General features: G+C 43.1%; 46 protein-coding genes (1 of these 46 running past the window's edge). 18 read left to right on the top strand and 28 right to left on the bottom strand.

The annotated features are described in order from the left end of the window. The first annotated feature begins 329 nt into the window (after positions 1 to 329). On the top strand, positions 330 to 527 hold the full coding sequence (locus A3IE_RS0114840) for a hypothetical protein (protein ID WP_020396412.1): 198 nt from the start codon (positions 330 to 332) through the stop codon (positions 525 to 527). Here the strand turns inward: A3IE_RS0114840 and mutM are convergent. From mutM to A3IE_RS0114865, 5 genes are read right to left on the bottom strand one after another with little or no spacing between them, the layout of a single operon-like run. Next, positions 522 to 1337 carry a bifunctional DNA-formamidopyrimidine glycosylase/DNA-(apurinic or apyrimidinic site) lyase gene (mutM, locus tag A3IE_RS0114845; RefSeq protein WP_020396413.1) on the bottom strand — a complete coding sequence of 272 codons (816 nt, stop codon included), beginning with the start codon at positions 1335 to 1337 and terminating at the stop codon, positions 522 to 524. The two genes, A3IE_RS0114840 and mutM, sit on opposite strands and share 6 nt — an antisense overlap. A 60-nt stretch (positions 1338 to 1397) precedes the next feature. After that, on the bottom strand, positions 1398 to 2222 hold the full coding sequence (locus tag A3IE_RS0114850; RefSeq protein WP_020396414.1) for a DUF4340 domain-containing protein: 825 nt from the start codon (positions 2220 to 2222) through the stop codon (positions 1398 to 1400). A 2-nt stretch (positions 2223 to 2224) separates the two neighbouring features. Next, positions 2225 to 3646 carry a GldG family protein gene (locus A3IE_RS0114855; RefSeq protein WP_020396415.1) on the bottom strand — a complete coding sequence of 474 codons (1422 nt, stop codon included), beginning with the start codon at positions 3644 to 3646 and terminating at the stop codon, positions 2225 to 2227. A 5-nt stretch (positions 3647 to 3651) separates the two neighbouring features. Continuing rightward, a complete protein-coding gene (locus A3IE_RS0114860) occupies positions 3652 to 4413 on the bottom strand; it encodes an ABC transporter permease subunit (protein WP_020396416.1) in 762 nt (253 codons plus the stop codon). Beyond that, positions 4410 to 5237, bottom strand: coding sequence for an ABC transporter ATP-binding protein (locus tag A3IE_RS0114865; RefSeq protein WP_245539202.1), 828 nt, complete (start codon positions 5235 to 5237; stop codon positions 4410 to 4412). The genes A3IE_RS0114860 and A3IE_RS0114865 overlap by 4 nt, the downstream gene beginning before the upstream one ends. Positions 5238 to 5343: 106 nt before the next feature. On the opposite strand from A3IE_RS0114865, the gene rfaH reads away from it, so the two are divergent. From rfaH to A3IE_RS20880, 4 genes are all read left to right on the top strand, one after another. Beyond that, entirely contained in the window at positions 5344 to 5862 is a 519-nt protein-coding gene (gene rfaH / locus A3IE_RS0114870; RefSeq protein ID WP_020396418.1) for a transcription/translation regulatory transformer protein RfaH, read from the top strand. A 90-nt stretch (positions 5863 to 5952) separates the two neighbouring features. Next, complete coding sequence (locus tag A3IE_RS20870) at positions 5953 to 7230, top strand: capsule biosynthesis protein (RefSeq protein WP_083900658.1); 1278 nt, start codon at positions 5953 to 5955, stop codon at positions 7228 to 7230. Beyond that, positions 7231 to 8010 carry an SDR family NAD(P)-dependent oxidoreductase gene (locus A3IE_RS20875; protein ID WP_020396420.1) on the top strand — a complete coding sequence of 260 codons (780 nt, stop codon included), beginning with the start codon at positions 7231 to 7233 and terminating at the stop codon, positions 8008 to 8010. It begins immediately after the preceding gene. Further along, the gene (locus A3IE_RS20880) at positions 8007 to 9590 is read left to right on the top strand and encodes an LTA synthase family protein (RefSeq protein WP_083900659.1); all 1584 of its coding nucleotides are present in this window, start codon (positions 8007 to 8009) and stop codon (positions 9588 to 9590) included. The genes A3IE_RS20875 and A3IE_RS20880 overlap by 4 nt, the downstream gene beginning before the upstream one ends. Here A3IE_RS20880 and A3IE_RS0114890 read toward each other — a convergent pair. From A3IE_RS0114890 to A3IE_RS0114975, 18 genes are all read right to left on the bottom strand, one after another. Next, on the bottom strand, positions 9505 to 10308 hold the full coding sequence (locus tag A3IE_RS0114890; protein WP_020396422.1) for a formyltransferase family protein: 804 nt from the start codon (positions 10306 to 10308) through the stop codon (positions 9505 to 9507). The genes A3IE_RS20880 and A3IE_RS0114890 overlap by 86 nt on opposite strands. Next, on the bottom strand, positions 10308 to 11648 hold the full coding sequence (locus tag A3IE_RS0114895; protein ID WP_020396423.1) for an aminotransferase class I/II-fold pyridoxal phosphate-dependent enzyme: 1341 nt from the start codon (positions 11646 to 11648) through the stop codon (positions 10308 to 10310). The genes A3IE_RS0114890 and A3IE_RS0114895 overlap by 1 nt, the downstream gene beginning before the upstream one ends. Then, entirely contained in the window at positions 11645 to 19258 is a 7614-nt protein-coding gene (locus tag A3IE_RS0114900) for a type I polyketide synthase (protein WP_020396424.1), read from the bottom strand. The genes A3IE_RS0114895 and A3IE_RS0114900 overlap by 4 nt, the downstream gene beginning before the upstream one ends. A 42-nt stretch (positions 19259 to 19300) precedes the next feature. Next, positions 19301 to 21406 carry a capsular polysaccharide biosynthesis protein gene (locus A3IE_RS20885; protein WP_020396425.1) on the bottom strand — a complete coding sequence of 702 codons (2106 nt, stop codon included), beginning with the start codon at positions 21404 to 21406 and terminating at the stop codon, positions 19301 to 19303. Continuing rightward, a complete protein-coding gene (locus tag A3IE_RS0114910) occupies positions 21399 to 22409 on the bottom strand; it encodes a hypothetical protein (RefSeq protein WP_157832885.1) in 1011 nt (336 codons plus the stop codon). The genes A3IE_RS20885 and A3IE_RS0114910 overlap by 8 nt, the downstream gene beginning before the upstream one ends. 41 nt (positions 22410 to 22450) lie before the next feature. Next, positions 22451 to 23491: a glycosyltransferase family protein gene (locus tag A3IE_RS0114915; protein ID WP_020396427.1), complete on the bottom strand. Its 1041-nt coding sequence runs from the start codon at positions 23489 to 23491 to the stop codon at positions 22451 to 22453. Beyond that, positions 23491 to 24456: a hypothetical protein gene (locus A3IE_RS0114920; RefSeq protein WP_020396428.1), complete on the bottom strand. Its 966-nt coding sequence runs from the start codon at positions 24454 to 24456 to the stop codon at positions 23491 to 23493. Before A3IE_RS0114920 ends, A3IE_RS0114915 begins: the two co-directional genes overlap by 1 nt. A gap of 37 nt (positions 24457 to 24493) precedes the next feature. Beyond that, a complete protein-coding gene (locus A3IE_RS0114925; protein ID WP_020396429.1) occupies positions 24494 to 26797 on the bottom strand; it encodes a glycosyltransferase family 2 protein in 2304 nt (767 codons plus the stop codon). Between the two features lie 28 nt (positions 26798 to 26825). Then, the gene (locus A3IE_RS22200) at positions 26826 to 27422 is read right to left on the bottom strand and encodes a PulJ/GspJ family protein (RefSeq protein WP_020396430.1); all 597 of its coding nucleotides are present in this window, start codon (positions 27420 to 27422) and stop codon (positions 26826 to 26828) included. 45 nt (positions 27423 to 27467) lie between these two features. Beyond that, complete coding sequence (locus A3IE_RS0114935) at positions 27468 to 29270, bottom strand: hypothetical protein (RefSeq protein WP_157832886.1); 1803 nt, start codon at positions 29268 to 29270, stop codon at positions 27468 to 27470. A gap of 163 nt (positions 29271 to 29433) precedes the next feature. Then, positions 29434 to 29949 (bottom strand): hypothetical protein, encoded by a 516-nt coding sequence (locus tag A3IE_RS0114940; protein WP_020396432.1) that lies wholly within the window; start codon positions 29947 to 29949, stop codon positions 29434 to 29436. Between the two features lie 103 nt (positions 29950 to 30052). After that, on the bottom strand, positions 30053 to 34825 hold the full coding sequence (locus A3IE_RS0114945; RefSeq protein ID WP_020396433.1) for a glycosyltransferase: 4773 nt from the start codon (positions 34823 to 34825) through the stop codon (positions 30053 to 30055). A 9-nt stretch (positions 34826 to 34834) separates the two neighbouring features. Further along, a complete protein-coding gene (locus A3IE_RS0114950; protein WP_020396434.1) occupies positions 34835 to 36505 on the bottom strand; it encodes a polysaccharide biosynthesis/export family protein in 1671 nt (556 codons plus the stop codon). Further along, positions 36502 to 37629, bottom strand: a complete 1128-nt coding sequence (locus A3IE_RS0114955; RefSeq protein WP_157832887.1) for a KpsE/RkpR family capsule polysaccharide export protein — start codon at positions 37627 to 37629, stop codon at positions 36502 to 36504. The genes A3IE_RS0114950 and A3IE_RS0114955 overlap by 4 nt, the downstream gene beginning before the upstream one ends. Positions 37630 to 37632: 3 nt before the next feature. Next, positions 37633 to 38295: an ABC transporter ATP-binding protein gene (locus A3IE_RS0114960; protein WP_020396436.1), complete on the bottom strand. Its 663-nt coding sequence runs from the start codon at positions 38293 to 38295 to the stop codon at positions 37633 to 37635. Between the two features lie 13 nt (positions 38296 to 38308). Beyond that, the gene (locus tag A3IE_RS0114965; protein ID WP_020396437.1) at positions 38309 to 39088 is read right to left on the bottom strand and encodes an ABC transporter permease; all 780 of its coding nucleotides are present in this window, start codon (positions 39086 to 39088) and stop codon (positions 38309 to 38311) included. Continuing rightward, positions 39088 to 39477 (bottom strand): hypothetical protein, encoded by a 390-nt coding sequence (locus tag A3IE_RS0114970; protein ID WP_020396438.1) that lies wholly within the window; start codon positions 39475 to 39477, stop codon positions 39088 to 39090. The genes A3IE_RS0114965 and A3IE_RS0114970 overlap by 1 nt, the downstream gene beginning before the upstream one ends. A 136-nt stretch (positions 39478 to 39613) precedes the next feature. Beyond that, positions 39614 to 40360, bottom strand: coding sequence for a pteridine reductase (locus tag A3IE_RS0114975; RefSeq protein ID WP_020396439.1), 747 nt, complete (start codon positions 40358 to 40360; stop codon positions 39614 to 39616). Positions 40361 to 40424: 64 nt separating this feature from the next. Here A3IE_RS0114975 and A3IE_RS0114980 point away from each other — a divergent pair, with 64 nt between their 5' ends. Next, positions 40425 to 41543 carry a class I SAM-dependent methyltransferase gene (locus A3IE_RS0114980; RefSeq protein ID WP_020396440.1) on the top strand — a complete coding sequence of 373 codons (1119 nt, stop codon included), beginning with the start codon at positions 40425 to 40427 and terminating at the stop codon, positions 41541 to 41543. Positions 41544 to 41565: 22 nt separating this feature from the next. Further along, the gene (locus A3IE_RS0114985; protein ID WP_020396441.1) at positions 41566 to 42396 is read left to right on the top strand and encodes an undecaprenyl-diphosphate phosphatase; all 831 of its coding nucleotides are present in this window, start codon (positions 41566 to 41568) and stop codon (positions 42394 to 42396) included. Here the strand turns inward: A3IE_RS0114985 and A3IE_RS0114990 are convergent. From A3IE_RS0114990 to A3IE_RS0115000, 3 genes are read right to left on the bottom strand one after another with little or no spacing between them, the layout of a single operon-like run. Beyond that, positions 42393 to 44039 (bottom strand): tRNA(Met) cytidine acetyltransferase TmcA, encoded by a 1647-nt coding sequence (locus tag A3IE_RS0114990; protein ID WP_110721515.1) that lies wholly within the window; start codon positions 44037 to 44039, stop codon positions 42393 to 42395. The two genes, A3IE_RS0114985 and A3IE_RS0114990, sit on opposite strands and share 4 nt — an antisense overlap. Then, complete coding sequence (locus A3IE_RS0114995) at positions 43987 to 44325, bottom strand: P-II family nitrogen regulator (RefSeq protein ID WP_020396443.1); 339 nt, start codon at positions 44323 to 44325, stop codon at positions 43987 to 43989. The genes A3IE_RS0114990 and A3IE_RS0114995 overlap by 53 nt, the downstream gene beginning before the upstream one ends. Before the next feature lie 9 nt (positions 44326 to 44334). Next, positions 44335 to 45990: an NAD+ synthase gene (locus A3IE_RS0115000; protein WP_020396444.1), complete on the bottom strand. Its 1656-nt coding sequence runs from the start codon at positions 45988 to 45990 to the stop codon at positions 44335 to 44337. A gap of 61 nt (positions 45991 to 46051) precedes the next feature. Between A3IE_RS0115000 and A3IE_RS23445 the strand changes: the two genes are divergently transcribed. From A3IE_RS23445 to A3IE_RS0115045, 10 genes are all read left to right on the top strand, one after another. Further along, entirely contained in the window at positions 46052 to 46312 is a 261-nt protein-coding gene (locus A3IE_RS23445) for a PP0621 family protein (RefSeq protein ID WP_425425142.1), read from the top strand. After that, positions 46246 to 47907: a sensor histidine kinase gene (locus tag A3IE_RS0115005; protein WP_020396445.1), complete on the top strand. Its 1662-nt coding sequence runs from the start codon at positions 46246 to 46248 to the stop codon at positions 47905 to 47907. Before A3IE_RS23445 ends, A3IE_RS0115005 begins: the two co-directional genes overlap by 67 nt. 26 nt (positions 47908 to 47933) lie before the next feature. After that, entirely contained in the window at positions 47934 to 49397 is a 1464-nt protein-coding gene (locus tag A3IE_RS0115010; protein ID WP_020396446.1) for a sigma-54-dependent transcriptional regulator, read from the top strand. A gap of 79 nt (positions 49398 to 49476) precedes the next feature. Further along, positions 49477 to 50058, top strand: coding sequence for a Uma2 family endonuclease (locus A3IE_RS0115015; protein WP_020396447.1), 582 nt, complete (start codon positions 49477 to 49479; stop codon positions 50056 to 50058). A gap of 215 nt (positions 50059 to 50273) precedes the next feature. Beyond that, entirely contained in the window at positions 50274 to 50732 is a 459-nt protein-coding gene (locus A3IE_RS0115020) for a pilin (RefSeq protein ID WP_020396448.1), read from the top strand. 74 nt (positions 50733 to 50806) lie between these two features. Further along, positions 50807 to 51262: a pilin gene (locus A3IE_RS0115025; protein WP_020396449.1), complete on the top strand. Its 456-nt coding sequence runs from the start codon at positions 50807 to 50809 to the stop codon at positions 51260 to 51262. Between the two features lie 104 nt (positions 51263 to 51366). Next, positions 51367 to 53082: a type IV-A pilus assembly ATPase PilB gene (gene pilB, locus A3IE_RS0115030; RefSeq protein ID WP_020396450.1), complete on the top strand. Its 1716-nt coding sequence runs from the start codon at positions 51367 to 51369 to the stop codon at positions 53080 to 53082. A gap of 106 nt (positions 53083 to 53188) precedes the next feature. Continuing rightward, positions 53189 to 54415 (top strand): type II secretion system F family protein, encoded by a 1227-nt coding sequence (locus A3IE_RS0115035; RefSeq protein WP_020396451.1) that lies wholly within the window; start codon positions 53189 to 53191, stop codon positions 54413 to 54415. 2 nt (positions 54416 to 54417) lie between these two features. Next, positions 54418 to 55302: a prepilin peptidase gene (locus A3IE_RS0115040; RefSeq protein ID WP_110721523.1), complete on the top strand. Its 885-nt coding sequence runs from the start codon at positions 54418 to 54420 to the stop codon at positions 55300 to 55302. Between the two features lie 2 nt (positions 55303 to 55304). After that, entirely contained in the window at positions 55305 to 55613 is a 309-nt protein-coding gene (locus tag A3IE_RS0115045; RefSeq protein WP_020396453.1) for a YqfO family protein, read from the top strand. A gap of 10 nt (positions 55614 to 55623) precedes the next feature. On the opposite strand, the gene A3IE_RS0115050 is transcribed toward A3IE_RS0115045, so the two are convergent. Beyond that, positions 55624 to 56832, bottom strand: coding sequence for a hypothetical protein (locus A3IE_RS0115050; RefSeq protein ID WP_020396454.1), 1209 nt, complete (start codon positions 56830 to 56832; stop codon positions 55624 to 55626). A gap of 67 nt (positions 56833 to 56899) precedes the next feature. Here A3IE_RS0115050 and ubiE point away from each other — a divergent pair, with 67 nt between their 5' ends. Then, entirely contained in the window at positions 56900 to 57652 is a 753-nt protein-coding gene (gene ubiE, locus A3IE_RS0115055) for a bifunctional demethylmenaquinone methyltransferase/2-methoxy-6-polyprenyl-1,4-benzoquinol methylase UbiE (protein ID WP_342661882.1), read from the top strand. Here the strand turns inward: ubiE and A3IE_RS0115060 are convergent. Next, positions 57642 to 57671 carry the 3' end of a protein-methionine-sulfoxide reductase heme-binding subunit MsrQ gene (locus A3IE_RS0115060; RefSeq protein ID WP_020396456.1) on the bottom strand. 585 nt of this gene lie beyond the right edge of the window, so 30 of the gene's 615 nt are visible here — the last part of the coding sequence; the start codon falls outside the window, past its right edge — the gene reads right to left on this strand; the stop codon is at positions 57642 to 57644. The genes ubiE and A3IE_RS0115060 overlap by 11 nt on opposite strands.

Genomic DNA, 57671 nt, shown 5'->3' on the forward strand with positions numbered 1-57671 from the left:
TTATCACTCAAAGTGGACAGCCCATAAAAAATAAAGCCCCCGAGCGCTGGCATCGAGGGCACGATAGAGTCCTGCTCTACCGGATGAAATCGGCAGTAAGTGAAACCACTTACCTTGCCATTAAATATAGTGGAATAGTCAATTGTTTTCAATAGAACCTAGATAAAATATGATAAAATGGCAACAAAGGCACATGGCTTTCTTCAAGATATTGATTATAAAAGAAATAAAAAATCATACGTCCAATCTAACATGGGGGCTACAGTAAATCGGCGGTTCAGAGTCATTAGGTTAGGATTAGGCAAAGAATAACAAAAAGAGGGCAGATTATGTTAGACATTATACTGAATTTCCTGATTGCGCTGATCATCATTGGAATACCAAGTTACGCATTCTATCGCGTGGGCAAGTATACTGGCATCCAACATGGTATGCGTCGTCAATTGCTGCGTGATTTGACCTTAAGCGGTATTGTGCAGATCATGGAAACTAAACGCAGCAATCCTTTTATGAAAATTATTTCATAATAAAGGCTGACAACTAGGGCAGTACCACGTAGAGCGCTGCCCTTGGCGTATTTGCTCGATGGGCGTATGACACTTAAAACAGGCTTCGCCAGTGCGCCCATAAACCTGTAATACCTGCTGAAAATAGCCTGTTTGCCCGTCTTCACGCACAAAATCACGTAATGTTGTGCCACCCTTCTCAATAGCACGCGCTAGCACTACTTTAATCGTATTCACAAGAGTCTGTGCTTCCAGTTCAGTCAAACTAGCTGCTGCACGCGCCGGATGAATACCCGCCATAAACAAGGCTTCATTCGCATAAATATTCCCCACACCCACCACTTGATGGGCATCCATCACAAACGCTTTGATAGCCAAGTTACGTTTGCGAGAGGCTTTATACAAATAGTCGCCAGTGAACTGATCTGTCAAAGGCTCAGGCCCTAGTTTCGCTAATAAAGGATGCACTTCGCCTTTGTGACAAAATAATACGGCGCCAAATTTGCGTGGATCGCGCAAACGCAACACCACCGCATTATCCAAAACAAAATCAACATGATCATGTTTTTCGGGAGGTGTTTGCGCTGAACTAATGCGCAAACTACCCGACATGCCAAGATGCAATAGCGCACTGCCCTGCTCGGTTTCGACCAACAAATATTTCGCACGGCGCTGCACACTCAAAACTGTCGAGTGTTCGAGTAATGCAATCGAGGCAGGAATCGGCCAACGCAAACGCGCTTGACGCACCAGAATTTTTTCAATACGCCGGCCCAGCAGGTGTGGCGCAATGCCAAGGCGTGTAGTTTCGACTTCGGGTAATTCAGGCATGGCGTGATAAGCTTTAGTCAGGAAGACTGAAGCTAAGCTATTTAAGGGTTTTGCGCAAATTTACTGCGCATCAGGCAGTAATGTTTTGGGTAATAAGCTACGCACCTGATCAAGCGGTAGTCTATAACGCAAACCATTTTCCACCTGATCAAACGCCCAATCGTTATTCGGCAATTTGCCCAAACGCCATTCAATGAGGTTTCCATCCGCTAATTTAGCACTGATCGAGCCTAGTGCCTCGGTGGCTTGAGCGCTTTGCGTTTGCTCTAAACGGGTGGCCTCTGCTTTCTGCCAAGCCAACATTTGGGCATCATTGGCCATACTGCCATCCGGAAACGTAATTTGCTGCAACGTAGACTTACTAGGAATGAGCTGTGGTGCAATGAAATACAACCAATCGCTTTGTAGCTCACTGAACACCGTTTCATTCACTAACTTCACCTTGCCTTGGTGCAAAACATAGCGGCTGCCCGATACGGGATTACTTTTACCCAAATCAATGATTTGGTCATTAATCTTTAAGCTTAGGACGGGTGGTAATAAACCATAAGCACTTAACTGATCGCTGTCAGCGCTATACTCGGCTTGCACCGGCTCATCAATTAGGGTTAAAACCTGACGTAAGCGAATCTTATTAGCAGGAAAGACCTTGGGTTTGGTCATCATCCATTGATCCTCTTGGCGTACAAAGGCCAATTCTGCCTGCTCGTCGTGTTGGTGGCGTTTAATCACCAGCTCTTTCACATCGCCGACGCTAAACGCAACTAGGCTAGTCAGTTGAGCCGCATTTTTATGCCCCTTCCACCACCAAGCACCCACCGCCAACGCAATCACGAGCGCTAATAACAACACATTTACTAAAATACGCTTAGACACAAGCCCCATGACTAACGCCTTTTCCTGCGTAGCCAAATAACAATGCCGCTTAGCAATAAGGCTAAGGGCAGTACAAATAAGAAAAAGACAGCCAATACAATCAAACTGGTATTAGGCATGTTAAATTCCATATCGGGTGGCACAGCAACACGCACTTTGAGCAAATTATCATCCGCACTCAGCCAATTAAATAAATTGGTGGCCAAATCCAGATTAACACCCTGCCCAATAAAACTATTGCTCAGAAAATCACTATCTCCAATTACCACCACACGTTGTTGGTGCTCCTGTGCTGCATCCACCGGCTCACTATTTGCACCGCTTTCTTTAGGCTGATCCAAGGCTCGTGTCAGGGTGAGACCAATCGGGATAGGACCCAGTACGTCGCCCGCAGTACTATCGTAAGCAACCGAACCTTGGATTGTGCTAGTTTCCAGCCAACTATTCGGCAAAGTACTCAAAAATTCTTCCGTTTTCCAAATAGGCGCATTCGCCGCAGGCAAAGGATGCTGCTCTACCATCGTCGCATAAGGGAATAAACTACGCAGTCCAGTCAAATTAGCGCCGATAGCCGATGATCCATAATCCACCACAGGAACGATAGCCGGATTCGGCACACCCAACAGCTTGCGCAATTCCTCATTTGCATCGACAACATTACCGTCAATAAAGCGCACTGCTAGCTGATCCGCCAAAGCTTGCAAACCCTGCATCTCACCCGGGTCCTTTAACCACAGCAGATTACCGCCATGAGCCACGTAACTATTAATTAACTCTACCTCACCTGCTAATAATTCCTTCTTGGGCGCGGCAATCACTAGAAAGCGCGTATTATCGGGAATCACTTGGCTACGGAGTAAATTATGCGGCTGTACGCGAAAACCATTACGTTGCAAAGCATTGACTAAACGACCATAGCCATCCGACTGCTGACTTAGCGCATCACGCTCCTCATGCCCTTCGAGAAATATCACTAAACGTTCAGCCCCACGACTCATTCTTAACAAGGCATTGGCGACTGCTTGCTCACCGGTCGAATCCAATAACTCACTTTTACCATTAAAATGCAGCACCATTTGTCCAGCATGGCGCACACCCTCTTGCTGTGCACGTTGAGGATCAAGATCGGGATTAATCAGCTCTAGCTCGACATCCGGTTTAACCTGCTGGTATTTACTCACCAAACGTCTAATTTGACTGTGTAATTCCTTACTATCGGGCACAAACGCCACAAATTTAATCGGGCCTTGTAAGGTTTTCACTAGCTCTTGCGTCGGTTGCGCCAAGCTATTCCGATTACCCTTGGTCCAATCGGCATGAAATACAAATTGCTGGCTAAAATAGCCTAATAAGCCAACTACCGCGAACAGCAATAAGTAAAAAATAACATTTTGCAACCAAAGATAACGATGCGTTAGGCGTGTCATTTTCATTATTATTAGCCTTGCAAGCGCTTATTATCCAAACTACGAATGGTCATCAAGACAAAGGTTATAATAAATAACAGATAATAAACTAAATCCGTACTATTAAATAAGCCCTCTAAAAAAGCAACGAAGTGTCCAAAATGTGAAAGATAGGCAAATAAGCTACTACTCGAGCCTTTTGCTTGCCCCGAAATATAGAGCACTGCAAGAAAAATCAGAAAACCAAATGTCGCTACCGCTGCAATAATCGGTTGCTTGGTGATAGAGGAAATGAACATGCCAGCGGCAGCAAAAGAAGCTAAAAGTAGATACAAACCCAACATGGCTGCAAAGAGCTTTCCCCAATCCAAGCTAGTACCAAAGGCCAGTGAAAATGGCATCAAGCTAATCATGAACAGCATAATCATAATCAAAAGCAACAAGCCCAAGTATTTGCCTAACACAATTTGTGTGATGGACGCCGGTGAAGTACTCAAAAAAGTTAAGGTTTGATTATTATACTCTTCTGCAAAAACCCGCATCGTTACAATAGGCATAATAGCGAGCATTAATAAACCTGCCCATAAATAAAGTGCCGAAATCACTAGATCAGTTAAGCCGGGGGCATTTTCACGCCCTACCATTAAGGGTTGGATTTGAGTTAAATACTCATTTAAACCTAATAAAAACACCCAAGCCAAAATAAACTGCACTAAGGCTAATAAGCTCCACGCCAAGGGTGAATTAAACCAGCGTTTTAATTCCATACGTGCAATAAATGCAATCGTGCTCATACCGCTACATCCTGATCTGCTAGCTGCGCTTCAGGCCCAACCAAATCAAAAAATTGCTTTTCTAAGGATTGAACGGTCTCGCCAGAAATATCGCCACTAAACACCGTTTCACCACAATCTAATATATGAACTCGATCACAGACCGCCTTGACTTCTGACAAAATATGAGTCGACAAGATCACACTGTGGGACTCCCCCAACTCACGAATCAACTTGCGTAAATCGTTTACTTGTATAGGATCTAGTCCCACAGTCGGCTCATCTAAAATAATCAGTGTAGGACTATGCAGAATAGCTTGTGCAATACCTACTCGCTGACGAAAACCCTTCGATAAATTACCAATCAAACGATCCTGCATCTCATCCAGATGACAGCGTTGACGTGCATAGGCCACCGCCTCATTAGCCTCTTGCTTGGTGAGTTCTTGTAAACGTGCGGCGTATATTAATTGTTCATTGATAGTCAAATCTTTGTATAATGCTGGTTGCTCGGGTAAATAACCCAGCTGGTGCTTGGCTAAACGCGGTTGATCCAGTAGGTCAATGCCGTTAATTTGGATACTGCCTGTAGTAGGCGCCAAATTTCCGGATAGCATTTGCAGGGTAGTCGATTTGCCAGCACCATTAGCACCTAATAAGCCCAGCACCTGTCCACGCTCTAGGCATAAATTTAAATTATTCACGGCACAATATTTATGATAAAACCGAGAGAGCTGAGTTGCGACTAAAGTTACTTGTTGTTGCTGCATCATTAATGAAAACTTCCATGATGTGATGTCTACCCCTACCCAATCATGCCATGCTCGAGCGATTATGACGAACATAACTACTTATCCTAACATTAGACAGCTTAGCCTTAGCTTGATGATCGACGCTCACCAAGCCATTCCTCATCCCCTTTGACCAACCTGATTTGTTATTATTGATATCATGTCAAACAAGCACTTAATTCAGCGCCATTGGTATTTATTAACAAGCAAACCGCATAAAGATGTTCTAGCTGAAGAACAGCTATTACGACAAGGTTATGAGATCTATCGTCCACTGGCACAACGCTTACGCAAACGCGGGGGCAAAATGCAGGCAATTACGGAGTCTCTGTTCCCACGTTATATTTTTATACATCTGGATACTATTAATGATAATTGGCGTCCTATCCGCTCTACTATAGGTGTGCAAGGGTTTGTCCGTTTTGGCTTAGAGCCTGCACGTGTTCCTGAAGAGCTGATTAGCCAAATTCGTGATCAAGAAAGTGACTTAGGCGCAAAAGCTATCGACCTAGATCGTTTTCATCAAGGTGATGTGGTAACGCTGAAAGATGGCCCTTACCAAGGTCTGCGTGGCGTGTTTCTGAGCTATAATGGCGAACAACGTGCCATGATTTTATTAGAAATTCTTAATTGCAAAGCACCGCTAGAGGTTCCTACTGTAAAACTAATGGCCGCCTAGGCAACAATCTTCTGATCTAAGTTGCTTTAGGTTAAAATACTTCTATACTTACGTGTCATAATTAATCACTAAAGTTGGCGACGTATTTTCATGTCAAGCAGAAGATTTCTGTTCTTGCAGGGGCCTGCAACACCTTTTTTCAACAAACTCGCTCAAGCTATTCGTGAGCTTGGGCATGAAACCCTGTCTATCAATTTCTGTGGCGGCGATCAGCTATTCTCCCCACCTAGAGCTAGCATTAACTTCAAACAACCACCTTCCAACTGGCTGAATTGGCTAGAAAAACTACACCAGCAACACCGTTTTACCGATTTAGTTTTATTTGGTGATACACGACCACTCCATCAAGAAGCCATTCAATTCTTCAAACAAAATGCGGTACAGATCCACGTGTATGAAGAAGGTTACTTACGACCGGACTGGATAACCTTGGAGTTAGATGGGGTTAATGGTAACTCTACATTACTAAAAAAACCAATCGATTTTTGGCTAGCTTATAAAGATATTGTTACACCTGAATCTTATTCTATTGGAAAAAGCTTTTTAGTTCGCGCTTGGCATGATATTAAATATCGCTTAGCCAACTTAACAGCCAAACCTGTTTATCCGCATTACAAAACTCATCGCCCTTATAATGCTAGCTTAGAATACTTAGGTTGGCTGCTACGCTTACCTAATAATAAGCTTTGGCGTGAATATAAAGATACTTGGACTATTAAAAATCTCATTAAATCCAAACGACCTTTTTATGTCATTCCTTTACAACTCAATGCTGATAGTCAAATCAAAGTTCATTCACCGTTTGAGAATGTTCAGCAATTTATTGACCAAGTATTAAACTCTTTTTCTAAAAATGCTCCCACAGATAGTAAGATTGTTTTTAAAAATCACCCATTAGATACCGGCTTATCACGCTACAATCGCTATGTTAAACAAGGTGCGAAAAAGCTTGGAATAGAAAACAGAGTTATTTTTCTCGAGACTGGGCATTTACCGACTTTATTAAAGAACACCAAAGGCACAGTCGTCGTAAATAGTACAACCGCAACTTCAGCATTACAGCATGGTTCACCCACGATTGCACTAGGAACCGCTCTTTTTGATTTACCGAGCTTATGTTTTCAAGAAGGTTTAGATCGCTTTTGGCTTGAGGGCCAAGCAGCAAATCAAAAAGCATTTAAGGCTTTTCGTAATGGCTTAATCTTACTCACACAGATTAATGGTGACTTCTATACCAAACGAGGTATTCAATTAGCAGTGTCAGGCAGTTTGAAAAAACTTCATATTTACCCAGTTTCTGCCGCCTTAACAGATGAATTGCAAACCTTGCCCGTGAATACTCCTAGCTATTCTTACAAAAGCCTCTAAATGACTAGAACTATTGTTATTACTGGTGCCAGTAATGGCTTAGGTGCTGCATTAGCTTATTATTTTGCAGCTCCTCATATTCAGCTAGGTCTTATGGCACGGAATAAAACGCGTCTTAGCCAAGTTAGTGAAACGTGTATGAAAAAAGGTGCAATTACTCATCTTGGCATTATTGATGTGACTGATACTGAGGCTATGCAAATCTGGCTAAACACTTTAGATCAGCAGCATCCTATTGATCTTTTGATAGCCAATGCCGGAATTACACATAGTATTGATCATCAGGGCAAGCCTGAATCCTTAGAGGATGTGAAAAAGCTTTTAGATATAAATCTTTTAGGGGTATTAAATACTATCCACCCCGTATTAGAAAAAATGCTTCAAAGACAACATGGCCAAATCGCCCTAATCAGCTCTTTGGCCGCTTATCGCGGTATGCCTGTTACACCAGCCTATAGTGCCAGCAAAGCAGCGCTAAAAAGCTATGGCGAAGCCTTACGTCCTTTATTAGCACAGCATAATATTAAGATTAATATTATCTGCCCTGGGTTTATTAAGTCGGATATGAGTGATAGCTTTCCGGGGAAACGGCCTTTTATAATGAATTCTAATCAAGCTGCTCAATTAATAGCTCAGGGCTTAGACAAAAATAAAGCAACCATCGCTTTCCCTTGGTTACTCCATATAGGCATTTTGATTTTAAGTGTTCTTCCCTTTCCTATCGCCTCTTTCTTTATGGGATTATCCGGCTATAACAAAGCACAATATCCTCGCTCATGACTATCTTTCTCCCATGGCTCCTAACGTTAATACTAGGACATCTTTCTCAATACTTACTACCACGAGACATTCGAACTTTAAAACGCTATTATTTTTTAATATGCATTCAAAGTATTTTATTAAGCAGCATCTTTTTTTTACTTCTCTCACTCACGCTAAGACCTTGGCTAGCTCTACTTTTAAACATTACAATCCTTGCAGTACTACTAATCATTAATCAAGCCAAGTATAAAGCCTTAAGAGAGCCTTTAGCTTTCTCAGACTGGTATTTATATATTCAAGTTATTAGCCATCCTAGACTATTTTTACCCTTCTTAAATCCAATGCTTATTGTTGGTGCTTTAGTACTAGGAATTTTTATCTTAATAACTATTCTTTGGTTCGAATCACGTCTTGCGACTGACCATCTACCTACCTTAATCTTTAGCTTAATTTTACATTTTATTTTACTCAATTTTTTATCTAAAAAAGTCCAACTCAGCTTTAATCTTATCGAAGATGTCAAATCTTTAGGTTTTTTTAATAGCCTTGTTATTTATGCTTTACAGGCTATATTAAAACAAAACACAAATAAACTTCGACTCACTATAAAAAATAACCCTTATTCTACGAAGCCGATTGGACTAGGTAAAATTAACACAGATATCATTATTATACAAAGTGAGTCTTTTTTTGATGCACGTAGATTAAATATTCCTATTAACTCAAATCTTTATTGCAACTTTGATCAAATTAAAGCAGCATCTTTGCTAACAGGAAAACTCCATGTACCCGCTTGGGGAGCTAATACTTTACGCTCGGAATTTGCTTTTCTAAGTGGAATAAGTAATAAGTTGCTTAACCATTATCGCTTTAATCCTTATCAGTATTTACAAAATACCTCCATTAGCTCGCTTGTTAGCTTTCTCAAGCAAAGTGGCTATCGTTGTATAGCACTTCATCCCAATCATGCGAGTTTTTTTAAACGTGATAAAGTCTTTCCCCAGCTAGGCTTTGATGAATTTATTGATATTAGAGATTTTGACTCCAACAAAACGTTGGGACCTTATATAAGTGATCAAGCAATTTATGAAAAAATCACAGAAATATTAGCGCATCGCTTAGATGCAAGGCCGCTTTTTATTTTTGCCATTACCATGGAAAACCATGGCCCTTTGCATTTAGAAAAACTTGCTGAACAAGATATTCAGTCACTTTATGTGGGTAAGCCGCCTAAACAGCATCACGATCTAAGTGTTTATTTAAAGCATATTGCGAATGCAGATAAGATGCTGTTGGATTTAACAAACTACTTAAAACATTCTAAGCAAGAGACGGTTCTTTGTTGGTACGGCGATCATGTGCCTAGTATGCCTGAAGTTTATAAAGAGCTTGATTTTAATGATGGCCGTACCGATTATTTAGTATGGCATAATAAAGCACAGGCCTTACTTTGTAGAGAACAAGACATGTTGATTGAGGATTTAGGTTGTTCTATCTTAGAAATAGCAGGTTTCAAAGATTTCGAATTAGTTTCCAATACTCAGCCCAAGAAAAATAGCGATGCTGGCGTCGAAATAATTTCGTATCATAAGGATTAGGCCAAGAGTCATATTGCCCCTCTCCCGCTTGCTCTTTTCCTTGCTCTCCTTTCTGCAAAAGCTTGATTTGCTTGACAGCATGAATTGCCCCTAATTTGAAGAGTTTGATATTAAGCATTAATAAAGAATCTTGCCGACGCAATTTTAGGAGTATTTGCTCTAGAATATTCCCTTTATCAAATTCATTTGATTGAAAGTGAATCGTTACACCGGTTTCTGGAGCTTTCCTTAATAGTGCATAAAAAGCAGGATCAACGCCTTGTAAGCGTGGTAATAAAGAAGGATGTATATTTATACAAGCCAGTGTTGGTAAGGCTAATACATCTTTTTTTATGAGTTGATTGAAGTGGGCAGAAAGTAAAACATCTGGTGCTAGAGCTTTTATAAACTCAAACGCCTCAGGCTCATTAATATCTTTCGTGGCTACATAAGGGATATGTTGCTGCTTTAACCTACCTTTCAACGTAGGTTTTCTAACCAGTCGACAAGCTATTTGAAAAAGGCTAGTAACACTGAATAAATACCCAGCATAACGTAAACCTGACAATTGAATATGGCGCAAGCTGCCACGTATGATACCGTAGCGCTTACTAATTACTCTTGTTGAGAGGACTACCCCCACCAGCTCTAAATCAGGCGATTTTAATAATTCATCGAGAACTATAATCGAATAAAGACTAGGGTAAGTGCAAAAAATGACGCGGCGTTTATCAGTCATTAATGTGCAATAACTTCAGCCAAGGCTTGTACAGTTTGTTGCAATTGAAGCTCGGTATGCGCGGAGCTCATAAAAAAGCGCAACCGCGCCATCCCTTCCTCTACTGCTGGGTAGAAAATAGGCTGAACATTAATGCCGCGATCAAAGAGGCGATTCGCTGCTAAACCTGCTTTAGCGGAGCTACCTAAGATGGCAGGAATAACAGCTAAACCCGCGCTGTAACCTGTATTAATATTATGCGCCCGGCACAAAGCTAAAAAATGTTGCCCATTCGTTTGTAACTGTTGAACGCGCTCTGGCTCACGCAACATCAAACTTAGCGCGGCATGAGAAGCCGCTGCCAACACAGGCGACATGCCAACACTGTATAAAAATCCAGGGGCAGAAATACGCAAATGGTGCACGAGCGCACGCTCACCGGCAATATAACCACCACAACCTGCTAGCGTTTTACTCAGCGTCCCCATCCAGATATCGACATCCCGACCATCAATCTTGAAATGCTCACGAATGCCACGCCCCGTTTTACCCATAATCCCTAGGGAGTGAGCTTCATCGACCATCAAAAAGGCTTTGTGGCGTTGTTTGATCTCAATAAAACGCGGCAAATCAGGATAATCGCCATCCATGCTATAAATGCCTTCAACCACAATCAATACGCGCTCAAAATCACGCCGATGTTGTTTTAATAAAGCATCCAAAGCTTGCCAGTCATTATGCGCAAACGGCATACGTTGCGCGCCCGACAATTGAATACCTTGCAAGATACTGTTGTGCACTAAGACATCATGCAGAATGAGATCGCGCTTACCGAATAAATAGCCAATCGTGGTGACATTGGTAGCATGTCCACTAACAAAGGCCACGCAGTCATCCACCTCATACAAAGCCGCTAAACTGCTTTCTAAGGCCTGCTGGGGTGCACGCTCACCTGAGACCATACGACTGGCAGAGGCGGATGTGCCATAGCGATGCAGAGCCTGCTCTGCCGCCTGATTTACTTCAGGGTGCCCGCATAAATCCAGGTAATTATAACTGGAAAAATTGATATACTCTTGCCCCCCAATCCATGTCGTTGCACCAGCAACTTGCTCATGTGTTTTGAAGAAAGGGCTTTCAATCCCCAACTGCCGCCCGCCTTCTTCAATCACGCGAATTTCTTGATAACCCGGCATTTTATCAAAACGATAAAACGCCTCTGGAATCACATCCCGTGATTCACGAGGCTTTTCTAATTGCTCGGCATCACGCTGTAACTTTTTACGATGCTTTTCCAACATCTGACTGGCTAATTGCTCTTTCATTTTATCGCTCAAGCCGAACAAATTTCTGCCGGTCATTCCTTATCCTTGCGCGATGCGCTAATTGTATCAGTCTGTGTTAATTGTTGAGCCAATGTTGCCACTTGCACCTCAGCTAAAGAACCATGTTTACGCACGACTTCAGCGACTGCCATCTGTTGCAACTCCTGCTCATTAGGTGCGGCTGCATCGGTTTGGCTAGTCAGTTGCGCGGCAATCTTGCCCGCGATACGCTGAATCGTTGCCCCACCTTCGGTTAAAGCCATCACCGGCAAACGCACCCCAAAGCGCTCATCAATGGCAGACACTAACTCCATCCCCATTAAGGAATCCATGCCCAACTCAAATACCGACTTATCTAACGCCATTTTTTCACGCGGTAAACGCAAAATGTGCCCGACTTCCAGCATGAGTAATTCAGCAATCAAGGCTTGTGCCTCACTAACACTCATACCTGCCATTAAAGCATGAATATCATCCGTTTGCGCGTTCTCATCCTGTTTAGTCTTAGCCTTGACTAAAGAGAACTTTGGCGCACGCGCTGCTGCCATCACACGTTGGATTGCTACCCAATCCAAATCGACAATAGCAGCGCCAGCCTTATCACTCTGAAGTAAGGTTTCTAAACTTGCTAAAGCACATGCTACGGTCAAAGCCTCGCCTCCCAAACGGCTTTGTAACGCCTCTTTAACGTTTTGATTGTCAACTAAGTAACCGGCATCTGCAATTGGCCCCCAAGCCGCATAAACAGCGGGCAAACCTGCGGCACGGCGCGCATGAGTGAGTGACTCTAAGAAGGCATTAGCTGCCACATAATTGGCCTGCCCCGGATTTCCTAGATAAGTGGTCACCGAAGAATAGAAAACAAAAAAGTCCAAAACCTCTTGCTGCGTTAATAGGTGCAAATGCCAAGCACCTAGGACTTTCGGCGTTAATACACGGCGAAAACGCTCAGCGTCCGCATTACGAATCAAACCATCATCCAACACCATCGCCGCATGAATGATGCCGCGCAATGCTGGTAAAGTGTTGCGAATCGTTTCTAACACCTGCGCTAAGGCCGCTTTATCGGCGACATCGACGGCAAATACCGTCACTTTCGTACCCAAAGCTTCCAGCGCTGCCACTGCCGCTGAAGCCTCTGGCGTTTTTAAACCACGGCGGCTTAATAAGGCTAAATGCCCTGCCCCTTTCGTCGCTAACCAACGCGCCGTCGCTAAACCAAAGCCGGTCAAACCACCGGTTATTAGATAAGTCCCATCCTGCTTCAAAGACAAAGGCGCACTCCGTTGTGGCTTAACACTGGGCAATAGCAGCTCGTCGGCGAAAGACACGACCACTTTGCCAATTTGTCGCGATTGCTGCATATAGCGGAATGCGGTCTGGATGGCAGTTGCAGGAAAAACCCGATGCGGCAAGGGACGCAGCACCCCTTTGTCGAAAAGCTGCATCATCTCGCGGAATAAGCGGCGTGCTAACGCAGGGCGCTCCAGTAATAGTTGATCGGCATCGATCCCAAAATAAGAAATATTATTGCGAAAGGGACGCAAACCTATTTTGCTATTTTCATAAAAATCGCGTTTGCCTAATTCTAAGAAGCGTCCGAAGGGACGCAAAATATGCAAATTGCGATTAATGGCCTCGCCTGAAATAGAATTCAAAATCACATCTACGCCTTGTCCATTCGTCAAGGTCAAAATATCCTCGGCAAAACGCAAATTACGTGAATCCAACACATGATCGGCGTCGACACCGGCCAAACGTACAAAATCACGCTTTTCATCGGTACCTGCGCTTGCAAAAATCTCAGCCCCACAATAACGTGCAAACTGAATCGCGGCTAAGCCCACACCACCTGCCGCACCATGAATCAGAATACGCTCACCCGCTTCTAGCTGCGCCAAATGCTTGAGCGCGTAATACACGGTGAAAAAGGTGGTCGGTACGGTTGCCGCCTCTTCATCACTCCAAGCACTCGGCTTATGTGTCATAGCCGTGGTTTTTGTAATCACCCGTGAACTAAAGCAAGCGGGTGCAAACCCCATCACCGCATCACCTACCTTAAACTCACTGACTGAACTGCCAACGCGGGTCACTTGACCGGACAACTCCATGCCCAAAGACGCGCCCGCAAAACCATTTTCCACCGCCTCATCCGACAATAAACCCATGGCATACATCACATCGCGGAAATTGAGCCCAACTGCCCTAGACAAAATCTCTATTTCATCTGGCTGTAAACGATGTTCTGACAAAGCCCGCCAATATAAATGCTTTAAACCCGGCGTGGTAAAATCCAAGGCTACCGGTGGCGTTTCATCCGATATCACATCCGAAAGCGAACTTGGCTTTAGGCGCATCACCTCACGGCCATGAGCTGTTAATAAGACCTCATCTTCCCCGTCGTTGTATAAAAATTCCTGAGCCAAAGCAGCACATACCTGAGCTAGTGTTTGATCACTCTGAATATCCAACAATCGACAGTTCAACTCTGCGTGTTCATTCATTAATACACGCCCCAATCCCCATAAAGGAGCTTGTGCTGCTTGAATTGGGTGAGCCCCATCCGGCATTGCATCCGCCGTCACTAGCCATAACTGTGGTGTTAGCTGATGAGCATCTAATTGCTGAACCAACGTTACTAAAGCGATACAACGCTGCTCTTGTAATGCCATCACATCCAGCACCTGCTCAGACAGCGCCGTGATACCACTCAAATAAATAATATGTTCAACCTGCAATTCGGTCGCACTAGGCGCACGACTCAAGACCTGTACCGCTTGTCCTTGGCTTAGCAAATGATCTTGTAAACTCATTGCTAACTTGGCTGAATAGCCTTGTGCATCACTGAGAATCAACCACGTTTGCGCTTTGAGATCCGCTTGAGGCTTAAATGTATTCGAGGCATTCGCTTGAGCACTCACTAAAAATAGAGCGCTATCCGCATCCAAGTCATTGGGCTCAAAACAGGCCTCAATGGCATCAAAACCATTTTGCGCCAAGGCGTTCTGCCATTCACTCAAGGTATGCAAACGACTTAAAGCCGCTGACTCACTGTTCAGCCACCAATTCGGCAATAGACCACAAGTCAAATCCAGTAAACGACTATCTTGCGCTTGCGCTAATAACAATAAAGCTTGTGGTTTTAATAAAGTACGTAGGCGTGCCAAGCTAGGTGCTAATTCCTGCCATGCAAAAATAGCATTGCCTGAAATCACCAGATCAAAAGCTGCTTGCTGGGCCAAGATATCGAAACCAGCGCCGCTGATATCTTCGGCGAGGATCAGGCTACTAACCCAAGGTAAGGTTTCAATCAGATCGCTGATTTGAGCCAAATGCTCCGCACTGGGGTCAGTCACAACATAGTCACAACGTTCTGGAGGCAAAACGTGTAACAAATACTGGGTCAATGCCCCAAAACCTGCCCCTAACTCCAAAACGCGTAGCGTTTGTTGCGCAGGCACTCTGCTTACATAAGTTTGAATGGTCTCAACCAAGGTTTGGTTTACAGCACGGAAACTCGGCGAACTCTCCAACCAATGTTCAGCAATACTACTCTTAGCTGGTTGCACAATCTGCTCTGGTGCGATATTACCTCGTAGTACCTCTGCTAAATGTAAACCACTTCGCCCCATCATGACTAACTCTGGCAAATAAGCCGGTGCATCACCCAATACCGCTAGCCAAATATCCTGAGCTTTTGGCAAATGCGTTTCTGTTGCAATTGCCCAAGTATGTCCTTCTTGCTGGTGTGCTAAGCCCTCCTCCTCCAGCCAAGTGAGTAAACGCCGCGCCAAAGTACGGTGTGCTTCAGACACTTGTTCTAGTGTGAAGCGACCGTGATCAGCTAAAGCACTCAAAGCCTCCCAACTATAAGCGCTAGCAAGTACATCTAATAAAGGATCAATGTGCGTGGCTTGTCTCTCTCTGCCCAGCAACTCCGCTTGTTTGCGCCACGTAGCGAGGATTTGTTGCTGTAACTTAGCCATTTCTAGTGTTGGAGCAGACAGTTGGCTGGCTACTAAAGGTTTGGGAATACTGGTAAAACTATAATTTGCAGGTTCTTTAATTCGCGCACTAGCAAATTGCACAGCTCGAAAACGACAAGCTTGCAACTCGGCAACCGTTTGATAATCCGTATCTAATAAGACGAAATCTGCTACCACCGAACGAGCGCTGTGTTGGCGTAGTTGCACACGAATATGTGTAGGTGCTTGGCGAGAGCCGTAATAAAATAAGCGCCCTATTTGAATAGGAATTAAGGCTTGGCGCTGCCCCTGCTCAATACGCTCGGCCAAGATATCGACCAATAATTGAAAGCCCGCATCTAATAAAGCTGGGTGCAAGTGATAAGTTTGCAAATCGGCTTGAATCGCCTCAGGCCAGCATAAGGTTGCTAACGCTGCATTCTCTTGTACCGCTACTTGTTCGACCGCTTGAAAAGCCGCTAAATACCGCAAGCCAACTGCTTCGGTCAATTGATAGTGCTTGCTTGCATTTAGGCTGGCACTGGCGTGGTTTTGCTCTTCTTGCCACTGCTGAACAAAAATCACGGGCGCTGATTTAAGTGCAGCACCTGTTAAACGCCCCACCACATTGACCGCCCAAGCCTCATGGCTCAAACGCTCGCGGCTAGTGATCGTAAAACTACCATCCGTGGCTAATAGATGAAAACGTAAGGTCTTGGCCTGTGTTCCATCCAGAATAATGGGCGCTACAATCTCCAGTTGTTCCAGCGTTTGCGTCGCTTGCGCTTGCCATTGTTGGGCGGCTGCCAAAGCCATTTCCACATAAGCCGCTGCTGGAACGACTACTGCCCCGTCTACCACATGATCCGCCAGCCAAGGCAAAATTACTGTATCAAGCTGATTCTCCCACATCCACTCAGCATCTTTCAGGCGATAGCCCAATAACGGATGCACGCGTCGCCGATTGACTAGATCATAGCCTTCTACTGTGAGCGGATACCAATAGCGTTCACGCTGCCATGGATAGTTGGGAAGCTGAATAAAATGCCCAGACTCGGGAAAAATACTCGCTACCTCTAGATCACAACCCGCCAACCACACCCGCTGTGCCGCTTTAGCGAGGCAATCAGCCTGCTCATCTTTGCGCTTGCCGGTTATCAAGGTTTGTCCTTCAACCGCACGATGGCGCAAACACTCATTCATGTAACCACGCAACACTAAATGCGGTCCCACTTCTAAAAATACCCGTGCGCCTTGGCCGATTAAGGTATCCATCGCTGCAGAAAAGGCGACCGGCTCACGAATATTTCGCCACCAATAATCGGCATCTAACGCGGAAGCAGGCGTTGCTTGGCCAGTAACCGCTGAAATAAATTGCAGCTCTGGCGAGTGATCTTCAGGTGCTAAGTGTTGCAGGCTTAGTAGTAATTGCTCACGAATTGGATCCATCCAATGACTATGGAACGCATAATCCAAATCCAATAGTTTGAAGAAAACCTTATCCGCGCTCAGGCTAGCTTGGAGCTGCTCCAAATCCGCCAAGGTACCGGAGATCGTCACCGACATGGGACTATTCACACCGGCTAATTCAATCTTATCTTGTAAACCTACGGCCACCAGACGCTCTTGCAAAGCTGCTTGACCTAAACCGAGTGCGGCCATGCGCCCTTGACCACGGGTCGTACCCTGGGCTTGGCTGCGGTAATAAATCACCTGAACGGCTTGTTCTAAACTCAACTTGCCAGCCGCCCATGCGGCAGCTACTTCGCCCACACTATGACCCAAGGTAGCGTTGAAAAGCACGCCATGGCTTTTTAATACAGTGACCATCGCCACTTGTAAGGCAAATAATAATGGCTGGGCAATTTCAGTTTTAGCTAGCTGCGACTCTGCTTCGCTAGCTAGTAATAAATCCATGAGCGCATAGCCCGCTAGGGGTTTAAACAACGCATCAACGTGCTCAATTGTTTGTTTAAACAAAGGATTTTGCGCTAGCAGCACCTGCCCCATGCCCTGCCACTGCGAACCATTTCCAGAAAATACTAACGTTAAGGGTGTATGATCCGCGACAACGCGTCCTTCGATGAGAGAAGCGGTATTACTAGATTCACCTTTTGCATAAGCCGCTAACGTTGATTTTGCGGCTTCTACATCGTTAGCCTGTACGACTAAACCTTGCGCCAGATGCTGACGATGTTTCAACAAACTCCACGCCACGTCATCCGCATTTTGTTCTGTCAAAAACGCAGCATATTGTGCTGCAAGTCCTTTAAGGGCAGCCCCTGTACGTGCAGACAAATATAGCGGCGGAAAGGTTTTCTTTAATGACTTCTTGGAAGTGATTAATCGAGGCGGTGAATAGTGTTCAATCACTACATGCGCATTCGCCCCACCAAATCCAAAAGAATTAACTCCCACTAATTGGCGCGTTTGTTGGGAGGCAATCGGTGTCGTTTGCGTTACCACTTGCAAATTCAAATCGTTAAAATCAATTTTAGGATTGAGTGTTTCGACATGAAGCGAGGGAGGTATGGTTTGATGTTTTAAAGTCAGCAGCGCTTTTAATAAACCAGCCATCCCTGAAGCCGTTTCTAAATGCCCGACATTACTTTTCGCCGAACCAATCAATAAGGGCTTATTAGCGCGCGCACGCCCGAGCACTTCGCCAATCGCTCGTGTCTCCAACGGATCACCGATCGAGGTACCGGTACCATGGGCTTCTAAATAAACTAAATCATTTGCATCTAATTGTGCTTCAGTATAAATCTTGCGCAGTAAACGCCCTTGCTGCCGATCACTCGGTACGGTCATACCATTGGTTTTGCCATCTGCATTGATACCAGAGGCCACGATCACACCATAGATAGGATCATTATCGGCCTCAGCCTGTGCTAAAGGCTTTAATAATAAAACGGCGGCGCCCTCTGCACGCACATAACCATCCCCATTCGCATCAAAGGTGCGGCAGCGTCCCTTGGCAGACAGCATCGAGGCTTGCGAAAAACCTATAAATGCAAAAGGATGCAAGAGCATATTCACGCCTGCTGCAATCGCCATACTCGCTTCACCATGGCGAAGGGCTTGACAGGCATGATGGACGGCGACTAGCGAAGAGGAACAGGCCGTATCCACAGCAACACTAGGCCCTAATAGATCAAAGAGATAAGAAATGCGATTCGCCGCAATACTCGCGGTATTGCCAGTCATGGTATAAGCATCCATCGAGGCTGGATCTTCTACACGGCGATTCAGATAGTCCGTACTCGCAATGCCTACATAAACCGCACAGTCTGAGCCAGCTAAACGTTCTGGGGCTTGCCCAGCATTCTCTAAAGCCTCCCAAGTCAACTCAAGCAATAAACGTTGTTGCGGATCCATTTGCTCCGCTTCGCGTGGGGATATCCCAAAAAAGCTTGCATCAAATTGATCGACTTGATCTAAAACACCGGCTGAAAAGGTAACACTGCGCCCCGCTGTTTTACGCTGATCATGTTGGTAAAAAGACGTGGCAAAACGTTCTTCACTAATTTCAGTAACGACATCTTTGCCATTAATTAAAACCTGCCAATAATCGGCTAAGGATTGGATATGACCCGGCAGACGACAAGCGACCCCGACAATTGCTATTTTCTGATGGCGTGCCGTAGGGCGTGTTGTTTCGTTATTTATCACAGTCGTCACAGTCTAAAGATTCAATAAGTTACTAAACCCCTAGCAAGTGATTTAGTATCTAAAATTTACAAAGCCTCGATAAAGATTTATAGCTTTCCGCCCCCAACGTTTTAAACTCGGCATTTTATTGTGTTGCCGGCCTCCCTGAGCTTGCAATTCGCGCTGCAAACTATCTAGCACCTGTTCTGGCGTCGTGAAATGCCCTGTGTGCCAATTGATATAACGCGGGTATAAAATAAAGGTGGCAGCCACCAATTCATCGAGCGTGATACGCCGTTGACGCCGAGCTAAGCTATGTCGATCAGTGGTCAAGCCCCAAGCAGCATAAAAAGGCAAACCATAGCATACAACGGGCTTTTCGCGAAGTAGCGCTTCAAAACCGGTTAAGGACGTTAAAGTATGCACCTCATCGGCAACATCAAGACAATCAATAATATTGGCATCTTCCAAAACCAAATCAGCACACTGCATCAAAACGGACTGAGAAACTACACCCTTACGATTACCACTGACTACGTCCGGATGCGGTTTGAATACAATATAAGCATCCGGATATTGCTGTTTCACGGCTACCAATAAAGCGCTATTCGTCGATATATCGATACAAGCTTTATGAATCGAGGCATCATCCTCAACCTGCCCGATTACCAATAATACACACTGTTCAGGATGTGCTGTAAGTTGCTCACGCACTGGCTCTAAGCCCGTATTATATTTACTAAGGCGTTTGGTAATCAGTAATTGGCGCAAAGCTTGCGCCCGCTCAATTAAAACCGGCGAAAACGTTGTATAATTTAATAAATACTCCAGATCACTTTCTTGCTGTGGATCATAATAAATACCACGTTTATCCAAGACCAAAGATAAAGGTGGCGTATAATCTGAGCCTAGACCCACCGAGCGAATAAAGCCATCCTCTACCCGCCAAATGGGCACACTCGTGTTTTCAGATAGCTTTTGAGCTTCTATAAAAGCCCGTTCACCCCAAACCACAATAGGTGATTTCTCATCAAATCCTTTCTTTAAAGCTTCGGCTGCATTCCAAACAAATATTAGTTCATTACTAGGGGCATATAAGAAACGTCGAATATAATTACGCTTCCATGCCGTGAAGCCAAAACAATACAAGCGCCCTTGCGTTTCTTGGTATAGTTTTTTTTGATGTATTAAATACTCAACCACATCTTCTAACTCACAAACTCTTCCTGTATCAGGATGTACATAGCGCGTATAAATTAAATAAGCCGCTGCAAATAGCGAATTAATACTATGCTTTCGAGTGCGCCGTTGAAAAACATTATATTCTTTAGATAAACGATCCTGCGTTAAACCCCAACCTGCATAAAATGGCATCCCAAAACAATGCACAGTCTTTCCTAGCATTAAGGCTTCAAAGCCTAGTTGCGAGGTTAGTACATAAACTTGCTCAACATGGTGCAATAAAACCATGGGGTTAATCGCTTGACTAATGACTTTTACGCGTGATGGCAAAGTAGCTAGGTCAAAACAACCACGCTTTTTACCAGCAATCACATCAGGATGCGTTTTTAGCAAAATACTAGCATCAGGATGTTCGTTTAAAGCAGCCTCTAGCATAAGTTGAGCTGAATTATTATTAGTCAAACCGTATTGTAACGACATATCGCCCGAGGTTTGGTCAACCACCAATACCTTCTTAGCTTTAGGCAAGGCTAAATTATTAATGTTATCCGCTGTATTATTGTATTTAGAAAGGTGATAGTGCGTTATTAAGGTAATAAGCTGCTCAGCTCGCTTCAATAATAAAGTATTTTGTAATAGTTGCTGAGGATCAGACTCTAGTAAATTTTCTAGCTCTGAAGTTTGTGTCGCATCATAGTAAATGCCACTACGATCGACTACCAAAGACCAAGATCTAGTCCCCAAAACACCTTGGCCTAAAGAATGAATAAAGCCATCTTCCAAATACCATACTGGCAAACGTAATTCTTGAGCAATTTTTTCCACTTTTTTCGCACTGGGTTTGCGCCCCCAAGCAATAAAAATAACTTCAGGCTTAGCAGCTATAGCTACTTTGTGATTCCAATATTCAACTTTTCCTCCCAGCAATAGTGATAAATCCACTAATTTATTTAGTTTTTTGGATGTGGTATAAAAAAGTTGTGGCATATTACTCATGAATAGACTTTAAACCTTCGACCTGCCATCGTTTGAGTAAAGCGGCCTCTCCTTCCCAATTATGGCGTCTGGATGGTTGATGCTTGGGATTCGAGACATGATAAGTATCTGTAAGCGTTGATAAAGCGCTGAAACCGGCAACATTTACGCCATGCCATGAACCAAGCAAGTGGTGCACTAACGCAAGAAATGCCACACCTGCACTCGGGGGGGCTTTTAAAATAAGCACTAATTGACGCCAAATAAAAAGTGGCAACGTAATAATAGGCGTTCCTTGCTCTATCATAGGCTTTAATTTATTCCAATTCATTAAGCGATATTGTAAATCTGGACCAATCAAAACTACCCACTCCACAGGCACAGCTTGTTTAATCTGAAAACTAGGTGTTAGTACCCAGATCGTTGGCATAGCGGAAACTACTAAGTCAGGAGTAAATTGATTAAAACGCACAATACAATTATAGTGCGTTAAAGCCGCAATTAAATCGAGTTGACGTATAATCCCCGCATTGCCTATCACGAAAATCCCTTGACTATGCGCTGCCTGCCGTAGCTTCTGAGCAAACTGCTCACGCCATAAAAATTGCAGTCTAGCAATATTCCCCAGATCAAGCTGCTCTTTAGATAAGGCATCAGGCTTGCTTTTAGCTAACAGTGTGGGTAATTTTAAATTCTTTACAGGCACATCAAATTGAGGCAGACGACATTTTAGGAATTTTTCTTGATTTTCTATCGTAGGAATACTCTCAAGTAATAAGGCTTTTGCTAGAATTTTTTGCTTGCCTGACAAATAAACTATCTGATCTTGCAATAAATATAAATAATACTTAGATAAAATTAAACCACGATCGCGCCTAAAAAGTAAAAATGCCAATAAGTCATCCGATTTACCTGATAACCTCCAAACCTTTAGAAAATAAGCCTGTGTTTTTACAGTATAGTCACCTCTAGCCCGAGCTTGTCGAGCTTGATAGCGTAACAGCCAGATTTTGATATGACTCATACCAACCTTATGCATAATATTTCTAATGCTGATATAGAAAACTATGCTGATCCGTCAATTAATTTGACGACAGTAGACGCAATTACTCTTATATCAGCCACCTCTAGAATTTTTTCTCGCAACTGTTGGCAGTAATGATGATAAAAACCCTCATCTAGAAATTTCTTTAAATAAGCATAAACATCCACTGTGTCACTGACTATTATGGCACCACGATCATTCAGTCGTTCCGCATCCGGTAATTTAGAACAAATAGTTGGCTTTCCCCAATAAGCTCCCTCTATTACTTTCAACGCCGATTTACAGCGTGTAAAGGGAGTATCCTCCAAAGGTGCTAAGTTTACCCATGCTTGTTTAACTTCATTATGATAATCAGCGAAATTGACACGATCTTTATGAATTAATTGTGTGGCTGGCATCGTGACTTTGATAGCCAAAGGTCCTGTAATCTGCAATTTCACATACTTAAAATCAGCAAGGAAATCCTGCAAAGGCGCTAAAAAAACCTCAAAGTCTCGATCATGACTTCTAGAGCCCGGTAAATAAGTAATAACAGGATCAGAACTTGCTAAATAGGAAGATGACATATCCTTTGGCTGACTAAGCCAGTTGATGTGCACTGCGTTAGGTAACCAAATACATTCTTTATCTGGGAATATTTTATTGAAATGCTCTACTAAAGCTTGGGTTGAAAAAAAAACCTTATCAACTAGAAACAGTGCTTTCTTATGACTTTTATACAAAGAGTAAATATTATCATAGGGCTTTAGTCGATTTAAAATAGCGGGGCTAAAGGCGGTATAATCTGGGTCAAATATTAAATCATCAAAGTCTGCCCAAATCCTTACACCACGCAACTTAAAAAAATAGATGAGCGAAATCAACCTAAGAGAAAACTTAGGTCGATGGAAAATCATGACTGATACTTTCTTAGTAGAACTGAGATCTTTTAAATGACAGAATTCAATAGTTAATCCTAATTCCAACAATGCTAAACCGACGTTTTCACAGCGATAGATAAAAGAACCATCTTCACGATATAGATTAACGTTACTATTGCAAGCGACATATAGAATATGCATTACTTGACCAATATTAGAATTTCTTGTCCTGTATGAGCCACCCTACAACTTGCCCTATTTCTAGGATTCACTTTATATTTAGTTAAATCAAAGCTAAACCCTATATAACCACCCCTTGGTACATTTTTTTCTTTAAGACTAGGCTTATATAAATTGGCGAGGGTTGAAGCAATAAACTCCCCATCTGAAAACAGCTCTATAGTTACAGCTTCTTCGTGATCGTCACTAAATGCCCATCCCCCCAGTGTTCTAGGGTCATAAGTATCAACATAAGCATTAATATAATTTTGCTGTTTCTCAAAACAACGCATTCTTTGTTCAAATATAAACTTAGCCTGATAATAAACTAAGAAATCATCCAGATTAGAAGTAATAAGCTTGGTCTCAAGCGCTTTATCGATTTCATAGCCAACCTTAGCCTCAGCCTTTTCAGGATTAACATTTTTCAAAGTTGATCTGACTGATATTTCAGTTTTATTACGAAAAAGGCTCAAGGATTCTTCATAAAGTTCAGTAATCCCAATAAAACCCATGGCTGCTACTGGAATAGTACCAAGGCGTTTTTTTTGAATATTAGAATAATTAGGCACACTCAGAAAATCATCTAAGCTACCTTTATAATTATGTAATCTAACAGCATGTTTATAATGAGAAATAACTTGCTGTACTGGATCACGAAAAAATGTTTGAAGATGAGAACTTCTGAAAAGCGGAACATACTTGGCAACATTATGCCCGAACAAATAACGAACTTTTCGGTCTGACTTAAAATACTCAGAAAACCCTATGAAATCGCTTTTTTTATACACTAAATCTTTAATGACTGGACTAGTTAGCTCTTCCTCAGCACCATAATCGAAAAGAATATCTTCCGCAGGAAAGGCTGTACATAATGAGTCCCTAAAACTAGTTCCACCAGTTTTTGGCGTATGTAAAAATAAGTAACCTCGATTATCGAACCACATATAAGCCTTCAAATAGTAACAGAGAAATATTAAACCATTAGTTAGAGAGGTAAAAATTTTTAAAACCAGCTATAAAGTCCGAGTTTTCATTGGTATCTAAAGAAAAATCATTAAGTTTAAGTGAAAAAGCAGCATGATAATAGGGATCAGAAAACAAAATACTACCCCATTTAGTCAGCATATATCGTATTTCTTGTGCGAAACGTTTAGCTTTCTCAGGTGTGTCATCTGAGCCACGACTTAAGGACTCATGATGATACAGCAAAGCATAGGGAGTCCATAAGTTTCTGTAACCCAACTCTCTGATACGAAGACAGAAATCCACATCATTAAAAGCAACAGTCAAGTTTTCTGCATCTAGCCCATTGACCTGATTATATAACTCAGTTCTTACTAATAGGCAGGCCGCAGTCACTGCTGAAAAGTTCTGTACTAGCTTCAAACGACCAAAATAGCCGGGGTTATCTTTATGGAATAGTCTATGTGTATGCCCAGCAATACCGCCTACCCCCAAGGCTATACCGGCATGTTGAATGCGATTATCGGGATAAAGTAGCTTAGCTCCAACACAACCAATTTCAGGTCTAGAGACATGCATGACCATCTCATCAAGCCAATCAGGGCTTATAACCTCTACATCATTATTAAGAAGCCCTAGAATAGAGCCTTTTGCTTGTACTGCCGCAAAATTATTAATAGCCGAGTAGTTAAAAGGATGAGGGTAAGTTAGTACTCTAACTTTTGAATCCTTAGCAATTTCTTCAAAATACCTTTTAGTTATAAGCTCTTGGCTCTGATTATCCACCACGATTATTTCGTAGTTTTTATAGTCTGTTTTTTCTAAGATACTGGTCAAACACGTTTCTAAAACACCCACTTGATCGCGGGTTGGGATAATCAAAGAAACTAAGGGCCGTTTATGCTTATACTTCACTCGATAAGTATTGGGTAATTCAGCCTTTTCAGCCTCAGCATCTAACTGAGCAATGCTCAAGTAATTTGATAAAGCCTTTAAACCCGCATCCCAAGTATAACTTTTAGCCGAGCTTTGTTTCGCTGTGGAGCCTTCCAAAGTACGCCAGTGATATAACACATAAGGCAGATGCACGATAGACTTTTCTAATTCATTTTCTAAAGCAGCCACACAGCGTAAACATAGATCATAATCTTGCGCACCTTCTACACCTACTCTAAATCCACCAACTTTCATAACCAATTGGCGATCATAAACGCCTAAATGAGAAATATAGTTATTAGAATAAAATAAATCTGGACTCCAATCTGGCTTAAAATGAGGCTCAAAGCGATTACCATATTCATCTATTTTATCCTCATCGCTATAAATGATTTTAGCCTGAGGATTTCTTTGTATTGCGTCAGCCACCAGCCAGAATGCATTCTCAGCTAACTCATCGTCTTGATCTAATAAAACGACATAATCACCAGAAGCCATTGCCAAAGCACTATTCGAGGCCGCTGCAATATGTCCATTAGCTTCACGGAATGTAACTTTAATTCTAGCATCAGACTTGCTTTCCTCTTCTAACCATTGTCGCAAGCTCGGATCTTGACTACCATCCTCTGCTATACAAATCTCATAATAAGGATAATTTTGATCTGATACTGACTTTAAAGCTCTTGCTAGCAAGCTTAAATTAGGGCGATATACGGGTATAATGACAGAAAATACAGTGATAGGAATTTTATGAGCAGATACTAGAGCCTTTTCAATTAAGATCGGCTCTACTATTTTTATCCAAGATGAATAATTATTATTTTTTGGCAAGCAAGCCTTTAAATAATTTTGATATAACTGAGACGGCGTTAATAATTTTTCTTCAATGGAGTTTGAGTCATGTAGTTTATTTAAAAACCGCTCCATCCGCGATAAAGCAAAATTTGTTGAAACAGGCTTTAATAGAATTTTTTTAATACGAAATTGACAGGCTTCTTCCAAAGGATCCAATCTGATCTGACAGTGTTTAGGAAGCCAAATAATGCGACGTAAGGTTTTACTAGGGGTATATTGAAAAACAATACTTAAATCTTCGTGATAGCCATTACCATCATCATAATAAAGCTTAAGCAATTGAGGGGAATTAGCAGAGTTCTCTAAAACACTTAGCTCAAGATCTAGCAGATACCAGCCTGCCGCAAACGGCTTATTAAATACAAAAGCAGGATCTTCTGTTAGACTCCGCCAAATGAAATCACTCTCTTGAGGTAGAGCTACTACATTCGCTAAAGGTTTAAGGCTATGTGCTTTGCTGAAAAAAGCTGGTATTAACCGAAAATCGTTTTTAACTTTATCAATCCAGCGCTGCTGGTAGTACTTCATCATTCTTTATAGTCTATCCTAGATGTAACGACTACCACGTTATCTCAGCATTGGGGTCTATGCCTACAGTAGAACCTGCGCCGGCTGATACTCCACTTTTTGGCACTAAGGTATTCAGATTAGCCACCCAAGTTGCTATCTGCTTTGAGCTTTGCCGAAGCCTATACCACTGCTCAAACTGCCCTAATTGTTGATGCTCTATAGCCAACTTTAAAAACTGTCCTTGGTTCATCTGTACAATAGCCCATTCCACATGATTGATTTTGGTTAATACAATCTGTGAGGATGTTGCTCGTTGTTGGCTACTGCCAGATGCTTGCATCTCTCGCCATAGCTGATTTTCCTTAAGTAGGTAAGTAATTTGGCTGGCAGGACTGACTAGCTCCAAACGATCCAATTGAGATGACTCATTATTGAGCACAACATGTTGCTGCACATCACGTTGTAGCCTCGTAAAAGCCGCTTGTAACTGTGTTAAAGACTGATTTTCACGATCAACAACATTCTTGCTAGATGAAAGTGCCTGCAAGCTTGTAAAAGCTATGGCTGATAAGATACTAAAAATAAATAACGCTATTAATAGCTCAACTAAGGCAAACCCTTGTTTCATTGTCATATAGTCTAACATAAAAAAAGCCAACCAAAAGGCTGGCTTTTAATGAAAACACAAATATTAACGAGGCTTAATGTTCTCGATCATTTGAGCGAAGTTCTTACTAGCATCCCCAAAATTACGATTCCATAAAGAGAAACCGATTGTTGGAACAGCATTGCCAAATTGATAATTAATCCAACCAAAGGTTTGATCTACACCTGAAGTGTTAACATTCACCGAGCCTGTTGGGTTGGTAACACCGGAACCGAAAGTGAATACATTCGTTTCAGAGCACATACTAGTTGGCGTTGTAGTGGCACCACCAGAAGGAGTTACATTGTTAACTGTTGCACGGTCTTCTTCACGATCCCAGATAACTGCACTATAAGCTACACAACCGCTCGCATTAAAGACTCCACCTAATAGAGGATTTGGTACTATTGTTCCGAGTAATGCTGGACTTACCGCTGTACGTTCACCACCACTTAAAACCGAATCAACGTTGTCCCAAGTATTAGCATCTAGACCTGATGCAACATAAACTAATTGGCCTACACCATTAGTAGCTGTATAAGGGGCACCAAAGTAAGTGTTAGTATCGGTACCAACCAATACAGGCTCAGCATCCCGGTGAGTATACTTAGTCGGTAAAGTAATGACAATCTCAGAGTTGACCCCATTAGCTGGATTCGTTGACCATTCATTAACAACACGAGCACTAGCAAATGCCTGCTCTAATGCCAAGAAGGCCCTAACACGCTCTCCTGGTAATAATGTTGGTGCTACCGGTGGCACGTCCGCAACTAAATCCGCTCCACCAACCGCAAGCTCTGGGTTAGGATTAGGAAGGAGCGGAATACCACCTACGTTTAATAAGTTAGGATAGAGCCAATGTGCTTGAGTTTGAGAACAAATTAAGTTCCCATTGGTTCCACCACAGGGATTGATAACGGACGCTGGTAACAAGTCATTAGCTGTAAAGTTTTTAACTACCGTTAAGCGACTTGCATCAGCAAAACCACCTGCAGCATTTAACAAACCAAAATGCCCTGCCAAAAAGTTGCCCGTGCCAGTAACGCCAAGAAGACCAGCAGCAGTATTAAGACGTTGAGGAACAGTCAGTGAGGTATCTGGAACAGCATTATTAGCTAAATTCGGGAATGAATAACGTGCTACAGCAGCCGATAAGTTTTGAGTATCAACCAAGCTTTGATCACCAAATGCTCTAACTACATTATCACAATTAGCCGGTTCGTTATTAGCGTGTTTAGCGCCTGTTACAACTTCATAGGCTCTTTGCAAAACGGGATTATTTCTTGCCGCAAGACCAGCACGATTCCAGTCATTGATAACAGTCGGATTATGTAACACACCCATAACGATGGCTTCTATATGACCTGTATGCTTATTAGCATTGAGTGCTGATAGAATCGCATTGTTGCCGTTATTAGGGAAATTAATTACCCCATTGCGACCTGTTTTTGGAGCAGTACAAGTACTATCTGTGCTCACCCAGCGTGGCAAACCATTCGCACCATTACCATCTACATAGCCTGTGAAGATATCACCTGGTGACATGGCAACGGTAAAGTCCAATGCATCACGTGAGTGCATATAGTCACGGAAACGCACGCGGACTAAAACAGTATGATTCTCGCTAATATTCTGCATGTGCAGCAATGTTTGATTGCCGTTTTGAGTCGTATAATAAGGGAACAATAATAGGTCACCAGTACCCGTAGTACTGATAGACGGTGTTTGTGCTTGCACGCTTGCAGCACCTAGGGCAAAAGCAGCAGCAGCAACAGCCTGAGCTACCAGTTTCTTAGACATCATCTTCATTTCTTTTACTCCTAAAAATAAAGTAAGTATTTTACTCATGCGTTGATACTGAAATCATTGCTACAACCTGATCTAGAATCATAGACCTGTCAGCAAATATGCTATTGAATTGTTTAAGATTAAGTTAGCAACATACAAAAACAGTATAAATATTTTCACTTAAGTCTATTAAATTTAGCCAAGAATTGACTTACCATGATAATCAATTTTTGGCTCCAAGAGCAACATTTTTATTATGCCACCACTCACCCTTCTCATAATACCACTCTTCTGAATAAGGGTTGGTACTTTCTATTACCTGCCCACCCCAAGGGGCTTCATAAGAAAAAGCCAACTCGAAATCAATTAGCGCTTTATCCTCACGTATTAGTTTAACTTTTTTTAAAGTAGCGCTTTTCCATATCAATGTAGCAGCAAAACTTTTTATGTAAGTAGGCTCATCTATTTGAGCACGATAAGACGGAGTCTCTAACTGGTAAGCTGCTTTAAAATCATGCTTAATTAAAAAATCCCAGTACTGATTAAACCTCAACTGCAAGTGAGAGGCTAAGTCTTGAGACATAGGAAACACGGCAGCGCTTTCTTTAGTTATTATATCAACTTTATTAGAGCTGTGGCTTGACTCTGCATTAACACTGCCACCTGACATAGTCAGCATAAAAATTAATGTCAAGAAAAGGATGCAATATTTAGTGATTAAATTATCAGTATAAGACATATCAAACTTTCATATTAGCGAAAAACTTATCCGAAATGCTCTAGCGTTATGATGCTAACAGACTACCTATTTACCACTACTGTAGCTAGATTACAACAAAAACCTACCGAGCAGCAATAAGTTCCTCAACTTTTCTTAAAACAGCCCTAGCGCGCGGCAAAAAGGAATGTTGAGACATAACTGACAAAGCGTTTTGCCATTGTTGTTGCCGCTCTAATGGGGTGCAATACATGCCCTTGCCGATAGCTTGCTGAAATGACTCCACATTATCGTAGGACACCAACATCTGCTCTAAATGCGCGGGCCAATGCTTAAGCTTGTCACTAATTAAGTAGCTACACGTTGCTAGCACATCAAATACACGATTAGAAACAAAGCCTTGTGAAGCCATATCTTGCCAGTGATCATTTAGCACAATAAGCGATTGTCTATAACACTCGCCAAGCTCTTGATTCGGCAAGTATTGTTGCTTTATAAGAGCCTTAGGCAAATATTGCTCCCATAAAGTCCCATATACACTTGTTAGGTACCCTAGCTCATAAGCAAGCCTCACGCTTTCACGATAAACGTTCCGCGAGTTCCCAACAAAGGTTATCTCTTGTTTAGGCAGTAAGGTATAGACAGGATAGAAAATATCGGGATCAGTACATTGCAGAAGACAGCTAGCTGACTTCAAGTTGAAAGGCTCTTGCTGTAGACAGTGCGCATAATACTCAGATGCGATAAAAACATGATCATAGGCGCGCATCTCGTCTACCGTCACTAACTCAGGATGACTTATTAACCACATTAAATTCAAGCCAGTAGTGTTAAGCGGCACCGGCTGTAAGCCTCTTAACACCAAATTAACCTGAGAAGTTTTGGAGTTAGGATCAATAACTGACTCCCCAGCGTTTATCCAATCTTGCAAATACTCAATTTTATAGTGATGCCCCAAAACCGTTAGAGCCTGCCCAAACGCCTCCGCATAGTAATAATCACCCCAGGTTTTCCGCTCATGTATTGAGGGGCAGGCAATCTTGATAACAAAGTAATAAGACGGCTTAACTGGCACAGGATCATCATCAAACGATGGCCTTTCCTTCATCACACAAAAAGACTGTTGTAGTAAAGACGGTAAATAGGCTTGGATGTACAGACCTTGCTTACCGAGCCAAGCTCGACTTAGCTCTTCGAGATGGGAAAAGTCATATTGCACAACAAAAGCTTGCTTCTTTTTTTCCCCATAATACAAAGGATGAGACCGCTCATCACTATATAATATAATTTGAGACTCCGGAATACAGTGGCAAGTAACCCCAGTTGCCAAAGACAATCCAAACTCAAAAAACTCTAAGTGCTCTAAATAAACAGGATTGAAGCTTACATCACTTAATAATTCACTATACGCGAAACCAATACACCCATCACCCAAATTCGCTATAGGAAAACTGGATTGTACTATAGGATGATCTCGTGCAAAACCTTGTAAAGCCGGAGCAAGTCTAACAGCATCAGATACTTCATCTATAGCATCGACGATAAGGCCCGCGTGTTCAATTCTGCCATTAGGATTTAAAAATAATGGCTGAACTATAATATTATTCTGCTGCTTTAACGCCCTCATTAAAGGAACAAGCCAATCTTTTGGGACTAAGGTTGTGGGCTTTAGGAAAAAAACATAATTGGACTGAATAGTTTTAAGAGCAAAATTATAAGCCAACGAGAAGTTACTTAGGAAAGCTTCACTAAGTATCGTGACATTTTCCCAAGTTAGTGCCAGTAAGTGGCAAAAGTTAATGATAGCCTGACTGCTATTATCATGTACTAAAATGATCTGATAAGGCCTAGCCTTCTCATGATAGCTTAATAATAAGTGAATACACTCCTGAATTATCTCAAGAGACGTATTTAAAAGTGGAACTATGACTATAGTCTCATAATGATTTTTTTTCTCTCGATCTTTATCAAGATTTACATTGTATTTATTTAAAATAAAATAAAACCATTGAGAACTTTGCGAATAGGTTATACGGCTTACTTGCCTCCTATCATCGTAGATAGCCCCTATAATAGGGATAGCTTTAATATGCTCAGCAAAATTGGCACAGCGAATGATAAAATCCCAATCTACCATTCTAGGCAAAGCCACATCAAAATTACCGCTTTGCTCAAGCAAATTTCGACTATGGATAAAAATATTGAGATCGATATAGTTCCTTATTTTCAACTGTTGAAAATCAAAGGGAGCAAAACGATAAAAAGTACCTTCATCCCGTATCAACTCTATACCTGCATATAAAAAATCCGCTTTTTCTGTAATAGCGTAAGTCAACATGACTTCTAGAAAACTGCTTTTCCAAACATTATCTGTATCTAAATAAGCTAGATAATCGCCTAGAGCTTGGGCTAAACCCGTATTACGTGCAGGACTTACGCCTAGGTGCGCTTGTGTTATATAGCGAATTCGTAAATCATCAAATTGATCTTTTAACCATTCTAGTGTGCCATCTGTACTACCATCGTCAACAATAAGAAGCTCCCAATGAGGCCAAGTTTGCTTAATAATACTCTCTACAGCCTGAGCAATTGTATGTTTACGATTATAGGTTGGCATGATAATCGAGACTAAAGGCAATTTATCTAGGGTACTCCAGGTAAAACGCCTAGCTTGTATCCTTTTTAAGGCCAGCTCTTGTTTTAACCAATCAAAAGAGGTACTTACACTATCCTCTGCCAATAAAGATACTTTTTCTGGCTTAAAACTATCTACATATTGATCAGCTAGTTTTTTAGTTAGCTCTAAAGAGCTATTTGTATTGAAATAACTAGGGTTAATAAAGTAATTAAAAATATATCCCCGATCAACACCTATCTTCAAATAGTGAATAAGAGGATTTTTCTCATTACCCGCTTGCATATAGCGAGCAGTATAAAATTTAGCATTAAAAATATAGTGTGGATTGCGCTGCTCTAAAGCACCACAAGATAAATAATGCTTGAGTAAATCAACAGAACCGCCTTCTAAAAGCTTATCCTGATCTTTGTAAAAATGGGAATCGAATAAAAAATGAGGGTTATTCAACGCTTCCCTATTAAGAGAGAGAAAATGCCTTAGAGGCATTAACTCTGATTTATCAAGCAAATAACGTTTCCTATAATAAACAGGATCAAACAAAGGATGCGGGCTTTTATCAAGATACTGTCCTATCTCAAGATAGTGCTGTAAAGCGCTTTTAGATCCATGCTCCTCCTCCTGATACTGCTGCCAATACCACTCACTATCAAAAAGAACATGAGGTTCCAGATTTGATAGCCAACCTAAATGGGTATAGTGCACCAAGGGGTTAGTGTCTTTTAAAGCACTATGGTATTGATCTAAATACCATTTACCATCAAATAAAAAATTGGGCTGCCTTCCCTCACGCCAACCTATTTCTATATAATGAGACAAAGGCTCTTTTCCTGAAAGTGCCACATCTGCATTTTGACTTAAATACCATTCAGTATTAAATAAAGGATGTGGTTGCCTTCCTTTAACCCACCCACTCGTTACATAATCAAATAATGAGTTAGTTACCTCATCAAAGCTAGCTGCATATTGATTTTTGTACCACGTTGTATCGAATAATGCATTAGGATTGCGCCCTTCTGTATCACCAAACAACAGGTAGTGTACAAGAGGATCTGTATCAGCTGCAGCGACATCAGGATTACTTTCCAAGTAAAATTTTCGATCAAATAACTCTGATGCTTTAATAGCCTCATAATAGGCAACTTTATCACCTAAAACCTCTCTTAATTCATGATATTCGTATAAGCTCTCCCCTTCCAGAAATCTAATTTTTCTACTATATTCAATATTTAAATCAGATAATCTCTTTTCAAGAGTTATTACTTGTTCTTTAAGTGCGGAAATCTCGAAATCACTTTTTTCTAATAGATCTAACTCTCTTTTTAATAATTGCTCTTTAATTTGTTTAATTTCAAGATCACTTCTCTCTATAGACTCAAGAAAAACTTGGTTACTTGCTAAATATTTTGTTTGCCACTTCAGCTCTTGATGCAGTGATCTTGCTAATTTATATTTATTACTAGCACTCGTGTGACTAGAGATTTTCTTATAGAATCCAAGAGCATATCTCAATAAAGTTGATTGCTGTCCACTAAGATCATTAACTTCATGATGATGATGACGCATTGAGCTATCTATATAATCGCTTGAGAAAGCACTGAAATCTTGCTCATCAAAACAAGAAGTCCCAATATACTTATTCATTACATCAAGCGAATTTCTTGGGCTTTGAAGAAACTCATCGTAGTTTATAAAAAGAACATTTTTTTTTCTTACTGCTGATAAAGCACTCAAATTATATAAAAGCCATAAATATAATGCCTTATCTAAAAAAATATCATTTCTTTTTACTAAAGACTCAGCAACACTGAGTGGATGCCTGAATATAAAAATATACTTTACATCCAATCCTAATACTTCAAAAATTGGCTGCCAAAACGGTAAAAGAAGGCATAATCGAGGATCTTTTAAACCAAAATAATTCACATTGGCTATTTTTTTATTAAGCAGGGTTTTAGCTTCTAAACGGTAATTCTGCAACTGTCTAGTGATTAACTGACTATCTAACCAAGTAACGGTATGCCAAGTTCGCCCGAGACTTTCCAACATTTTTTGGTTTAATTCTTTTATATCGATATCTTCCCAAAAGCCCTTCACATTATCGGGATGGCTTCCCAGTAAATGATCTCCTAACTCAACACCAAGTACTTTCAAACTGCGCGTAATAAGACTCGTACCACTACGGTGCATTCCTAGTACTACAATTAATTTTTTATTCAAAACAGGTGCACCACTAAATGGCTTAGAAAAATTCCATCGCATATAGAGTTCCTACAACCCCACCGCCTTCGCTGCCACTGCAATCTGATAAACAATCTGTACAATATCTTTGGTAAATTGCATGTCTTTACTATCCAATTGGGGGGATACCATAATTTGATCGCCGGGTTGTACGCGCAACTGACTGCCCATTTCTACTTTGCCATTAGGGCGTACAATAATAAAGTCTTTACGATTAGCTCGATCACTAAAACCACCGGCTTGCGCAATATAATCCAACACGGTCGCATTGCTAGCGTATACCACAGAATGTGGCATTTGGACTTCGCCACTGATGCTCACAACATCACTTTTATTGGGGATGACAATAATGTCACCATCTTCTAAACGAATATTCGCGACTTTACCACGGTCTGAGACAACGACGCGCCCTTCTGGTTGAACTTTGCTGGCACGCTCGACAAACTTCAAGATCAAATTAGCTTCTTGGGCGCGAATGGAGGCTTCACCATCAGAGCTAGCTGGAGCTGTTAAGACCGAACGCTCTAAACGCTGCAAAGATTCCTCCAAGTTCTTTTTCTGGGCTAATGCGACGCTTTTGCGCTTGATATAAATATTGCCAATATCCGCTTCGTTGGGATCAACCGCCACATAATCTAAAACTTCTTGCAAACGACTACTTTTCTGTACTGTGAAATAGGATGTGCCTAAAAAACTGCCTTCTAAGGCAATGTCCATCACATCACTAGGTGCATCTGTGACAAAACGCACCGAGTCGCCATCATATAGGCGAGAACCTAGAAACTGCGAATAAGTAATATAGGAGGCTGATGGCAAGCCCTCACGCGTACCCGCAACAGCCACATGCGTCACGCTACTATTGGGGCGCGCATAACGAACCAGTTGCTCCCCTGTCAAAGCATTATTCAGAAACTCAAAACGGTAACTATTACGTGTATCGCCTTGAACCGTCACCATATTCCCTTGCGGACGTACGACGATGGTATCGCCATCCTGAAAAAGTAAACGCGGCAAACGACCATTATTTACAAAGTCATATAAATCAATAGACGCGACGCGTTGTCCGCCACGGCGTGTCACTAAAACCTGACGGTAGCTACCACGCTGGGGATCAACACCGCCCGCTTGTTGTAAAAACGCTACCACACTATCATCGGGCAAGCCGGTATATTGGCCCGGTCGATTGACTTGACCGGTGACAAACACTAGGACTTGTTTGGGTGTTGCTGATAATAGATTGGCGTAAACATCCACACCATCTTTATAAACTTTGGAAATAGCTGACTTTACTTTGGCTGATAAATTCGCTGCCGTTGTTCCAACAACATTTAATTCCCCTGCATCGGGGATAAAAATATTGCCATTCGCATCAACCGTTAAGGTTTCATTAGCGGTGACTTCGCCCCACATACGCAAGGCAATTCTATCGCCCGTCACAATTTTATAATCGGGATCAAGCGCATCCGCACGACGACTCACATAATTACCCGCAAATAAATTCGCGGCAAAAGGTGGCACACCAGCACCATTCTGCGACTTCGCTGGCAAGACATCATCAAAAGCCTGCACAACATTGGGGGCTCGCACTGAAATATCATTGGCTGTCTTGTCTGCTAGTTCTCCCTCAGCATAGGAATAAGTACTCAAAACAGAGATTAAAAGCGCTATCGATAAATACTGAAGGACTTTTTTCATTTTCATACCCAACCTGCATGATCTCGTATGGCCGCGATAGACAGTGAGCCAATACCCCAAGCTAAGAAACTCAATAATAACACCGTTAATACACCCGTTAATTTATCTGGACGCAATGCTTCATCGGGTAAATTAGGTTGTACAATCACGGTTAAATAACGTTGCTGGCGATTATGTTCAATTTTAGCCTGCTCTAAACTAGCGGCTTTAGCTTGGTATAATTGCTCAGCAAACGCCTGCTGACTTTGTAACTCCGTAAACTTTGATAAATTGGTTGCAGCCTGAGCACTTTTCCCAGTCGTTTGCTTTTTCGTAATACTTTGCTCTTTGGCAATTTGATTTCTCAGCGCATTCACCTTACTTTGCAAATTCTTTACCTTAAGCGCTTCAGGCTGCATAAAGGTATTTAATTGTGCCAATTCCGCTTCTGCTTGTGCCAATTGTGTTTGCAATTGCGAGACCAAGGCTAAACGCGTGGACTCCTCCTGCCCAATACGTTCACCCTCTTGCTTTACAGGGTCTAATACATCTTGCTTTTGTCTAAACTGTGTTATTTTATTTCTTATATCCGTTAAAGCTGTTTCGGCTGCTTTAGCTTCCTTTTCCGCTTGTGCCAAGGAATCATTTCTTAGCCTATTAGACATATGATTAATGAGATTTTCACTTTGACTTAACGCCAATTTGACCAACTCTTGACTGGTCTCCCGATCAAAAGCAACCATACGAATCAGACTAATACCCGATAACTGATCGTGCTCAATCTCAATCATATTTTTCCAATAATCCAGCACATCTTCTTGGCTAGCATTTGGATCAAGCCGCGCATAAGCATCAATCGATGATTTAGAATAAGCACTCTTTAAATCAATAACTTTGCTAATATCTTTTAAGAAATCTCCCGACTGCAAATAGTTTCTAATTACTAAAGCATCGGAAGCGCCACCGCCCATACTCGGCATACCAGTTAACGCCCCTAGCACATCGAGTTTAGGAACATTATTCCCTTGGATAATAAACTGTGCTTCCGCCACATACTGTGGGCTTGCTTTATAATAATAATAGTAATAAGCCAGTGCAGTCGGCACTAAGACCATTAAGATAAAAAGTATTGGAATCTTTCTAAACACCATTAACTACCTAGTTTCTGCTGATAAGCCTTGATAATTTTTAATACCTTCTTCCACATCATCATAGATTGTCAGCATACTATTATGAAGAATAATAATTTTATTCGAATAATCTCGGATGGTTTTCATATCATGCGAAATTAAAATCAAATTAGAGTTTTTGCGCCGCTCTTCAAAAGCCGCTTTGCTTTTACTCCGAAAAACCGGATCACCCACTGCCATCACTTCGTCAATGAGATAAACATCAAAGTCAATCGCAAGGCTCAAACCAAACGCTAATCTGGCACGCATACCATTAGAGTAATTACGGACTGGCTCGTATAAAGACCGACCCAACTCAGCAAAATCACTAACATAATTGGTTACTTTTCTAATATCAGCGCCATAAATGCGACAAATAAACCTTAAGTTTTCTTCACCAGACAAATTACCATTAAATCCCCCACCAAAACCTAATGGCCAAGAAAATCGCCCTAAGCGACGAATAAAGCCGGAGCTTGGCATCTCTGAGCCTGCAATTAAGCGCATGACAGTCGACTTACCTGCGCCATTCAAACCTAAGATGCCAATATTGCTATCATCTGGAAATTTAAAAGAAACCTCATCCAGAATGATTTTCTTGCCTTTCTTTAGAGGGTAAAACTTACTAACTTTTAAAAACTCTAACATACCGCTAGCTCTCTTACTCTCTAATTTTATGGCGTGTTACTTTTTCAGCAGCAAGCCCTATAAAAATAAGAACCAGAGAGAAGATAATAGGGTAATACGGTGTATAAAAGTCACTTCTAAAATCATAAAAAAAACAATCTCTCACCCACTCTACTAAATGAAGAACCGGATTAAACACTAACCATTCGCCAATACCAGCCGGTAGAGTACTGCCAAAGAAAAAAATACCAGAAGTAAAAAACAATACTCGCATAAAAATAGACTGGATATTATCATAGCCATTAAAATAAAGTTTAATCGCACTCCCTATCAGGCCAAATCCCATACCCAGCAAAGAAGAAACCATCAATCCTATAATAACCAAACCAACCGATGCGATTCGCACAGGGTAAATCAAGTAATGGAAAAGCAATAAATAAATAATAGAGACAATAAAAATTGTTGAAAAATCTAAGATAATCCTTGCAATGACAACATCGATGACTTTAACCTGAGGAAAGTCTAATAAAGGTCTATTAGCGTCAATCGCTCCCGCCGCCATGCTCACCCCACGCGAAAATAAAAGCCATGGGATAATACCGGTGAAAAAGAATAAGCGAATATCGATAGGGCTGGCTATGGTTCGGTTTAATACATAAAAAGTACCTATTAAACTAAGTATATAAGCCATTGGCTCAAAAAAAGCCCAAAAATAGCCTAATTTTGAGCGACCAAAACGTGTGCGTGTTTCACGCAAAATAAAAGCATGAATGACACGGCCTTGGAGTCGTAACGCTTGAATAAAATCAGACATCAACGCTTGAGGGGGGCTGTATTAAGCAGTGGCACAGCGCCTACCCATTTGCCATTCACAAAACACGCTGAGCTGATTTGTGTAGCATTTTGGCCTTTTGGGTAGTAATACTGACAAATATTGCCATTCGCAGAGTAATAGCGTTCACCGTTCAACAGCACTTCTCCAGTTTTTGGCGGAGGTGGCCCTACTTTTTGTTGTTCTTCAGGCGTTAAGGCTTGGCGACGCGGTGGGTCAAATTGAAAGCGCGGTTGAAACCGACTAGAGCGCAGTGCCAGATTCTCAGCAGGCTGTTGTTGTAGCTTTTCAAGATACTGCATCATGCCACTACAGCCCGTTAATAAGCTCAAACTGACAGCACAAAGCATCCATTTAATCCACATGAACATGTTTTATAGAAACCTAAGCCAATAACCCCGAAGTGCTTCGTAGCAGAAGACTCAATTTGTAGCATGTTTGCCACGGCGCACAATACAGCGTCTATTCAGGATGTGCAAACATCTGTGCTGATTACGTATCAATTGCCTATTGATTCAGCGTGCGCCCACCATCTACCGCCAATACTTGACCAGTTATATACGGTGCTTGAATTAAATAGCTAATTGCTTGTGCAATATCACTGGGTAAACCCATGCGGCGTAAGGTTATTTTAGCTAATAACGCTGCCTGTTGTTCTACATTAATACCTTGTTCCGGCCATAAAATCGCCCCAGGCGCTACACCGTTCACCCTAATGGCTGGACCAAGCTCTAGGGCTAAGCTTTTGGTCAACATAGCTAAACCTGCCTTAGCAGCACAGTATATAGCATGTTCATACAGCGGGCGCTCTGCATGAATATCCAATAGGTTAATGATACATCCGTGTCGCTCGCGTAAGTAAGGCAGCGCCGCTTGTGCTAAAAATAAGGGAGCTTTTAGATTTGAGCCGGTCAATTCATCCCAATGCGCTTCCGTCAAGGAGGCTAACGGAGTCGGATAAAAACTGGAAGCGTTATTAATCAATATATCCAAGTGACCTGTGTGCTCAATAACTTGGCTAATGAGGCTGGGTAATTGCGATAGTTGCCGTAGATCTGCAGGCAGCACATAACAGGTATTCGCACGCTGGGCATTAAGCTCTGCTTGCAATTGGAAGGCTTCAGCCGCTGAATGATGGTAATGCACCACAACGGTACAACCCTGTGCATGTAGCTCACGTGCAATCACTGCACCAATACGCCGTGCCGCACCTGTAATCAAGGCAACTTTTCCGCTTAAACTGCCCTGCTCCATATCGTTTGTCTCCTTACAGCGTTATCATAACCAACTTTTCAAACTGAACAGCATCATAGCCTACATGCGATTTTCTGACACTATCCCTATCCCGAGCCGTGAAGCACAAACGCATAGCGCACAACTAGTTGAGCGTATTCGCGAGGCGATTATAGCCAATCATGGCCAGATCTCCTTTCGCCAATTTATGCATATGGCGCTCTATGAGCCACAACTTGGCTATTATGTGGCAGGCTTAAACAAATTCGGTGCAAGCGGTGATTTTGTTACAGCGCCTGAAATCTCCGCACTCTTTTCCCAATGCTTAGCGCAACAATGCGCCCAAATCTTAAGCGATTTAGGCGGGGGCAGTATCCTAGAATTGGGCGCTGGCAGCGGACGAATGGCGACTGATTTATTATTGCATTTGCAAAACCAGCAACAATTGCCCGAGCACTACTACATTCTCGAACTGAGTCCGGATTTACGCGCTCGCCAACAAGCCCTGTTAAAAGCGCAATTACCAAACTTTTTTGAACATATTCATTGGCTCGATCACTTGCCGGAGACTCCCCTACAGGGTGTTATCGTAGCGAATGAAGTACTCGATGCCATGCCGGTGGAATTATTTAGTCTGGTGGATGGTGAGCGCGTCACACGCTATGTGCAATGGCAACATGAACAGTTTTGCTTTGATGCCGCACCTAGTAATTATACTTCTGAGTATAATCCGGCGCTTTCTGCTTGGATGGCAAGCTTAGCCGAGTCTCTTGCTGTTGGCGCAATTCTCTTAATCGATTATGGTTATGAGGCTGCCGATTATTACCATCCAGACCGCAATCAAGGCACCTTGATTTGTCACTACCAACACCGTGTGCACGACAATCCACTGATCTACCCCGGTTTACAAGATATAACGGCGAGTGTGGATTTCAGTGCTGTAGCAAAAGCGGGGCTAGAGGCGGGTTTAACCTTAGCAGGTTATACTAATCAGGCTGCTTTTTTAGCCAGTTGCGGTTTAGAAGCGCTATTTATGCAAGCCCTGAATAATGCTCCAGAACAACAATACGCACTGGCACAACAGGTCCGGACTTTATGCCTGCCCTCTGAAATGGGTGAGCGTTTTAAGGTAATGGGCTTCACAAAAGCATTTACCTCGTCGCTCGACGGCTTTAGACTCAGCGACCGCAGGCACTGCTTATAAATTAGCTAAAATAAGGATAAGTATGGACGTGATTTTGCTGCTTAAAGCAGCCATTATGGGCTTGGTAGAAGGTGCTACCGAATTTCTACCCATTTCCAGTACAGGCCACCTCATTCTCGCAGGCGATTTGCTCAACTTTCTCGATCAAGACAAACGTAATGTCTTCAATATCGCGGTGCAATTGGGCGCCATTCTTGCGGTGGTGTGGGAGTATCGGGTGCGTTTTGTGAATACCTTTAAGGGTTTGGGGCGAGATCCCTTGGCGAATCGTTTATTTATTAATATTGCGATTGCATTCTTGCCACTCGCTATCTTAGGCTTAATTTTCGGTAAGATTATTAAACACCACCTATTTTCGCCGATTCCTGTGGCAATTGCCTTTATTGTCGGTGGCTTCATTATTCTTTGGGTAGAAAAGCGCCAGTTCAAAGTCACTGTTCCCACAGTAGATGATATTACTTGGAAAGATGCGCTCAAATTGGGCTTTGCTCAAACCGTGGCTCTCATTCCCGGAATGTCACGTTCTGGCTCCACGATTATCGGTGGCCTAATTTTTGGCTTATCGCGTAAAGCCGCCGCAGAATTTTCATTCTTTTTAGCCGTCCCTACCTTAGGTTTAGCCTCACTGTACGAAATGTATAAAGCACGCGATTTATTCAGTAGCAGCGACATCAGTAGTCTAGCGGTAGGTTTTGTATTCGCCTTTGTTAGCGCCATGTTGGCGATTCGCGCCTTGATTCGCTATGTCAGCAGCCACGATTTTACCATCTTCGCTTGGTATCGTATCGCCTTTGGTTTAGTGGTTATCCTCACCGCCTATACTGGCTTAGTAAATTGGACTAACCCAAGCTAATGACCTAATTGTGCTTGTAAAGCCCTACCGGCTGCGGATAGTGCCTTGATTTGCACTAAAGAAACCGCGCCGCTGGCTGTATCGCGCCGATAACCTTGACGCGCCGTTATAAAACCTGCACGTTCCCAAAAAGCTTGGATTGGTGGCGTTAGTGCATAACTAACGCCCAAATAATCCGTCTCTCGCTTAAGCGCATAAGCTTCTACTGCAATGAGTAGCTGGGCGCCTAACCCCAAGCGCTGCAAACTGGGATGTACAGCTATACGCATAACACGCTCACAACTTAAACAAGCTGCCCCTGCAAGGCCAGCATGAAAGGTCAAGGTTTGTGGGATTAAATGCCCATGCGGACGACGCTTTCCGAGATAAATTTGTTCAGTTAAGTCCGCCTCCAGACTGCCTTCACGTGATAATAAAGCCACAGCCACGACATCCTGATTCTGCATGAGGGCATGGATCGAAATATTAGGCGCATCCAATAATTGGCGTAAATCTGAAGGGCGTGTTTGATAATGGGCATTAATCAGTAAAGCAAAAATCTGACGTAGTAAAGCTTCTTGCTCCACCAGTTCATCACGATTTACACAAAGATAGCTCGGCTTAGCGAAGCCTTGAGCCGCTTCAGACAAATTAACATTGAGCAGCAACGCCTCATTCAACCAAGCCTCTAAAGGATCATGTTCCGCCCAACGCATCGGCTTAACTAATTGCAAGGGCAATATCAATGGCACTAATTCGGCTAATTGCTTTTGAAAGCGTAATACGAAACCGCGACCACTGCCTTCATAGCCTTGTGTGGTAGTAGAAAAAACGCAACGTGGATAATGCGCTGCCATCTTAAGCAATAAAGGCAAAGGAATCGCCGCTGCTTCATCCACCAGCAATACATCGGCCTGAGGCAAGCGCTCTAACAACGCATCCGGAGCAATGAACACCGGACTAAGCTGGCTATGTTTAAACACACTACTAACTGTGGCGCGCGCTGGCGCTGTCAATAAAACGGATTTTCCCGCCTGCTTTAATTGATCGGCTAACAAACCTAAACTTGCCGATTTGCCGCGCCCACGATCCGCCGTTAATACAATCACGCACTGTGCTCGCGCCAAGGCTTGTACCATCTGTGCAAGCACTTGGACCTGAGTAACTCGCGTCGGATGAAAATCCGAGTTTACAGCCTGTAAACCGCGCTCAAGAAAATTCACCAAGCGCTTCAAAAAGCGGCTATGGACTTGCTCAGCACGAAAAGGATAAGGCAGAAATCGTTTAGAATCGGGATCGGGATAATACGGCCAATCACTTAAGGAAGGCGTTAATAAGATCAATAAGCCACCACCACGCACCGTACCACCAATGGCCGCGAAAGCATTCGGCGCAAAACCACTAAAGGCATCAAATACAATTGCCGCAAATTCTTGACCTAATAAGGTGTGCGCCTTGCTAACGGGAATAGCATTAACTTGCTTAGATTCAGTGATCCACACGGTGGTGCTTGGGGGGAAATCTTGAAGGCTAGTGTAAGCGGCTTGAAAGCACTCAGCTTGCGTACCGCTTAGATGAACCAAGCGGCGCGTCAACTGAGCATAAGGACTATCAGACGGCAGAATCGCCCTCCTCACCGGTACGAATACGAATCGCCTGCTCAACAGGCATCACAAAAATCTTGCCGTCGCCAATTTTACCCGTTTGGGCGGCCTTCATCACGGCTTCAATGACATCATTGACCTTTTCATCGTTAATGACGATTTCTAATTTTATTTTTGGCAAGAAATCAACCACATACTCAGCACCACGATACAGCTCGGTATGGCCTTTTTGACGCCCAAAGCCTTTAACTTCGGTTGCAGTCATGCCAGTCACGCCAATTTCCGTTAACGCTTCGCGCACATCATCCAATTTAAAAGGCTTAATAATCGCCTGTACCATTTTCATAACATTCTCCTAGTGTTTCGCGTTTAACGGTAACTGCTTACGCCAAGCCGACGTCATCGGATAACGCCAATCTTTACCAAAAGCACGGCGCGTAATACGCGTTCCGGGCGGCGCTTGGCGGCGTTTGTATTCACTTAATAGTACCAGATTTACCACGCGGCGCACCGTCGCTTCGTCAAATCCTGCTGCAATAATGTCCTCTAAGGCGGCATCTTGCTCCAGAAATTGCTGCAAGATCGCATCCAACATATCGTATTCGGGTAAAGAATCCTGATCGCGCTGCCCCGGGGCAAGTTCAGCAGACGGTGCTCGCTCAATGACACGTTCGGGAATCACTGCCCCCAAACTATTCCGATACCGCGCCAAACGATAAACCAAGGTTTTATAGACATCCTTGAGGGGCGCATAAGCACCTGCCATATCCCCATACAAGGTCGCGTAACCCACAGCGCTTTCACTTTTATTACTGGTCGATAACAGCAATTTGCCAAACTTATTCGACATCGACATCAACAAGGTACCGCGAATCCGAGCTTGCAAATTTTCTTCAGTCACATCGTTTTTGTAGCCTACAAAAGCCGACGCTAAGGTTTCGCTAAAACTTTGGAAAATTGGCTCAATAGGCATTTCACGATAAGTTACTCCCATCGCCGCTGCCTGACGTTTGGCATCCTCTACACTCATCGATGCGGTATAACGGAACGGCATCATGGTGACTTCAACATTCTCTGCGCCCAACGCATCGACTGCGAGCGCTAAAGTCAATGCCGAATCAATACCCCCCGACAAACCTAGCAAAGCACCTTTAAAACCATTTTTAGTGACATAATCTTTCAAACCCAACACGAGCGCTTGATAGACGTGAAACTCTAGTGCTGGATGCTGATAAGTAGCAGGTTTAGAATTTTTCTGCCCCACACTCAACTCACCGATCAATAAGCCCGTTTCAAAGAGAGGCGTGCGTAACGTGCGAATGCCACTGGCATCGACTAGCATAGAATCACCATCGAAAATCAGCTCATCTTGCCCACCTACTAAATTGGCATAAGCAATCGGGCATTGATTCGCTTTCGATTGACGCACCAAAAGACGCTCACGCTCTTCTAGTTTATCAAGGCGATACGGCGAGGCATTCAGCACCAAAACGATTTGCGCGCCTGCTGCCACACTTTGTGCCATCGGTTCATCGCGCCATAAATCTTCACAAATAATAATGCCGGTTTTAACACCGTTAATATCCACCACTAAGGGCTGATCACCCGCAATAAACCAGCGCTTCTCATCAAATACACGATAATTTGGCAAAGCTTGTTTGTAATACTCACCCAATACCTGTCCATCACGAATCACGCGTGCAGCATTACGGATGCCCGCTTGACTTTGCAAAGGCAAACCTATCACCGCTGTCAAACCCTGCAAACTTTGCGTCTGCACTTTAACCGTTTCAAAGGCTTGCTCAAGCTGCACCAAAAAATCAGCACGGTACACTAAATCTTCAGGTGGATAAGACGACAAGGTGAACTCGGGGAACAAAATAACATCAGCTTGTTGCTGATGCGCCTCACTTAAAGCTTTCAATACTTGCTGGGTGTTGCCTGCAATATCGCCAACACATAAATTTAATTGCGCTAATGCGATGCGAAGGCTTGGATTTTGCTTTTGCACGGTTGTTTAGAATTGTAAAATCAGGGACTAGGACTATACCTGAAAATTGTGAGAGACAGCCATGCCCCGTATTCTTTTTATTCTTGTTCTGCTAGCAGTAGGTTATCTCTTGCTAAGATCATGGCAGCGCAAAAAAAATTTATATCAAATCAAGGTTTCGGGTCGACTTAAAAAAACCACGCGGATTGTGCGCTGTGCACAGTGCGGGCTGCATGTACCCGAAGCAGAAGCTGTTCAGTACGGGGGTAAAAGCTTTTGCAGTCTGGAGCACGCGCAGCAAGCGCAATATACAGTGAGTCCGATGCCAAACAAGGGTTCATAGCACCCTTTTTTCTGCATGAAAATCCTTGGAATCTACTCAGACTCTACCACGTCTATCGTTTAGCGCTCGCGGGCGTCTTAATTCTCACCATGGTTGGTGGCAACCGCTTTGCGCAAATTGGCGCTTATCATAGCAATCTCTTTGATTGGCTTGTGGCTAGTTATTTGATGATTGCGATTATTAGTAATCTCAGCTCTTACTTTGAATGGCCTGATTTACCCATTCAGGGCATTGGCTTTGCGATCTTAGATATTTTTGTGCTGTTCGGTATTTTGTATACCAGTGGTGGCGTCAGTGTCGGACTGGGCGTGTTACTGGTTATCCCAGTGCTGATTCCTTATATTTGCGCGCCTAGCCAAGTCTCGATCGTTTTAGCCGCCTTAACGGGAATTGGTCTAATTAGCCTTGAAATTTGGCTCAGTACTAAAACACCACACAGTAGCCATGTGAATAGCTTGACTCAAAGTGGCGTGTTAGCACTTTTTATTTTATTAGCCAGTTGGCTAGGTGATCGCTGGATTCGTAAAGCAGATGCCATGGCAGAATTAGCCAAACGCCGTGGAATTGATCTAGCCAATCTTTCTCAGCTCAATCAATCCATTTTAGATCGGTTGGAGTCTGGCTTGGTCGTAGTCGAAACCTCAGGCGCGATTCGCCATATGAATGCTACGGCATGGCATTTATTAGGCAATCCGGGCAATTGGCGCAGCAAACCTCTAAAAGTATTTGCCCCCGAACTCGATACGCACTACCAACATTGGATTAGCACGATCAGCCCACGCACTGCGAGCTTCGATATTCGCCACCAACAAGCCACTGAATTACGTGTGCGCTTCACTCAACTGGGTACGCAAACCAAGAAAAATACCCTCATCAATCTCGAAGATACCAGTGAACAACGTGAGAAAGTCCAAGGCGTCAAACTGGCTTCACTCGGGCAATTGACGGCGAGTATTGCACACGAAATTCGCAATCCGCTGGGCGCGATTAGTCACGCGGCGCAATTAATGAGCGAATCCCAGAATCTTGATAAAGCTGATATGCGTTTGCTGCAAATTATACAAACCAACGCTAAGCGTATGAATTTGACTATTGAAAGCGTATTAAACCTCTCGCGCAAGAAAAATCCAAAGCGCGAACGCTTGCCATTGAAAGGCTGGTTAAATAGCTTTTTGCGCGATTTTATGTTGCAGCATAATTTGAAAGAAAAACAGGTGTCATTATTCATCGAACCCGCTGATATTATGATTGAATTTGACCCTGCGCACTTGCATCAAGTGATGTGGAATCTATGCCGAAATGCGGTGAAATATGCGCATGACAATCCCAGCAAGCTGCAATTAGATTTACAAGGTGGAATGCCTTCGCATAGTCGCGATGTGTTTTTGAATGTCATTGATAATGGGCGCGGGATCGCTGAGGAATCGCGTCAACGTCTATTTGAGCCGTTTTTTACCACCAGTACCCAAGGAACGGGGCTTGGTTTATTTATGGCACGCGAATTGTGTTTAAGTAATGGCGCATCCTTGGATTATATTGCCCTACCCACTGGTGGTAGTTGTTTTCGCATGGTATTTTCTCGCGCTCCGCACTAAAGAATTGATAATAATAAGGTTGTTACATGACTGAGCAATGCGTACTGATTATTGATGATGAGCCTGATATTCGCGAGCTGCTGGAAATCACGCTATTACGCATGGGATTAAACACCTTGACTGCGGGTAATGTGGAAGAAGCGATTGAGCAAATCCGTGAGCATGAGCCGAATATGTGTTTGACGGATATGAAGCTACCGGATGGCAATGGCATTGATATTGTGCGCTTCCTGCAAAAAAATTATCCGCATATTCCGGTCGCGGTAATTACGGCTTATGGCAGCATGGACACCGCCGTGGAGGCACTTAAGGCGGGTGCTTATGATTTCGTGTCTAAGCCCGTCGACTTGCCGAAACTACGCGATTTAATTCAAACGGCCTTACAATTATCACAAGGTGAAAAAGACCCACGCGCCGCTCGCAGCGAACAGCAAAATAACGAGCGTATTCTCGGCAGCTCCCCTGCCATGCACACCCTAAAACAAACCATTGGTAAACTAGCCCGTAGCCAAGCGCCGATTTATATCCACGGTGAATCCGGTAGTGGTAAAGAATTAGTCGCGCACGAAATTCATCTGCAAAGTCCCCGTAACAAAGCACCTTTTATTCCAGTAAACTGTGGCGCAATTCCTGAAAATCTGATGGAAAGTGAGTTTTTCGGCCATAAAAAAGGTAGCTTTACCGGTGCTATTACGGATAAACAAGGCTTGTTCCAAGCAGCACATCGCGGCACTTTGTTCTTGGACGAAGTGGCTGACTTACCCTTAACCATGCAAGTCAAGCTTTTACGTGCGATTCAAGAGCGTGCCATTAAAACCGTGGGTGGCTTAGAAGAAACCCCAGTCGATGTACGCATTCTTAGCGCTACGCATAAAAGTTTGGAACATGAAGTCGCCGCAGGACGTTTCCGCCAAGACTTATACTATCGCTTGAATGTCATTAAGTTGAAAGTGCCACCGCTACGGGAACGCACGGAAGACATTCAGATGTTGGCTGACTTTTTCCTAAAGAAAATTGCGGAGCGCTGGCAAATTCCACCCATTCGTTTGTCACAAAAAGCCCGCGACGCACTCCAAGCTTATAATTTCCCAGGCAATGTCCGTGAGCTAGAAAATATTCTCGAACGTGCTAGCACTTTATGTGAAGAAAATACTATTCATGCAGAAGATTTACAGCTACCGCAAACTGGCCAACTAGACACCAGTCCCTCAGTCTCAGCGCCTAAGGCAACGCCTAATCCCACTAACGATTTCCACGAAGAACTCACGAAACCGTCCTTGTCTGTCCCACCCCCTAATACCAATTATCAAGCCATAGCTAGCGACAATAATGCATGGTCGCCCGACACGAATGAGGAAGAAGAGCGCAATATGATTCTTGAGGCGCTTGACCAAACCCGCTGGAATCGCACCAAAGCAGCGGAATTATTAGGCATGAGCTTTCGGCAACTGCGCTATCGAATTCAGAAATATGGATTGGATGATAGTTAAGCCATACTTAAGTGTGCGTCCAACTTTAAATAGCCCTACAATCATGGCTAACTAAGATTTCATAGCCAGAGGTAGCAACATGGGACAGGCACAACGTCAAGGTACTTGTCTTACCGCAGAGGAATACCTAGCGGGCGAACCTTTTGCTGAGACGAAGCATGAATATATAGACGGGGAAGTCTATGCCATGGTGGGCGTGTCTGATGCCCATGTGAAAGTCGCAGGCAATACTTATGCCCTCATTAAATCACACCTTCGCGGTTCTGGTTGCAGCACTTATATTGCCGACATGAAAGTGAGTGTTAATGCAGGGAAGGCGTTTTTCTACCCTGATGTGATGGTAACTTGTGATCCCAGTGACCAACAACCTGAACGCAACTACACCAAACAGTGTCCCAAACTGATTATTGAAGTTCTCTCGCCTTCTACCGAGAGCAAAGACCGAGGTAGTAAATTTCAATACTACCGCCAGCTGGCGAGTTTAGAAGATTATGTTTTAATCAATCCGAATGCTTATTATGTTGAGTTATTCCATCGCCACAATCAACATGAGTGGTTGCTCAGCAGCTATCAAGGCTCTGATGCAATACTTACGCTAACCAGCATCAAGCTCTCGATAAGCCTTAGCGATTTGTACGAAGATGTTCGTTTTGAACAATAGTGTCAGTCCTTCTGGCGTTGTCAGCTTTGTCCTGTCAAAATCTGACAGCATACTTAGTCAATATCGCTGAATTAATAAACCAAAGCGTCACTTTTGCCCACGAATTAATCATTTTTTATTAAAAATACCTTGGCACGCTAACTGCAATAGAGTCATTGTCCCAAAGGACGAAAAATTAAAAACAAAAAGCAAATTAATAATAAGGAATGATGACAATGAGTATGAAAGCTAAAGCACAAAAAGGTTTCACATTAATCGAATTAATGATCGTAGTAGCAATTATCGGTATTTTGGCTGCAATCGCTCTGCCTGCTTATCAAGACTATATGTCAAAAACGCAAGTTAATCGTGCTTATGCCGAATTATCAAACCTAAAGACGGCTGCTGAATTAGCACTTCAAGAAAATAAGACTGTAGCAACCGCAGCAGATGTAGGCTGGGCGGCACACGCCTCTAACTTAATGTCAGATGGCACTACTGACAGTGTTACCGCTGTAACCAGCAGTGTAGATAGTACAGCTACGATTACTGGTACTTTAGTTGGTAAGGTTTCCTCTGGTGTTATTAATTCAGTAATTACTCTTGCACGTACTGCTGATGGTCGTTGGACATGCACAATCAGCTCAACACCTACTGGTTGGAACGCAAGCTACATGCCAAGTGGTTGTAACTAATTGATCAATATTTAAGCTAGAGAACAGCTCCTCAAGAGGAGCTGTTCTCTCTTAACAACCATAAGTCATAATTTATGAGCAGCACTAATCAACATGGATTCACCCTGATAGAGTTAATGACAGTCATTACTATTGTTGCTGTTATAAGTGCTATTGCGCTACCTGTTTACCAAGACTACACCTCGAAATCGCAAATTTATTCAGCCTACCAGTCACTTTCAGCATTACGTACGCCTTTAGAACTTGCCATATTAGAAAGAAAGTCTATTAACTCAGCAGCTGATCTTGGCTGGAAAGACGATAGTTCAACTCTCCTGCAAGAAAACCCAATAATAATGGCCAACATAACCACTGGCGAAGCAAATATCACTGCTATTTTAAACAAAAGAGTTAATGCTGTAGCACTCAATGTTGAAATATCGCTTGCAAGACAAAGTAACGGGCTATGGACTTGTCTAGTTAAAAAATCACAAAGCTTAGGGTGGAAAAATGAATTTGTCCCTACAGCATGTTCTATAGTCCATCCATAAACCCCAAAAATTGACCACTCGCCTGTTCAGCTAGCAATTCGTTTTATCACGTATTATTCTTAGCTTAATTAAGCCATCTTATGACATAGAACAATAATACACTCATGGCCGCTCCGAACACGCAAATTCCGGGTTACATCAAACAACTGGTAACAGCTGGCATTATCGATATCGAAGTGGCCAAGCAGTCGGTTCGACGTGCGCATGAAGAAAAAGTCTCAGTATTAGAATGGTTTGTTAGTCATCAAATTGCCTCATCCCGCGATCTCGCCAAAGCGGTCAGTACCGAATATGGTTTAAGTACCGCTGACCTTCAAGCGCTCGACTTAAAACCACAAGTTCTGGATCTGATCAACGATGAGCAGAAACAGCGTTTGCAACTCCTGCCGATTCATCGCTTTGGGAATCATTTATTAGTCGCTGTTGCGGATCCGATTCATTTATCCAATCTAGACGATATCAAGTTTGCCACCAATTTACGCCCTGAAACCGTGGTGGTGGAATACGATAAACTGTATGCACAAATCCATGGTGGCTCGGGTTTTAGCAGCAGTGGTGGCGGAAGTTCCCAGTCCGGCATGGTTGTTTCTTCCGATGCCATTGTGCAAAACATGGCACTTGATACCAAGGATATTAAAAAGCGAGAAGACGATGGTGAGGAAATCGAGATTATTTCCTTTGTTGACAAGCTGCTAGCACATGCCATCCAATCCAAAGTTTCCGATATTCATATTGAACCTTATGAGAAAAACCTCCGCGTGCGTTATCGTGCCGATGGTATTTTGAAGGTTATTGCAACACCCCCGATTAGTATTGCTGGCCGTCTCACGTCACGACTCAAAGTGATGGCACGGATGGACATTTCCGAACGGCGTGTACCGCAGGATGGACGCATTCGCTTTCAAGTGAATGAAAAAAAGCATATCGACTTCCGTGTTAACACTTTGCCTACTTTGTATGGCGAAAAAGTGGTTATGCGTATTTTGGATTCGGAAAATGCTACGTTGGGGGTAGAAAAACTTGGTTTTGATCCCAAACAGAAGGCAGACTTTTTAAAGGCTCTTAGTAAGCCAGATGGCATGGTACTGGTTACAGGGCCGACCGGTAGTGGTAAAACAGTCACACTGTACACCGGCTTAGGCATGTTAAATACGCCTGAACGCAATATTTCTACAGCGGAAGATCCGGCGGAAATTAATATGCCTGGCGTTAATCAGGTTAACGTAAACCCTAAGGCAGGCTTAACCTTTGCCGAAGCCTTACGCTCTTTCCTACGTCAAGACCCAGACATTATCATGGTCGGTGAGATTCGCGACTTAGAAACCGCCGAAATTGCTATCAAAGCTGCACAAACCGGTCACTTAGTGTTATCCACCCTGCATACCAACAGTGCACCGGAAACCTTGACGCGCCTATTAAATATGGGTGTTCCTCCTTTCAATATTGCCTCCTCAATTCACCTGATCATTGCGCAACGCTTAGCACGCCGCTTATGTGAAAAATGTCGCAAACCCGCTGATATTCCTGAAGACGTGTTAAAAAGTATGGGCTTCACCCCAGAACATATCCATATCGCTAAAATTTATGAGCCAGTGGGCTGCCCAGCCTGTTCGCAAGGCTATAAAGGACGGGTGGGTATTTACCAAGTCATGCCTATCTCACCCGCTATGGGTCGTATGGTCATGGAAGGTGGTAACTCCATGGATTTGGCCGACCAAGCCCAAAAAGAAGGCATCTTTGATTTACGCCAATCAGCCATTATGAAAGTTTGCCAAGGCATTACCTCCCTATCTGAATTAGAACGCGTTACTAAAGATTAAAGTTCTATCATATTCATTCCGTTTATCCGACTTCCCAGCTTTTTAGTCTAAAAGACTGCTAAGATAGCCAGTATAAATTATAAAAATTTAGGCTCTATTAAGAATAATGGCTAAAATAAACTCCTCAGCTAATTTACCACCGAGCCATACCTTCGTTTGGGAAGGTGTGAATAAGAATGGCGTTAAGGTAAAGGGTGAAAGCCAAGCGTCTGATATTATGCGCTTACGTGCCTCTTTACGTAAGCAAGGTATTAACCCCGGCCGTGTTGTCAAAAAAGCCCGCCCCTTATTTAAACCCGCTATTAAACCCGCCGATATTGCCCACTTTGCGCGCCAAATGACGACCATGATGCGTTCTGGCGTGCCTATGGTACAGTCGTTACAAATGGTCGGTAATGGCGGTGGCAATGTCGCCATGAGTGATTTAATAAAAAAGGTTGTGGCAGAAATTGAAGCAGGTGCTAGCTTTGGTAGCGCTCTAGGTAAACATCCCAAATACTTTGATCGCTTATTTGTTAATCTCGTCAAGGCTGGTGAGCAAGCGGGTACCTTAGAGACTATGCTAGATAAAGTAGCCACCTATAAAGAAAAATCCGAAGCCCTGAAAGGTAAAATCAAAAAAGCGGTCATGTACCCTATCATTGTAGTAGTTGCCGCATTGGTCGTTTCGGCGATTATGTTGATTTTCGTTATCCCACAATTTAAAGATGTTTTCGCAGGGTTTGGCGCGGAACTGCCTGCTTTTACGCAGATGGTTATTAACTTATCCGAATGGCTACAAGCTTCATGGTGGCAACCACTCATGGGCATGACTGCGATTGGCTATAGCTTTATGTATGCCAAAAGAACGTCCAAAGCTTTTCACAACTTTGTCGATAGGGCGACTTTAAAACTTCCAGTGATTGGTAATATTTTAAACATGTCGGCTATTGCGCGTTTTTGTCGCACCTCCTCAACGATGTTTGCAGCTGGTGTACCCATTGTAGAAGCCATGGACTCAGTAGCTGGTAGTGCTGGTAATATTTTATACTATGATGCGATCATGCGTATCAAGCAAGATACATCACAAGGTTTACAACTGAATATGGCGATGCAAACCACACAAGTATTCCCCAATATGGTCTTACAAATGACCCGTATCGGTGAAGAGTCAGGACGTTTAGAGGAAATGCTGGGTAGAGCGGCTGATTATTATGAAGAACAGGTCGATGATTTAGTGGACTCTCTCTCTAAGCAAATTGAACCTTTAATTATGGCAGTGCTTGGGGTATTAGTGGGGGGCTTGGTTATTGCGATGTACCTGCCAATCTTTAAGATGGGCTCGGTTGTGTAATGATGGAAATTGTTAACTTACTAAGTACTAGCACGCTGTGGTTACTAGCCGTTGTGGGTTTATTCTCACTTTTAGTCGGTAGTTTTTTAAATGTTGTCATTCATCGCCTACCCATTATGATGGAGCGTGAATGGAAACAAGAATGTCTAGAGTTTTTAAGTGGTGACGATGCACCTGCTGTGCCTAGCGATAATAGCCGCTTTAATCTAGTCATCCCGCGCTCACAGTGTCCTCAGTGTGGTCACCAAATCACAGCTATAGAAAATATTCCTATTATTAGCTACTTGGTGTTAGGTGGAAAATGCTCTGGCTGTAAAACCCCTATCTCAGCCCAATATCCGCTAGTTGAACTAACGACAGCCTTATTATCCCTAATCGTGGCTTGGCGTTATGGTTTCACTCAAGAAACTCTGGTGTTGCTACCTTTTACATGGATTTTGGTTGCTCTTTTTATGATCGACGCAAAAACCATGCTCTTGCCTGATAGCCTAACCTATCCTTTATTATGGGCGGGTATTCTGGTTAATTTGAATAGCACTTTCGTTAGTTTAGAAAATAGTGTTATTGGCGCTGTAGCAGGCTATATGTCGCTTTGGAGTATTTACCAATTATTCAAGCTCATCACAGGTAAAGAAGGGATGGGCTTTGGTGATTTCAAATTATTAGCCGCTATTGGTGCTTGGGGTGGATGGCAAATCCTACCATTTGTTATTTTTGCCTCGTCTGCTTTTGGTGCTTTATTTGGTATCATGTGGATGCTAGTAAAAGGCCGTGAAAAAAGCCTACCCATGCCATTTGGCCCTTGGCTTGCCATGGGGGGCCTTGTTGCCTTAGTGTGGCATGATGCCATTCTGCGATTGAGTCAAACTTTTTTTATGCCGTCTTAAGCATGTACCAAATCGTTTTTTATGTTCCAGCAACACACCGCGAACAGGTTAAGCAAGCTATTTTCGCGACAGGCGCCGGACGCATTGGTCATTATGATCAATGCGCCTGGGAATGTTTAGGCACTGGGCAATTCCGAGCACTTGCGGGAAGCCAAGCTTTTATTGGTCAACTCAATCAAGTGGAACAAGTAGCCGAGTATCGTGTAGAACTTGTCTGCGCTGATTCTTATCTTAAAGCTGCTATTGAAGCCCTAAAACAAAGCCATCCTTATGAAGAACCCGCTTATCATGTTATACAACTTATAACTTAACGCTTAACTTCTAACCTTTAATAGATCCAGGTGCTGCATTAGGCATACCGCCATGAACACCTCCCGGATTGCCACCGTGGCCGCCTCCATGACCACCACCCGGATTACCACCGTGACCACCTCCATGTCCTCCGCCATAATGACCACCACCGTGGCCGCCATGATGTTTGCCGTTATTAGAATAATCACGACCTTCACCACCGCCCATCCAAAACTCAGGGGCAGGCTGATAGACCGTAAAAGAAGGTGCTGGCTGGCTCACTAAGACTGCAGGGCGAGTAACACGGCGTTTGATGACTGTTGTTACAATAGTCTTAGTGACGCGTGTAGTGCGCACACAAGAACCACGTTGATAACCACCACTTTGTGGTTTACCAATGATAACGGTTGCAGGGCCACTGACAGAAAATTGCTTTGCAGGCGGACATACAGGGCGCGGCGCAACGATACGCACAGCTTGTTGGCGTTGTTTTTGTAAAGCCGCCAATTTCTTGGCCGCCGCCGCTTTACGCATAGCTGCTAATTGACGTTGTTTTTGTAAAGCCAATTGTGCTGCAACAGCTTGACGTTGCGCTGCTAACTGACGCTGCTTTTGAATCGCCAATTGGTATTGAGCGGCAAGAGCACGTTGTTGAGCTGCACGTTGACGCTGTTGCTGTAAGGCTGCTTGTTGCTGAGCAGCGGCGGCTTGACGACGTGCGGCTAGTTGACGCTGCTTTTGAATCGCTAATTGTTGATAGTAAGCTTGTTTATTAGGGCGTGGTTTGAAGGTTTGAACGGTTCTAACACAAGGATTAGCTTGGACAACCGGTGCACAGTTACTATAACCCACATTTGTAACCACGGGGCGTTGTACTACAACCGGCTTTTGTACGATCACGCGACGCACCACTTGCGTTTGCGGCGTTGGACGGTAGACAGGTGCAGGACGATAAACAGGTGCGGGCTGATGTACTGCTGGTACAGCTTGTGAAATCACCGGTTGGAACGCAATACCCAATGAAATTTTGCCCTGACCACGACTATGGCTACCGTGACGCATCTGAGGTCTGCCATAAGGATTACCTGAGCCTGAGTATTCTTGGTAATTCGATTCGTTATCATAATTATAATTATAACCGCCTTGAGTAGGTTGTGGGCCTTCCATTTGCCCTGCCCAAGCAGGCGCTTGGGACGCGGCGGCCAATCCTAGGCCTACACCGATCATCACTTTTTTCATTGAATTTTCTCCATGAAAAGCTTCTTACCTGATAAACTGGGGTTCCCAAATTTTTCAGGATTGCCCAGTGATGAATCAGGAACGAACGACCCATTTTGGTTATCAGCAAGTTCCCGTTCAGGAAAAAGCTAGTCGAGTTGCCGAGGTATTTCACTCAGTAGCCGATAAGTACGATGTAATGAACGATGTAATGTCATTCGGCATTCACCGATTATGGAAGCGTTATACCATTGAGGCTGCAGGCGCAAAACGTGGACAGCAGATTCTTGATCTTGCTGGAGGGACAGGCGATTTAGCAGCTAAGTTTGCGCGTATTGTTGGCGTAAATGGTAAAGTAGTTCTTTCGGATATTAATGGCTCCATGCTTGAAAATGGACGTCGCCGTTTAACTGATGAAGGGATTGCTGGAAATGTAGAATATGTTCAAGCCAATGCCGAATGCCTACCTTTTGCCGATAATAGTTTTGATATCATTACGATGGCATTTGGCTTACGTAACGTAACCGATAAAGACTCTGCACTGCGCTCTATATTTCGTGTTTTAAAACCTGCTGGCCGCTTACTGGTATTAGAATTTTCCAAACCAGTGATTCCCGGCCTTGCACCCATTTACGATCAATACTCTTTTAAATTTCTCCCGCTCATGGGAAAGTTGATTGCGAATGATGCTGACAGTTATCGCTATTTGGCAGAATCAATTCGTATGCATCCTGATCAGGAAACCTTAAAGACCATGATGGAAACGGCTGGTTTTGAACGCGTGAGTTACGATAATTTAAGTGGCGGTATCGTGGCACTTCATAAAGGTTTTAAACTCTAGTAGCCCTGCTCTGCCAAAC

Source organism: Thiolinea disciformis DSM 14473 (assembly GCF_000371925.1).
Lineage (GTDB): Bacteria > Pseudomonadota > Gammaproteobacteria > Thiotrichales > Thiotrichaceae > Thiolinea > Thiolinea disciformis.

Coding starts and splice junctions, on each gene's coding strand:
- A3IE_RS0114840 (WP_020396412.1), top strand. CDS start 330: ATGTTAGACATTATACTGAATTTCCTGATTGCGCTGATCATCATTGGA.
- mutM (WP_020396413.1), bottom strand. CDS start 1,337: ATGCCTGAATTACCCGAAGTCGAAACTACACGCCTTGGCATTGCGCCA.
- A3IE_RS0114850 (WP_020396414.1), bottom strand. CDS start 2,222: ATGGGGCTTGTGTCTAAGCGTATTTTAGTAAATGTGTTGTTATTAGCG.
- A3IE_RS0114855 (WP_020396415.1), bottom strand. CDS start 3,646: ATGAAAATGACACGCCTAACGCATCGTTATCTTTGGTTGCAAAATGTT.
- A3IE_RS0114860 (WP_020396416.1), bottom strand. CDS start 4,413: ATGAGCACGATTGCATTTATTGCACGTATGGAATTAAAACGCTGGTTT.
- A3IE_RS0114865 (WP_245539202.1), bottom strand. CDS start 5,237: ATGTTCGTCATAATCGCTCGAGCATGGCATGATTGGGTAGGGGTAGAC.
- rfaH (WP_020396418.1), top strand. CDS start 5,344: ATGTCAAACAAGCACTTAATTCAGCGCCATTGGTATTTATTAACAAGC.
- A3IE_RS20870 (WP_083900658.1), top strand. CDS start 5,953: ATGTCAAGCAGAAGATTTCTGTTCTTGCAGGGGCCTGCAACACCTTTT.
- A3IE_RS20875 (WP_020396420.1), top strand. CDS start 7,231: ATGACTAGAACTATTGTTATTACTGGTGCCAGTAATGGCTTAGGTGCT.
- A3IE_RS20880 (WP_083900659.1), top strand. CDS start 8,007: ATGACTATCTTTCTCCCATGGCTCCTAACGTTAATACTAGGACATCTT.
- A3IE_RS0114890 (WP_020396422.1), bottom strand. CDS start 10,308: ATGACTGATAAACGCCGCGTCATTTTTTGCACTTACCCTAGTCTTTAT.
- A3IE_RS0114895 (WP_020396423.1), bottom strand. CDS start 11,648: ATGACCGGCAGAAATTTGTTCGGCTTGAGCGATAAAATGAAAGAGCAA.
- A3IE_RS20885 (WP_020396425.1), bottom strand. CDS start 21,406: ATGAGTAATATGCCACAACTTTTTTATACCACATCCAAAAAACTAAAT.
- A3IE_RS0114910 (WP_157832885.1), bottom strand. CDS start 22,409: ATGAGTCATATCAAAATCTGGCTGTTACGCTATCAAGCTCGACAAGCT.
- A3IE_RS0114915 (WP_020396427.1), bottom strand. CDS start 23,491: ATGCATATTCTATATGTCGCTTGCAATAGTAACGTTAATCTATATCGT.
- A3IE_RS0114920 (WP_020396428.1), bottom strand. CDS start 24,456: ATGTGGTTCGATAATCGAGGTTACTTATTTTTACATACGCCAAAAACT.
- A3IE_RS0114925 (WP_020396429.1), bottom strand. CDS start 26,797: ATGATGAAGTACTACCAGCAGCGCTGGATTGATAAAGTTAAAAACGAT.
- A3IE_RS22200 (WP_020396430.1), bottom strand. CDS start 27,422: ATGTTAGACTATATGACAATGAAACAAGGGTTTGCCTTAGTTGAGCTA.
- A3IE_RS0114935 (WP_157832886.1), bottom strand. CDS start 29,270: ATGAGTAAAATACTTACTTTATTTTTAGGAGTAAAAGAAATGAAGATG.
- A3IE_RS0114940 (WP_020396432.1), bottom strand. CDS start 29,949: ATGTCTTATACTGATAATTTAATCACTAAATATTGCATCCTTTTCTTG.
- A3IE_RS0114945 (WP_020396433.1), bottom strand. CDS start 34,825: ATGCGATGGAATTTTTCTAAGCCATTTAGTGGTGCACCTGTTTTGAAT.
- A3IE_RS0114950 (WP_020396434.1), bottom strand. CDS start 36,505: ATGAAAATGAAAAAAGTCCTTCAGTATTTATCGATAGCGCTTTTAATC.
- A3IE_RS0114955 (WP_157832887.1), bottom strand. CDS start 37,629: ATGGTGTTTAGAAAGATTCCAATACTTTTTATCTTAATGGTCTTAGTG.
- A3IE_RS0114960 (WP_020396436.1), bottom strand. CDS start 38,295: ATGTTAGAGTTTTTAAAAGTTAGTAAGTTTTACCCTCTAAAGAAAGGC.
- A3IE_RS0114965 (WP_020396437.1), bottom strand. CDS start 39,088: ATGTCTGATTTTATTCAAGCGTTACGACTCCAAGGCCGTGTCATTCAT.
- A3IE_RS0114970 (WP_020396438.1), bottom strand. CDS start 39,477: ATGTTCATGTGGATTAAATGGATGCTTTGTGCTGTCAGTTTGAGCTTA.
- A3IE_RS0114975 (WP_020396439.1), bottom strand. CDS start 40,360: ATGGAGCAGGGCAGTTTAAGCGGAAAAGTTGCCTTGATTACAGGTGCG.
- A3IE_RS0114980 (WP_020396440.1), top strand. CDS start 40,425: ATGCGATTTTCTGACACTATCCCTATCCCGAGCCGTGAAGCACAAACG.
- A3IE_RS0114985 (WP_020396441.1), top strand. CDS start 41,566: ATGGACGTGATTTTGCTGCTTAAAGCAGCCATTATGGGCTTGGTAGAA.
- A3IE_RS0114995 (WP_020396443.1), bottom strand. CDS start 44,325: ATGAAAATGGTACAGGCGATTATTAAGCCTTTTAAATTGGATGATGTG.
- A3IE_RS23445 (WP_425425142.1), top strand. CDS start 46,052: ATGCCCCGTATTCTTTTTATTCTTGTTCTGCTAGCAGTAGGTTATCTC.
- A3IE_RS0115010 (WP_020396446.1), top strand. CDS start 47,934: ATGACTGAGCAATGCGTACTGATTATTGATGATGAGCCTGATATTCGC.
- A3IE_RS0115015 (WP_020396447.1), top strand. CDS start 49,477: ATGGGACAGGCACAACGTCAAGGTACTTGTCTTACCGCAGAGGAATAC.
- A3IE_RS0115020 (WP_020396448.1), top strand. CDS start 50,274: ATGAGTATGAAAGCTAAAGCACAAAAAGGTTTCACATTAATCGAATTA.
- A3IE_RS0115025 (WP_020396449.1), top strand. CDS start 50,807: ATGAGCAGCACTAATCAACATGGATTCACCCTGATAGAGTTAATGACA.
- pilB (WP_020396450.1), top strand. CDS start 51,367: ATGGCCGCTCCGAACACGCAAATTCCGGGTTACATCAAACAACTGGTA.
- A3IE_RS0115035 (WP_020396451.1), top strand. CDS start 53,189: ATGGCTAAAATAAACTCCTCAGCTAATTTACCACCGAGCCATACCTTC.
- A3IE_RS0115040 (WP_110721523.1), top strand. CDS start 54,418: ATGGAAATTGTTAACTTACTAAGTACTAGCACGCTGTGGTTACTAGCC.
- A3IE_RS0115045 (WP_020396453.1), top strand. CDS start 55,305: ATGTACCAAATCGTTTTTTATGTTCCAGCAACACACCGCGAACAGGTT.
- A3IE_RS0115050 (WP_020396454.1), bottom strand. CDS start 56,832: ATGAAAAAAGTGATGATCGGTGTAGGCCTAGGATTGGCCGCCGCGTCC.